Below are 57,671 nucleotides of genomic sequence, written 5' to 3'. Positions count from 1 at the left end.
TCTGCTTTTTCCAGAGCTTTTACCATTCTTTCAAATTGAATCTCTCCCTGCGGCAGATATTCTGTTTTACTGAACTGATAAAGTGGACTATAGGCATATCTGGCAATGTATCTGGCCTGATTTGCTGCGGAAGGATGCACAAGAGCCATGGCTTCAACAACTTGTTCTTTCTCTGAAAGAGTACGTATCATCTGCTGCTCGACGCTTTTCATTTTTTCGATGTCGCGTTTGCTTAATTTATTGTTTCCAAAAACAATATAAAATAAACCTCCAAAAACCGGAAATAAAAGTATTGGTACAATCCAGGCAAGTTTATAAGCCGGATTGCTTTTTCCATGCATAATGAAAAGACTTACTAGCAGACTGATAAATAAAGAAAACCAATAAAACCAAATAAAATAAGTATTAAAACGAATTATAACCGTAATAAGAATTATGATCTGTACAAGTATCAGCAAACTTACCAGAACAACCCTATGAAGTAAAAATTGTAATAATTTTTTCATGATTCACCTTTGAAGTCAAGCCTTCTACCTCAAAATAAATAAGCTGTACCCGCAGATTAATTATTATATCCAGATCATTGTACTTTTTTCTCTCAAATAGTTCAAGCTGGACAAGTTTCTCTTTTTATGACAATTGATTAGTAGAAACTTAGTACTTCTGATTTCTCTCTAATTATATTAAATGTTTCTTCAAGTCTGATAAGATCAGCTAAAAAAACATCCAGAATTTCAGGATCAAAGTGCTTTGCTCGTCCTTCTGACATGATTTTTACTGCTTTGTAAAGTGGATATTCTTCTTTATAAGGTCTTTTGCTCGTCAAGGCATCAAAAACATCTACAATAGATACAATTCTTGCAGATAAGGGAATTTCAAATTCCTTTAGTCCATAAGGATAACCACTGCCATCCCACTTTTCATGATGTCCGCTGACAATTTCTATACCAATTTTGAACATGCTGCGGCCTGTTTTCTTCATTTGTTGCTCAGCAGCATTTAAAACATCTGCACCATATTCTGTATGTTTTTTCATTTCTGCAAATTCTTCTTCTGTTAGTTTGCCTGGTTTTAATAAGATGCCATCACGAATTCCTACTTTGCCTATGTCGTGAAGAGGGCTGAATCTGGATAAATCATTAATATATGAAGTGGTTAAAATATCACTGTAATAACCAGCGTCACGTAACCAGATTGCAAGTGCACGGGTGTAGGATTTGATTCTTTCGAGATGATCTCCTGTATCTTCATCCCGCGCTTCTGTTAATCTTGCCATGGCTAGAATGGAACTGTAAAGCAATTGGTTTATAAATATACTTTTTTCAAAACTGATCGCAAGACTATTGGTAAGTGTTTTTAGGAATGCAAGATGCGAAGAATTATATGCGTTCTTTTCGGTGCTGGAAAAAAATATCACGCCCAGCGGTTTATCGTTGCTTTGTATGGGAAGAGTGATTGATGATCTGATACCAGCATTATATACATACTCGGAATAATTTGTGACTGGCCTGTCCTTTAGAAATTTGCCATAGTTATTTATTAATCTTGCTTTACCACTAATTAATACTTCTTTTAGACTGCTTTCTTCAACCTTGGTTCGAACTCCGTCCATTTTTTGCTGAAGATGTTTTAGACTATCATCTGAAATAGTATATGCAGCCTCAAGCACTGTATCTTTTTCTTTTAATAAAGCAATTCCTATGTACGAATATGGTACATAACTGGAAAAAGTTTTGTATATGTATTTCAAAACATCTTCAAAAGAAACATTTTGGTTGACATTCTCAATCAGATTTATCAAACTTCTTAACTTTTCAAAGGCTGTACTGACTTCTTTAACCATGGATTGGGAAGATTTCCCGATAGGAAGCCTATATTTTTTTCGGGTGTTTTGCTCAAGTCCTGTGATTGATAACTGGTGATAGAGTTCGTCAAGAGGATATATGATAAACTGATAAAGCCATGCCATACTTAATAACAGAATTAGTATGGCTGTAAACAGGATAACAAAAGATATTCTTTGATATCTTTCGATTTCCAAATTTTTCTGATCAATCAAAACATTGGTTATATCATCGCTAAGCTGCATTAGTGGCATATTATTTTCGTTTATGTGTCTTATAGCAAGAGTTGTTGGCTGGTCTATTTCTTTGCTTTCAACAACTGTATTAACAGCTTGACCAAAAGATTGCCAGTATAAATTCGTTTCAGATATTAGTTCTTGAAGTTGCGTGTTCTGTGGATCGAGCTTGAACTTGGCATCTTCTATACTGATTTCACCTCTGATTATTCCGTCAATAACAACATTAAATTCCTGATAGCCTGAAATAAGAGAGGCACGTGTATCTTTAAGAGCGTTTATTAGTGTGAGTTCATCACTGACGACATTTCCTGATTCTATAGCCTGTGTAATTGCGTAGATTCTATTTGCATCTTTTGCCATTTTTTGCGTGAGCATCCTTTGTCTACCCAAAAGATTAATAAGCAGATTGCTTTCATACTCTGATTGAGAAATTACACTTAAACTTTTTAAATATGCGAACATAAAAATAATCGCAAGTAGTATAAATGCGACTATTCTTTTGAATATGATTCTCTTAAACGCTTTGTTCTTTATCATGCAGATATGTGTCCCATCTTTTTCATCAAATGATACTGCTGATAATATCGATCATAAACGTCATAACTTAAGAAATTTTGCTGTATTTAAGTTAAATTTGCCACTTTGCATAAACGAGAAACAAATTTTAATAGGCGTAGACCTTTTTTTGCATTTCAACAGTAAGATTTTCAAAGACTTTTTGCATAAGAGCATGGCCTTTTGAGTTAGGGTGAATACCATCAGCGCATAAATAATCTGGTTGATGCCACTGTTTTAAGAATTCTTCTCTGACAGGTGCATAAATGCAATTTTCCTGATGTGCAAGCTTAGTAACATAAAGGGAGTATAATTCATGAAAACGATATATCATGTTATAATCACCGAGGAATTCTAGTAAGTTTTCCCTGCTAAGACCTCTAGAGACTAGATAATTTATATATTTTTCCCCCGACACGGGAGGCAAAGAAACCAGAATTGGTTCGATAGAGTTCTTTCGTAACATGGAGATCATTTCGCGATAAACCTTTGAAAATTGGGGCAATAAAGTTCTAGGGGAATGGGTGAAATTGGGATTATCAGAAACTTCTTTCCACTTAAAATCACAGTCATTACCTCCGAATTCAAGCACAACATAATCACAGTGAAAACCACTTTTGATTGCTTGTTTTAGCTGATTGTATCCTTTTTCGATTGTACAGCCAAAACGAGCTTTGTTCTGTATAGATAAGCCGAATTTATTTTTTATTGAGTCTGCACAATTTTTTTCAAGAACCTCATACTTGCCTTGCGGATTCAACACTATACCTTTAAGTACAGAATCCCCCCAAATAGCAATTTTTTTTTGTAATTCCATGATAACCTCCACTATAAAACTGTTTTAGTTATTTTATGATGTAGTTTTCAATATTATAACACATATTTTTGTGTTTTTAGTAATGTTTGTGTAAATTCATGAGATAGTTTTGGATATTGAATAAATTTACAATATTCTATTTTTCAAAAAAACATTATTATTGTATTATTAACAAAGACATTATTTTGTTAGTTCGTGTAAGTATAGTACTGAAGCAAAAGGGAGATTTTCAAACATATGATTAGGGAACCTAGACCTAAAGGGCATCAGATTAGTTTTAGAGTAAGATACTATGAAACTGATGCAATGGGAATTGTGCATCATTCTAATTATCTGCGCTGGTTTGAGCTCGGTAGAACCGAATATTTACGAAATGAAGACATTCCTTATCGTATGCTTGAAGAAAAAGGAATATCCAGTCCTGTGATCGGCATAAACTGCAAATACCATAGTCCTGCAAAATATGATGATGAAATAACGGTTATAACCAGAGTTAAAGAATATCATAATACAAAATTAACAATGTCATATGAAGTTAAATGTGGTGAAAGAATTTTGTGCAGCGGCGAGAGCAGCCACGCTTTTTTATTGAATAATCGTCCAATAGCTCCGATACGTAGTTTGCCTGATTTGCATGTTGTTTTTGAAAAATGCAAAACAAAAGATTGTGAAAAAGAATAGAAAAATATATTTGTTTTAAAGGAAAATATAATTTGCTAAAAATCGTTGATTAATATGGAGGAAAGAATATGATGATTCAAGATGACTATATTTCTTTTACAATAGGTAAGCAAAAAAAAATAGCGTTAATTGCTCATGACAGCAAAAAGCAGGAATTGGTTGAATGGGTTACAAAGAATAAAGATGTATTAAAAAGTCATTTTCTTTGTGGAACAGGAACTACTGCTAAATTGATATCTGAGCATACTACTTTACCTGTAAAGGGCTATAACAGTGGCCCGCTAGGAGGGGATCAACAAATAGGTTCCAGAATAGTTGAAGGTGTTGTTGACTTTGTAATCTTTTTTTGGGATCCGCTGGAATCACAGCCACATGATCCAGATGTGAAAGCCTTGCTCAGAATTGCTGTTGTTTATGACATACCTATCGCAAATAATAGAGCTACTGCAGACTTTTTATTGACTTCTACTTTCATGAACGAAGAGTATGAGAGAAAAGTAATTAATTATAACAAAACAATTCAAAACAGAATCGAGAAAATGAGATAAATAAGGTATAATCATTAAACAAGGTCACAGGCCTAATACATTTGATGAAGGATACTTATGAAAAAGAAAATTGCCAGCCTGTTTCTGATAATTTTTATGGTTTTTTCTGTTTTGCCTTTGGCTAGCCTGGCCGGCAGTGAACCGATGGATGATAATATTGATAATAGTAGTTCGGAAACTGAAGTTGACGATGATTGTCTGAATATAATATCAGAAACTGCTGTTCTAATGGATGCTGATTCCGGACAGGTGCTTTTTGAGAAAAAAATGAATAAGATAATGTATCCTGCAAGTATAACAAAAATACTTACAGGGTTGATTGCTTTGGAAAGAAGTCAATTAAATCAGGTGATTACAATGAGCGAAACCGCTGTTTTTTCAATAGAACGCGGTTCATCACATATTGCCTTGGACATGGATGAGAAAATCACGATGGAGCAGGCTTTGTATGGAATTGCTGTCGCTTCAGGAAATGATGCTGCGAATGGTATTGCTGAATCTGTGGGAGGTTCTTTGGAAAATTTTGCTTTGATGATGAATCAAAGAGCTCTCAAGGCAGGAGCCTTGAACAGTAATTTTACAAATGCTCATGGTTTGCCTGATGAAGATCATGTTTCTACTGCTTACGATATGGCTTGTATAATGAGGGAAGCGATTAAAACGCCAGAATTTTTAGAGATATTTAGTGAATTGAAATATGAAATTCCACCTACAAATAAACAAGAAGAAATTAGATATCTTCATAACGCCAATTGCCTTATAAATGGAGTTATTCCTTGTGAAGGTATAATAGCTGGCAAAACAGGTTATACCTCTGCCTCAGGGCATACCCTTGTGACTGCTGCAAGAAGGAATGGCAGAACTCTTATTGTTGTTGTTATGAATTCATCAGGCAAAAATGATAAATTTTATGACACTGCTGCTTTATTTGATTATGGATTCGATCATTTTAAAAAGGTCAGTATAAGTTCTAATCAGATAGTAAAAGAAGTAGAAGAAAGTTCAGACGATGGTCTTGAAATGCAGACCGTTTATTACAGTGAAAACGATGTGAATTTTTATCTGCACGATTCTTTGACGTCTGAGAATATAAAGATTGATTATATTCTATCTCTTGACGAGTATGAAAAAGCGGCAACAAAGTATCAGCAGTTTGGGCAAAATAAGGAAAATGATGATATTCAAAATGATAATGCCCTGTTGCCCCCTTTTGCTGTTATTGAACTGAACTCGTCTTCTGCAGAACAAGTGATGTATTCTGATGTTATTAAGATTCCACTTTACAAAACTTCGCACGAAACTCTTACAAACACAGGGAAAGACCAGAATCTAAATTCTAACAAAGGCAGTGCAGGCGTTGGCATAGCTGGAGGTGTTGAAGGAGGTAGCAAATTTTCTTTGCCTAAGATGTTACCAATAGCAACAGTAGCTTTTCTGATTGTTTTATGGTTTGTTTGGTATAACGAAAAAAAGAGAAGGCGTAGAAGAAAACTCCAAAGATTAAGACAAAGATATAATGTTAATCCTCATAGGACAGACGGCTTTTCTTCAAATAGGGGTTCTTCGAGGAGCAATCGAAATAAATTATCTTGAAGAGGTTGTGGCAGCCGATTTTTCTATAACCAATTCTTGCGTTAAATCTTTTATTGTGTCAAGATGATTATAACATCACAAGGATTGAGGTGAGCATATGAATGCAAAATCAATGCAGTTTTCTAACCATAAAATCGTATCAACAAGAGATCTTATGGATAATGCTGAATCCGAAGGTGTTAATACGGGTGTTTCTGTTTTTCAATTTAAAATTCAACTTAAGCATATAGGATCGCCTGTTTGGCGCAGGGTTCTCGTTCCAGATGATTGGACTTTTTCCGGGCTACATGAAGTAATTCAGGCAGCTTTTGAATGGAAAGACAAACGGTTACATAATTTTACTTTTGGCAGTCAACTCAGAATAGAAACAGAAAATGAGATACAGGCAATGTCTAACAATTCGCGTAAAATGATCATAAAAAGTGAAAATATGGCTGAAATTGCCGAAGTTTTTTCTGAATTCGAAAGAGGTCTGTATACATATGATTTTGAAGAAAATTGGGAACATGAGGTAGTTTTTGAACGTGTGCTGCCAAAGGAGCCAAATAAAATATATCCCTGTTGTGTTAAAGCGAGAGGGCAGGCTCTTGATGATGATACATATACAAATGTGCCACTTGATTTAGAAGAAATAAATGTTAGATTAGCTGTTTTAATGCCCAAATATCGTAAATATATCTATCGCAATCCTTATGAATGGCGTCTGTATAGCTGCTTGTCCAAACAAAGACTTTTGACTTTAAGACAACTTGGGAAGCACCACAGGACACCAAAATGGAGTAAACTTAGTAAGGAATCACTCATAACAGCTTTGTCTGCAGACATCATAGATTCTTTGCGGAAATTTATGTTGATTAATGATTCTCAGATGCCTAATTCGGAGCAATTATTACTATTTCTTTTAGCGATGCATAAAGGGGAGATCCCTTTTGAGATAGAACGGTATCAAGAGTGCTTTAATTCAGAAAAAGAATTGTTTAATATAATAGATAATTTAAAGCTTAAGGGATATATTTTTGACCTGGCGGTTCTAGATGAAAAGCAATTACCGCAGGTTATGCAAAAAAAACCAGAAGATTTTTTGCCTATTATTATTTTACCGGCAGAAATACGTCAGAAAATTATTAGATTGATTTCTGAACAGGATTTTAAAAGCATATATCGAAAAGCTGAAGCAGATTGTAAATTATGGTAAAGGACTGACTTTTTTATTTATAAGAGGTTAATATATTTTGCTTTAATAGTGAATGGGAGGATTTGTTATGAAAATTAATTCAGGATCTTTTAATGATAATTCGCTTGTTAAAAAAAGTAATGAAAATAAAAATTTCATTTCCGGCATTGGCAATAAGCAAAAAAAACAAAATATTTCAGAAGGTTTTTTGCCTCCTAAAAGCCATCCAATAGGCGATGAGATAAAGCAGTACTATATTGACAACAGTGGGGAAGTTCCTGAGAGAATACACTATGAGGTAAGAGATGCAAACGAGCCATTACCTTTTGAGAGAGTGCGACAGTTGCTCGTGGAAATAAACCAATCAGCAAATGATAATCCCGAAGATTTTAATAATGCACAGAAAGCTCCGCTGGCAGAATCTGTTTTGAAGCTTCTTAGCTGACATTTTTACTTCTCTAGGTTTAATTACAACTCAGGAGGTTATCATGGAAAATTTTTTGTCTGATTTTGTTTCTGTTCTTAAACAAAATAATAAAGAACAGTCTGTTATGTTGTGTCTTGATGCTCTGGGAAAAGGCAAGATTAACATATTTGAACTGTATCTGGAAATTTTAACTCCTGCCCTAAATAGACTGGTTTTTTCAGAAAAAGAGCAGGATGATATGATCTGGCAGGAGCATATCCAGTCTTCGATAGTAAGATCAATCATTGAGGCTTCTTATCCTTATGTTTTGCGTGAACGTAAAGAGAGGGCTTTGCAGATTGATAAGACGGTGGTTGTTTTTTGTCCGGAGGAAGAACAGCATGAATTAGGAGCCAGAATGGCTGCTGATTTTTTTTATATCGAAGGGTATAATACAATTTATTTGGGGGCAAGAACTCCTGCTGCGACTTTGATAAAAGCATGCACAGCTTTAAAACCTGAAATTATAGTTATGAGCATTACAAATTATTTTAATCTTGTGTCTGCTAAAAAAACGATTGAAGAAATTAGGAAAAAACTAGATTATACTGTGCGTATTATGGCAGGAGGGAACGCATTTTGTGCGCAGAAAGATGCCTGTCGGTCTATTGGTACAGATTTGATAATAAGTGATCTGATGCAGATCGCTGATTTCAGGAAGGAGGAATTACAATGAATTCCTTATCCTTCAGAATAGCATGGAGATTTCTTAAATCCAGCAAAGGTCAGACTGTTCTTATTTTACTTGGCATAACAATAGGAGTAGCTGTACAAATTTTTATCGGTTCTTTAATTGATGGTCTTCAGATATCATTGATTGATAATACTATTGGTAGGTCTTCACACATTACAGTTGTGGCAGAGGGCAGGGAGAAAGACTTTTTGCAAGATGACACTTTCATTGATAGCCTTAGAGAAAATGGTCTGATAGAAAGTGTTGCTTCTTCCTACAGTAACTCCGCTTTTTTAATAAATGATGATGAGAGCTGGCCATTGCTTGTAAGAGGCTTTGAACTAGAAGATGCGAATAAAATATATGATTTTGATGATTCACTGGTTGAAGGTAAAGTGCCGTTAACATCAGAAGATGTTCTTATAGGATCTGATCTTGCCTCTGAGGCTGATCTTAAAATAGGAGATAAGTTTTTTGTTGTTACTGCGGAAGGTGATCAAAAAGAGTTTAATATATCGGGGATTTTCGATTTGCAAATTTCCTCTATAAACAAAACATGGGCAATTACAACACTTGAGGCAAGCCAGAGCTTATTTCAACAAAGTGGACAGCTTAGTGCTATTGAAATGCAAATCAGTCAGGTTTTTGAAGCAGACGAGATTGCAATTGCTATAGAGCCTGATTTGCCAGAGGGTGTTGTTGTAACAAATTGGAAAGAGGAAAATGCGGCTCTTCTAAGTGGTCTTGCAGGTCAATCAGCTTCTAGCTACATGATTCAACTATTTGTATTGCTAGCTGTGCTTTTAGGAATAAGCTCAGTTCTTGCTATTTCTGTAGTTCAAAAATCAAGGCAACTTGGAATCTTAAAGGCCATGGGAATCAAAGATAAATCTGCCAGCCGAATTTTTTTGTCGCAGGGATTAATATTGGGGGCATTTGGTTCACTGCTAGGGGCAGGCCTTGGTCTTGCTCTCTCTTATATTTTTTCTGTCTTTGTAAAAAATCCAGATGGATCAGCTTTGGTGCCATTTTATTTTGATCCTGTTTTTGTAGGTCTATCAATAGTAATTGCTATTACAGCTGCTACAATCGCAGCATTCATTCCTGCACGAAAATCTTCAAAACTGAATCCGATAGAGGTGATAAAAAATGGCTGATTTACTTAAACTGAATAAAATCAATAAAATATATGGAGATAAAGTTAAAACACAGGTCCTTTTTGATGTTGATCTGGCATTTCAGAAACAGTCTTTTAATGCCATAATTGGTGAGTCCGGCAGTGGCAAATCGACTTTGATGAATATAATAGGCACCCTTGATCGACCATCCAGCGGTGAAGTGATTATAGCAGGTAAAAGCACATCTGCTATGAAAAAAGATGAATTGGCAGTTTTGCGTAATGAGACTATTGGGTTTATTTTTCAGTTTCATTATCTTTTGCCTGAATTTACTGTTTTGGAAAATGTTTTAATGCCGGCACAGATCAAAAATGGTAAAGTTAGTGCGGCACAAAGGCAAAGAGCACTTGAATTAATTGAATTGGTTGGATTAAAAAAGGTTAGAAATAATATGGCAACGGACTTGTCAGGGGGACAGCAGCAAAGGACAGCAATTGCCAGAGCCTTGATAAATGAACCTAAAATAATATTGGGGGATGAACCGACTGGTAATTTGGACTCTCAAACAACTGAGTCTATATATACTCTCTTAAGAGAAATTAATCACTCTATTAAATCTACTTTTATAATTATTACTCATGATCAGAGAATTGCAGAAAAAGCAGATCGGATAATAGAAATCAAAGATGGTCGAATTAATCTGGATATTATTAAATAGCTTTGCAAAATAAGTCTCGGTTAATTAAGCATGAGAAAGAAGAGACTTAAAATGATGTAGGAGATAAGAATGAGAAGTAATTTTAGATCAAGAATAACAGGGGTTTTTGGGTTCCCGGTTGATGAAAATCCAACAATAATTATGCAGGAAGCTGCTTTTGCGCAAAAAAAGCTTGATTGGAGGTATTTGACTCTAAAAGTTAAACCTGAAGATTTAGCTGAAGCGGTAGCTGGAATGAGAGCAATGAATTTTGATGGGATAAATCTGACAATACCACATAAAACTGCAATTATACCCTTACTTGATAAAATTACTGACAGTGCAAAATTGATAGGTGCAGTCAATACTGTCGTAAGGCAAGATGGTCAGCTTATTGGAACAAATACAGATGGTAAAGGTTTTGTAGAAGGATTATCGCAATGCAAAATAAGTCTTGAGAATAAACATATTGTACTTTTAGGTGCTGGCGGTGCTGCCAGAGCAATAGCTGTTGAAAGTGCTTTAGCAGGTTGTTCGTCAATAACTGTTATTAATAGAAACAGAGAGAGGGGATTAAATCTTTCTAATCTTATAAATAGTAAAACAGAATGCCAAGCTGATTTTGTCGAATGGACGCCAAGAGTTAGAATACCAGCTTGTGATATTCTTATAAACGCTACAAGTGTAGGTCTTTATCCTGATAAAAGCTTTCCTGACATTGAATACGATGATATAAAAAAAGATATGATTGTTCAGGATATAATTCCCAATCCTGCAATTACTCCTTTTTTGGAAAAAGCGAAGATACAAGGAGCAAAAACCTTTGATGGTCTCAATATGCTTGTTTATCAGGGTGCGATAGCATTTAAATTGTGGACAGGTGAAGACCCTTCAATCCCTATTATGAAAAAAGCTCTTGAAGATGCTTTTGGGAAATAAGATTAAGCATTTTTTCTTACGCTATATATCAAATGATTCTACTGAAAAGCTGCTTCTGATTTTTGTCTTTTAAGGCAAGGACAGAAGCATTTTTTGTCTAATAAAATTTTTATTTGATCATCTAAAAATTTTATATAAAAAATATATAAAAAGTTATTGACTGTTTAAGTTTGTTTTTGTATTATAAGCACATAAAAAGCGCGCTTGGATTGTTTTTGCTAGTTGTATATGACAAAAAAAGAAGTGATTATCAAAATTAAAACAAAAAAACAGTATTCTTCAATAAATGTTTTTTTGAAAAATGAAACTGTAACAATAAAATTTTTAGGAGGATTAAGAATGAATAAGAAAGTTTTGTCACTGATTATTGCAATTACTATGGTTTTTAGTTTGCTTGCAGCCTGTGGAGGTTCTGAAACCGAGCAGACAACTGCTGCACCTGAACAGACAACTAAAGCAGATGCAGAAACAACTGAACCTGCTGATAATACAGATGATGAAAAAGAAGGATCCAATTTGATTGCTATTATAACTCCTTCACATTCAAATCCGTATTTCAAGACTGTTGCAGATGCTGCAACTGAGCAAGCTGAAGAATTAGGATATGAAGTAATTAGCATGCAACATGATGATGATCCTGTAAAGCAGAATGAAATGTTTGAAACTGCTATTGCTAGAGGTGTTGTAGCTATAATATGTGATAATGCCGGCGCTGATGCCTCTGTAGCTCCTATTCAGAAAGCTCTTGATAATGGTATACCTACGTTCCTGGTTGATCGTGAAATTAATGTTACAGGAGTTGCGGCTGCCCAGATAGTATCTAATAACTATCAGGGATCTCAGTTAGTTGCAGAAGAATTTGTTCGTGTGTTAGGAGAAGAAGGCGGCTACGTTGAACTTCTTGGTCTTGAGTCAGATACTAATGCAGGTGTTCGTTCTCAGGGATTCCACGAAGTTCTTGACCAATATGATGGATTGGTAATGGTAGAACAACAAAGTGCAAGTTGGAGCCAAACAGAAGCTTACGAAATAATGGAGTCTATAATTCAATCTAAAAGAGGCGAGTTCCAAGGTGTTATTTGTGGTAACGATACAATGGCAATGGGTGCAATGGAAGCTCTTTTACAAGCTGGATTAAATGATGTTATCGTTGTCGGTTTTGACGGAAGTAACGATGTTAGAGATTCTATATTGCGTGGTGAAATTAAAGCGACAGCCCTTCAACCTATAGCAGAAATTTCAAAAATGGCCGTAATACAAGCTGACAAACTTATAAAAACAGGATCTACAGGTGCAGATGAAAAACAACTTATGGATTGTGTTCTTATAACTGAGGCTAATGCAGAGCAACTTGACAATTTCATGCTTAAATAAATCTAAAAAGTAATGAGAATTATTATTGCCTGATCGAGAGAATCACCGATTTGTGACATTAGTTTCTAAGTTGGCTTTGTGCTGATTGTTGGCATTTATTGCTTTAGGAAGTAGTCCGATTCAGGTGATTCTCTCTTGATTATTTACGAGGTGGGAGAATTGATGAAGATCAGACCTGTAGTTAGTAAATCTGTTTCTACCGTTTTGCTGTTGGCTTTCATTGTTATATTCGCAAGTGGTTGTGTGGTTGTAAGACATTCTGATTTGGATAATGCTGGTGCTCAAGGTGGTCAATATGATGATGTTAAATATAGTGCATCAGCGTATCGAGATGAGAATTGGGAAAAAGTAGTTGAAAATATTATTAATAGATCCTCTGATGCAAATGCTGTTTTACAAGCTTTGACTGAAGATGTAGATGTGGCAGGAGAAAAATATGGACGCCGTGCTCAACAGGCTGGTAGTGCTTGGAATTTTGGTATAAGTGGTACTGCAAAAATAGTATCGGTAAATACGGAGCTTAGAGCAGGAACTGTTGGCATGGATTTGGAACCGTTTGATGGTGTTCCTGATTTTATAATGCAGGTAGGACCAGTTTTTAGAACAAATTGTCTGCGTGATTTTACTGATTTTATCAGATTTGACGATTTTTCCAATCAGGTTGAGTATGCAAATTTGACAGGAGCTTTTAATGAAACGGTTTATGAAAGCGTATTGAATATTGCAGAAAGTTGGCAAGAAGGAGATATATATGAATTTGTTGGCGCATTTACCTGGCAGAATAGTAATGAACCTGACATGATTCAAATGATACCTGTAAAGTTGGAAAAGGCAGGTGACTAAGGATGAATGAAGAACTAGCAATTGTTATGAAAGCAAGGGGAATTACAAAAATATACCCAGGAACAATAGCGTTAAAAGAAGTTGATTTTGATGTTGTTGCAGGAAAAGTCAATGTTTTAATTGGCGAAAATGGTGCAGGTAAGTCAACTCTTATGAAAATATTGGCTGGTATAGAACAACAGACAGAAGGTGTTATTCATATGGATGACAAACCAGTTCATTTTCATAATTCTCGAGATGCTGCCAATAAAGGTGTTGGAATAATCCACCAAGAGTTAAATCTTTTTAACAATATGAGTGTTGTTGAGAATATGTTTGTTGGTAAAGAAATATCTAATGCTATTGGTATAGATAGAAAGAAACAAGTTCAGATTGCTAAAGAAGCTCTTGAAAGAATGCAGCTGTTTATAGATCCGAATACTAATATGCAAAACTTACGTGTGGGACAACAGCAAATAGTTGAAATCACCAAGACTATGTTGCAGCAGCAGCTTAGAGTTCTGATTATGGATGAACCAACTTCTTCCTTGAGTAATACGGAAGTAGAAGTATTGTTTCAACTTATTGATGAGCTAAAAAAACAAGGAATCGCAATAATATATATTTCCCACAGACTTGAAGAGATTATACGTATTGGAGACTACGTAACAATATTACGAGACGGTAAGCGTGTAGCAAATGATTCTGTATCAAATATTGATGTAGGCTGGATTGTTAGGCAAATGGTGGGAGATACTTCAATTGAAATTGAAAAAACTCCTTTTTCTGGTGAAAAAAAAGAAATTTTGCGAGTCGAAAACTTATCTTTGCCTAAAATGGGTGGTGGTTTTGTTGTTGATCACATAAATTTTTCTGTTCACACTGGGGAAGTTTTAGGGATATACGGATTAATGGGTGCAGGAAGAACAGAAGCTATGGAATGCATTATGGGATTGCATCCAGAAAGTAGTGGAAATGTATATCTTCATGAAAATAAATTACCAGGTAAAGGTGTTGGTTTAAGGATATCACAAGGTTTGACGCTAGTGCCGGAAGATCGCCAGTCCGGAGGTTTAGTACAATCGATGACTGTTGAGGAAAATCTTTTGCTAACAGGAATTAAAAAATTCACAAAATACGGTCGTATTAGACGAAAAAAAGCAGCAATTGAAACAGACAATATCGTAAAAAGTTTATTTATAAAAGTAGCGAATGTAAAAAACCTTATAACCAGCTTGTCTGGCGGTAATCAGCAAAAAGTAGTTATTGGAAAATCTATTCTTGCCAGTCCGGAAGTTATTTTGCTTGATGAGCCATCGAGAGGAATAGATGTTGGTGCCAAGGCTGATGTTTTCAGAATCATGCGTCGATTTGCAGCTGATGGCATGGGGATAGTTTTTGTAGGATCAGAGTTAAAAGAAATCATTGCTGTCTGTGACCGTGTAATTGTTATGTCGGAAGGTAAAATAACTGCGGAATTTTCTGGTGATGAGATAAAAGAAGAATCATTAATTATTGCTTCAACGGCAGGCAAGAAAAAAGCGCAAAGTGCTTAATAATTAGATTGGATTGGAGAAGATATATATGGGAAACAGCCTTGTAAAAAAGCAGTCTTTAGGAATGCTGTTACTTAGATCAAGAACGGCTATAGCTCTTGTTATTCTATTAATATTTTTTAGTTTTGCTGCACCGAACTTTACTTCTTGGCCTAGCATAGTTCTAATGGTAAAACATGCGTCTATATATGGACTTCTTGCTGTAGGTATGACGATGGTTTTGCTTACAGGAGGAATAGATCTTTCGGTTGGTTCAATGGTAGGACTGGCAGGAATGATTGCTGGGGGACTTCTAAATCAGGGGCTTGTTTTAAATCCTCTTGGTATTACTGTTTACTTTAGTGTTCCTATGATTATTCTGATAGTGACAGTTATGTGTATTCTTATAGGTCTTGTAAATGCTGTTTTAATTAGCTATCTCAAAGTGCCTCCTTTTATAGCAACTTTGGGAACACAACAGGTATGTAGAGGCTTTGCCATGCTAAGAAATGGTGGTGCTACATTTCCTAATTTGATCGGCAGTGAAGAATATGGGAATCTTGGTTTTGATTGGCTCGGAGCTCAGACTGTTCCTGTTATTGATATGCCCGTTTCAATTTTCATATTTTTTGGAGTTGCTTTAATAGCTTGGTACATAATCAAAAAAACTTCCTTGGGCATGCGCATATATGCTGTAGGAGGAAATGAACGTGCTGCTAAATTATCAGGAGTAAGGACAGATAGAATTAAGCTGTTTGTTTATATGTTTGGCGGTTTTTGCTGTGCATTATGTGGACTTATAGTTACATCTCAACTTCGTGCTGCTCATCCAGCAACCGGAGATGGTTATGAAATGAACGCAATATCTTCAGCAGTTTTAGGTGGTACTTCTCTTTCCGGAGGAATTGGAGGTATTGGCGGTACTGTGATAGGAATGCTTGTTATCACAGTTCTTAACGACGGTATGGTAATGATGGGGGTTTCTCAATTTTGGCAAATGGTTATCAAAGGAACAGTTGTAGTTCTTGCAGTAATAATTGATCAAATGCAAGGTGAAATGCAAAAGAAAATTGCTTTGCAGCAGAGAAATGCTGCTTGATAAATATTTTAGTTAGCTCCTATGTAGAAAGGAAAGAAAAAAGCAATGTCAATTGTAGATTACAAAAAAATAGCTAATCAGCGAAGAGCTGAGCTTTTAACGATGATTTTTGAAGCAAAAACAGGACATACTGGAGGGTCTTTATCTAGTGTTGATATATTGACTGCTCTCTATTACGGAGTGATGAATATAGATCCCAAGTTGCCAGCTTGGCCTGATAGAGACCGTTTTGTTTTAAGCAAAGGTCATTCGGTTGAAGGATATTTGTGTGTGCTGGCTGATAAGGGTTTTTTCCCCAAATCAGAACTAAAGACATTTAGTAAATATAAATCCAGATTAATAGGCCATCCTAGCAATAAAGTTCCAGGTATGGAAATATGCTCTGGTGCTTTGGGTCATGGGCTTTCTGTTGCTGCCGGTATGGCTCTGGGTGCTAAAAAAATGGGTAAGGATTATAAAACCTATGTTCTGATGGGTGACGGAGAACTTGCTGAAGGTAGTGTTTGGGAAGCCGCAATGGCAGCAGCTAATTATAAGCTTGATAATCTTACCGCAATTATAGATCGTAATGGTCTTCAGATAAGTGGTTCTACGGAAGATGTAATGCGCCTCGAGCAGTTAGCAGATAAATGGAAGGCTTTTGGCTGGCAGGTTTCTGAAGTAGATGGACATGATATTGAAGCTATGATCGCTCTTTTCAAAAAGAATCCTTCAGAAACTGGTAAGCCTCACCTTGTTATAGCAAAAACGACAAAAGGAAAAGGAGTGCCATTTATGGAAAATGTAGCAAAATGGCATCATGGAGTTCCGACAGATGAGCAGTTAAAACAAGCACTTCAGGCACTTAATGTTGAGGAGGTCAAATTATGAGTATACCGTGCAGACAGGCCTTTTCTGAAGAAATTCTGAAGTTGGCAAAAAAAGATTCTTCTATAGTTGCTCTTTGTTCGGATTCAAGAGGGTCAGTTACTTTAGGTGCTTTTGCAAATGAACTATCGGAACAGTTTATTGAAGTAGGAATTGCCGAACAAAACTGTGTAGGTATGGCAGCCGGACTAGCCAATTCAGGTCTTAAGCCTTTTGTTGCCGGTCCCGCCTGTTTTTATTCCATGCGAAGTGCAGAACAGGTAAAGGTTGATATAGCATACTCCAATAGTAATGTAAAAGTTATTGGCATATCCGGTGGAGTTAGTTACGGTGCTTTGGGTACTAGTCATCATAGCCTCCAGGATATAGCAACTATGACCGCTGTGCCGGGATTAACGGTCATTTTGCCTGCCGATGCATGGCAGACAATAAAAATGACAGAAGTTTTAGCTGAATATGTCGGCCCAGTCTATGTGAGGATGGGTCGTGGAGCTGTTCCCGACTTGTATGGGCCAGAAGGAGAATCAGGTCTGAGCCCTAATTTTGAAATAGGCAAAGCAATTTCTCTTATGAAGGGTTCGGATATAACAATAATAGGCTGTGGAGAGACTGTTTACCATGCGTGGAAAGCCGGCAAATTATTGGAACAGCAAGGTATCTCGGCCACTGTTCTTGACATACACACTTTGATGCCTTTTGACACAGATGTTGTTCTTGCAGCCGCCGCAGATAGTAAAGCAGTAATTACAGTGGAAGAACATAGTATAAATGGAGGTCTTGGCAGTATAGTAGCCGGATTATTATCTGAAAACAATCCTAAAAGAATAAAAAGAATAGCATTGCCTAATGAGAATATAGTTACGGGATCCAGCAGCGAAGTATTTGCACATTATGGCATAACGGCAGAAAATATCGCAGACCAGGCACAAAGATTGCTTAAGTGAGGTTACAAAAAATGTCTTTCATTTTGGCTATAGATCAAAGTACCGCAGGCACCAAAGCTTTGCTGGTTGATCATAAAGGTTATATAGAAGCAAAAGATTCTATTAATCACAAACAATATTATCCAGCTCCAGGCTGGGTAGAACATGATGCAGAAGAGATTTGGCAAAATGTTTCCAAATTAATACAAACATTGCCGGAGTCAGCAGGATATAGTTTATCTGATGTTGTAGGCCTGTCAATTTGCAATCAACGAGAAACAACAGTTGCCTGGGATAGAGAAAGTGGAAAGCCTTTGGCTCCTGCGGTAGTATGGCAGTGTCAAAGAGGATCAGGAATATGTGATCAACTCTCAGAATCTGCTGAAATGATAAGGCAGAAAACCGGATTACCACTTTCCGCTTATTTTCCGGCTGCCAAAGCAGCTTGGCTGATACAACATATTCCTGGTCTTAAACAAAAGGCTAATCAAGGACAGGCTTGCATAGGAACAATTGATAGTTATCTTCTTTATCGATTGACCAAAGGCAAAACTTTTGCAACCGACTATTCTAATGCAAGTAGAACCCAGCTATTTAATCTTCAGACCTTGGCCTGGGACAAAGAAATTGCTGACTTGTTTGGCATTCCTTTAACTTGCCTGCCTGAAATAAGATTTTCAGATGATAATTTTGGCTTTACTGCAGAAAATTTGTTTTCGTCACAATTGCCGATTTCTGGAGTTATGGGTGATTCACATGCAGCTCTTTTTGGTCAAGGATGCTTAAAACCAGGCATGGCAAAAGCTACATATGGAACTGGCTCCAGCATCATGTTAAATGTTGGTTTGGATCAGCCTGTACCACCGCAAGGTATTGCGGCTTCTCTAGCCTGGGGCTGGCGCGGAGAAATAAATTATGTTCTTGAAGGTAATGTTACAAGTTCGGGAGATACCTTGAACTGGTTGGTAAATGATTTAAGACTGGTACAAAGTCCACGAGAAATAGATGAACTTGCTGAGCAGGTTGAATCTGCAGGTGGCGTGTATCTGGTGCCAGCTTTTTCTGGACTGGGCGCTCCGTATTTTGAAAGCCAGGCAAGAGCTGCGATTACTGGCTTAAATAGAGGCAGCGATCGCAGGCATATTGCCAGAGCAGCTTTGGAATCTATCGCTTATCAAAATACTGCAGTTGTAAAAGCAATGGATAAAGTTATTGCCGAGCTTAGAGTGGACGGCGGACCAACTAGAAGTGAAGTTTTAATGCAGTTTCAGTCAGATTTGCTGGATTGCCCTGTGAGATGCAGTATTGCACAGGAAATATCTGCTCTAGGATCTGCCTATATGGGAGGTTTAGCCTTAGGTTTTTATGAAAATTCCTCTCAGATACAAGCCTGGCAGCAATCAGGTAAAAGCTATAGACCTAATATGAGCAGGAAAGATGCTCAGTTAAGAATATCAGGATGGGATTTGGCTGTTAAGAGAGTTATTTTAACTTGAAAATAATATTTATAGTTACTAAAAAAATAAAATAGATTGTTGAGGTGTATTATGGCTACTTTTGGATTAATTGTGTGCAATCGTTCTTTTTTTCCTGATCATGTTGTTGCTGCAGGCAGACAGGAGCTGATTGATTGTTTGAGTGAATGGGGACATGATAGCATAGTGCTATCCGAAACTGACACCAAGGGCGGTGGAGTAGAGACTATACAAGATGCTAGAAAATGTGCTGAACTTTTCAGGAAAAAAGCGGAAAGCATTGATGGCATAATAATTTGTATGCCTAATTTTGGTGATGAGCTTAGTGTAACTGAAGTTATAACTCAGTCAAAATTAAATGTTCCGATTCTTATTCAGGCTAGTAAAGATCAGCTTGATAAGCTTGATCTTGCTAATCGTAGAGATGCCTTTTGCGGTAAAATTTCTGTTTGTAATAATTTCCGCCAGTGTGGAATAAAATTTTCTTTAACCAGTAATCACACATGTGCTGTTAATAGTCTCGAGTTTAAGGCAGATGTCAATAGATTTGCTGCCATATGTAAAGTTGTAGGAGGATTATCAAAAGCCAGAATTGCCGCTATAGGTGCAAGACCTGATGCTTTTCATACTGTAAGGTTTAGTGAAAAAATTCTACAGCGTGCAGGTATAAATATCTCGGTTGTTGATATGTCTATGATTTTGCATCATGCACGCAGTATCTCTGATCAAAAAATAATCGATGAAAAAATTGAAGAAATAAAGGCTTACGGTAATATTGATAAATCTGCTACGCCAGAACAGATTGACCATGAAGCTCGCCTTTCAATAGCGATAGAATCATTTGTTGACGAAAATGAGTGTACAGCTTCAGCTGTGCAGTGCTGGGATGCAGTTGAAACCGACTATGGAGTTGCAACATGTTTGCCCATGAGTATGATGGGTATGCGTGGTAAACCAAGTGCCTGTGAAATGGATATAATGGGTGCTTTAAGTATGCAGGCTCTTTTGCTGGCAGGAGATACACCACCTATGCTTCAAGATTGGAATAACAATTATGGAGAGGAAAAAGACAAATGCATAAATGTTCATTGCTCCAATTTCCCCGGTTGTGTTTTTGATAAAAAACCGGAAATAGGCTATTTGGATGTTTTATCAACCACTTTAGGTGTAGAAAATTGTTTCGGAGCTTGTAAAGGACGAGTTACACCTGGTCCTATGACTTATCTTAGAATTTCTACAGATGATTGTGCCGGTAAGATTCGCTGCTATCTTGGCGAAGGTGAATTTACAGATGATCCGCTGGATACTTTTGGAGGCATTACTGTTTGTAAAGTAAAAGAGATGAATGGACTTATGAAATACATCTGCGAACAAGGATTTGAACATCATATTGCTCTGAGCCAGTCCTCCTGTGCAGATGTTCTTGAAGAAGCGCTGGATAAATATCTGGAATGGGACGTGTATAGACATAGTTGATAATACTACTTAAAATAACCGGGAAAATATTTTTTGTGTTTTCCCGGTTATTGTATTTTAGGATAATACTACAAAACATAGCTATCAAAAATTTGCCAAAAAGACGAATTAGTAATTTTATAATTTATTGTAATCATAATAGAATTTAAACTATGAAATGTAACTTAAATGGATGTTATTTGCACATAAATTGAGTATAATATACTTGTAAAATTTTAGATAATTATTTTAGTACAACTATCGGTAATTTTTAAGCAGGATTTTGGAAGGACATTGATTCAAATGGAAATAAGAAAATCAAAACCAACCATAAAGCTGATTGCAAGCAAGGCAGGGGTTTCGCTCGCAACAGTATCAAATGCGCTAAATGGCAGAAGAGGCGTTAACGAGGAAACTAGCAAACAGGTTTTGGATATAGCAAGAGAGCTTGGTTACTTTGACTATAGTCAGAAAAGTCCAATCAACAAGGCTTTACGTGATATTAGAGCGATCAGGGTAATTAAATTTCGAAAACATGGACTAGTTGTTCAGGATACGCCGTTCTTTTCCGAATTGCTTAATGGTATTGAAAATGAATGCTCTATGCAGGGCTTCGAACTTTTATTTTCTCAGGTTCAGGCCTGGGAAAAGGAAGATAGGAAAAAATTTACGCAGCTCCTACAAGATGAGCAAGTCGCTAACATCATATTGGCAACAGAAATGGGTTTTGAGGATCTGGAATTAATAGAGCAGGCAAAAGCTCCCCTTGTATTACTTGATAGTTATTTTTGCGGGACTACTTATAACAGTGTAGCAATAAATAACTATGAAGCAGGTTTTTGTGCTGCCAGATATCTGATTGAAAGAGGTCATCAGCAGATAGGTATCATTAACAGCAGCACAACTTTTAATAATATGTATTACCGCTGGTCCGGTTATAGAGATGCACTTGTTCAATCAGGACTACCTGTAAGGCCAGAACTGGAAGTTAGAGTTGAACCAACCATAAAAGGCAGTTACAGAGATATGAAAATTTGGCTGTCTTCAGAACCTTCTTTGCCAACAGCTTTTTTTGCCGCTAATGATATGATGGCTGCAGGATCTGTCAGAGCTATGCAAGAAAAAGGTTTATGTATTCCTGATGATATTTCAATAGTAGGTATGGATAATACACCAATCTGTCAGGCGGTAAGTCCAGCTCTGACTACCGTACATGTTTATAAACAAGAACTTGCAGCTGCGGCAGTCAAAGAATTATTGGCAATTATTAAATCAAATCAGAAAATTCACAGATTAGTTGAAGTAGGTGTAAAAATGGTGGAACGCTCTAGTACGAGCATCCGTTTGAAATTTTGATTAATAAAATTTTGAAAAAATAAGATCTACTTCCTGCAACATCTGGAGAAAGTAGTTTTTATATTGAATTTGCCAAGCGAATATGATAGGATTTAGGCTGGAACTTCACAGGACGCGTAAAGTGTTGTGTAGTGAACATACAGGCAATCGGAAAATCTTTTTTTGCAAAGGTGCAAAAAAAAGAAAGCCAAAAACCGAAAGGAGTCTTTATATGATTAAACACAAGAAATTGCAAGCATGGGTTGATGAAGTTGCAGAAATGTGTCAACCAGACAACATTTACTGGGTAACTGGTTCTCAGGAAGAGAATGATCGTTTGCTGCAGGAAATGGTTGATGCAGGAGCAGCAACAAAATTAAATGAGACAAAAAGACCGGAGAGTTATCTTTTCCGTAGCGATGCCTCAGACGTGGCACGTGTAGAAAACCGCACTTATATTGCTTCACGTGATCCTGAAGCTGCCGGTCCTACAAATAACTGGATTGATCCAGATGAGCTTAAGGCTACAATGAAGGATCTTTACAAAGGTTGCATGAAAGGTCGTACAATGTACGTGATTCCTTTCTCAATGGGTCCTATAGGTTCGCCTATTTCAAAAATAGGTGTTGAGTTAACTGACAGTGCATATGTTGTTATAAACATGCGCATTATGACACGTATGGGTTCTGCGGTGCTTGATGTACTGGGTGAAGATGGCGAATTTGTTCCATGTCTGCACTCTGTAGGTGCTCCTTTGGCTGAAGGTCAGCAAGATGTACCTTGGCCATGTGCTCCGATTGAACAGAAATATATCAGCCATTTCCCTGAAGAAAGACTTATCTGGTCTTACGGTTCAGGTTATGGCGGCAATGCTTTGCTTGGTAAGAAGTGCTTCGCTCTGCGTATTGCTTCTGTTCAGGCTCGTGATGAAGGCTGGTTGGCTGAACATATGCTTATCCTCAAGCTGACAAGCCCAGAAGGAACTGTTAAATATATTGCCGGTGCTTTCCCAAGTGCTTGTGGTAAAACAAATCTGGCTATGCTTGTTCCTACCGTACCTGGCTGGAAAGTCGAAACAGTTGGTGACGATATTGCATGGATGAAATTTGGTGATGATGGACGTCTCTATGCCATCAATCCTGAAGCTGGATTCTTTGGAGTTGCTCCTGGGACATCAGATCATTCAAATGTCAATGCTATGCGTAGTATCGATCGTAACGCTATTTTCACTAATGTTGGTCTTACCGACGATGGCGATATATGGTGGGAAGAAATGGGCGTAGATGCTCCTGAGCATCTGATTGACTGGAAGGGTAATGACTGGAATCCTGCAACAGCAGAAACTCCTGCAGCTCATCCTAATGCACGTTTCACAGCTCAAGCGTCTCAATGTCCAGTTATTGCTGATAACTGGGAAGATCCCGCAGGTGTACCTATTGATGCTATCTTGATTGGTGGACGTCGTAAATCTACGATACCTCTCATTCACGAGAGCTTTGACTGGAATCACGGTGTTTTCCTTGGTTCTATTATGGGTTCTGAAATCACAGCTGCCGCTATTACTAAAAAAGTTGGACAGGTTCGTCGTGATCCATTTGCTATGTTGCCTTTCTGCGGTTATCATATTTGTGATTATCTCCAGCACTGGCTTAATGTGGGCACAAAATCTACCGCAGATAAACTGCCAAAGATTTTCTATGTTAACTGGTTCCGTAAAGACGAAAGCGGCAAATGGCTCTGGCCTGGATTTGGTGAGAACAGCCGTGTTCTTAAGTGGATTGTCGAGCGTCTGGAAGGTAAAGTTGATGCTGTTAAAACACAGATTGGTTATATGCCAACTGTTGATGGTATTGATACCAATGGTCTTGACGTAAGCAGTGAAGATATGGCTGAACTGCTTAAGATAAATGTTGACGAGTGGCTGGAAGAAGTTGCTTCAGTAAAAGAACATTATCAGTCATATGGCGAAAAATTGCCGAAAGAACTGGCTAATCAGCTGGAAGCTCTGGAAGCACGTCTTAAAGCTTAATCTGCCTGATTTGATTGAATTAGTGCCAGAATTGAGTTGATGAAATAATAATAAAAAACGGCGTAAGAGTATAACTTTTGCGCCGTTTTGACTGTAAAGCAAAATATTTTAGATGAAAAATTTTTTAGGTAATTTATTAAATTACTGGCTAAACATATATTTCGTCAAATTGAACATATTAGGGCTAAACATATAAACAAGATTAATGCAAATGTGATTTTTACTGTGATCATAACAGGTTACTGTTGAAAAATAAGCGTTTTTCGTCTAAAATTGAAATGATGTAAATGTAATAATACCCTAAGTAAAAGGGTAATTTAATCAGGAGGATTTAAACACATGGCTATTAAAGTAGGTATCAATGGTTTCGGCCGTATCGGACGTATGGTATTCCAGGCAATTTGCGATCAGGGATTGCTGGGAACAGCAATTGACGTTGTTGCAGTTGCAGATATTTCAACCGATGCCGATTACTTTGCTTATCAGATTAAGTATGATTCTGTACAAGGTCAGTTCAAACATGAAATTTCTACAGAAAAAAGCAGTGCTGATGCAAAAGAAGATGACGTTCTCGTCGTAAACGGAAAGAACAAAGTTCGTTGCGTTATGGCTCAGAGAAATCCTGCTGATTTGCCATGGGGCGAGCTCGGTGTAGATTATGTTATCGAGTCAACTGGGTTATTTACTGATTCAGAGCAGGCAAAAGGACATATTGAGGCTGGAGCTAAAAAAGTTATTATTTCAGCACCAGGTAAGGGTGCAGTTAAGACCATTGTTATGGGTGTTAATGAGAATGAATACGATTCAGCAGCTCACTCAATCGTTTCTAATGCTTCATGTACAACAAACTGCTTGGCTCCTGTAGTACATGTTCTTCTTAAAGAAGGAATCGGTGTTGAACAGGGTCTTATGACAACTATCCATTCATATACAGCTACTCAGAAAACTGTTGACGGTCCTTCAAAGAAAGACTGGAGAGGCGGTCGTGCTGCAGCTATCAATATTATCCCATCAACTACTGGTGCTGCTAAAGCTGTTGGACAGGTTCTGCCAAGCGTTGACGGCAAAATGACAGGTATGTCATTCCGCGTACCTACTCCAACTGTTTCTGTTGTAGATCTTACTTTCACTGCTGCCCGTGATACTTCAATTGAAGAAATCGACGCAAAGTTGAAAGAGGCTTCAGCAACATATCTTAAAGATATTCTTGGTTATACAGATGAAGAACTGGTATCAACAGACTTTATACATGATACACGTTCTTCTATCTATGACTCACTGGCAACACTCCAGAACAACCTTAAGGGCGAAAAGCGCTTCTTCAAAGTCGTATCATGGTATGACAATGAGTGGGGTTATTCAAACCGTGTTGTAGATCTCGTAACCTTCATGGCTAAAAAAGACGGTACTCTTTAATCTACTATAAAATATAACTCTAAAAACATATAAGACAGTTCCCGTTGATGTAAGATCGCAGGGGACTGTCTTTTTTAGAAAAGAGGTAATTTTATGAATAAAATAAATGAGTCTACTCAGAGTAAATCTTTGCCGATATCCGAAAAAGAATTAATTAAGAAAGCAATTTCGGCAAAAGATAAGGCATATGCTCCTTATTCAAAATTCAGAGTAGGTGCAGCTGTTATTGATGATATGAATAATATTCATACCGGCTGTAACGTTGAAAACTCTTCCTATGGAGCTACCTGTTGTGCCGAAAGAACAGCGATTTTCAAAGCAATATCAGAAGGTGCAAGTAAAATAAAAAAGCTTGCTGTAGTATGTGACGATAATGATTTTTGCAGTCCTTGTGGCATATGTCGACAAGTAATGTCTGAATTTGCTTCCGAAAATTTCCAGCTCATCTCTGCAAAACCAGATGGAAATTATAAAAATTATAAAATGGATGAACTATTACCATCAGCATTTATTCTTTCAGTAAACAGGGACAGTAAATAATATCAAAACAATCAGAAAAGTAAACTGTTTTGCAAATTAACTTTCTTTGTTATAGGATCTATCGCGTCCCTCGCGCTCGAAACAACCTGCTTTATCACAAATAATATATAAAGGCCTACCTTTTACTTCTTCGAAAATTCTGGCAATATATTCACCTATGATGCCTAAGATAATTAAAACAATTCCAAAAAAGAATAGTATCACACACATAAGCGAAGCATAGCCTGGCTCCATCCAGACAAGATCAAAAAGTCTCGAAATAAAAACAGTAAAAGTTAGAATCAGACTAAACACCGATAGAATTATGCCAAGTGTAATACCTAATTTCAGCGGTTTGTATGAAAATGAAGTTATACCATCGGCGGCAAGACGCAGCATTTTGCCAAAAGGATACTTTGATTTGCCTGCATAGCGAGGCTCCCTAACATAATCAACAAAAGTTTGTTTGAAGCCAAGCCAGCTTATTAATCCTCTCACATAGCGGTTGTGCTCAGGAACTTTTAGCAAAGCATCTCTTACACAAGCATCAATAAGACGAAAGTCGCCCACATCTACAGGAATATCAACATCAGTTAAACGATGCAGTAATCTGTAAAAAAATCTGGCAGTGAATTTTTTGAATCTGGTTTCCCCATCACGTTTGATTCGCCTGCCATAAACCACCTGATAGCCTTGCTTCCATAATTTAATCATCTCAGGTATAATCTCAGGTGGATCCTGAAGGTCGGCATCAATTATAACGACGGCATCTCCTGCGGCATGATCCATACCGGCAGTGATAGCTGTCTGATGTCCAAAGTTACGGGAAAAAGAAATCATTTTAACTCTATTATCAGTATTGCAATAATCTCTAACAATGGATGCCGTAAGGTCAGTACTGCCGTCGTTTATATATATAAGCTCAAAACTCTCGGTTTGACTGTTCATCAGATCAATCAATCGGGAGTGTGTACTTTCTATAACCTCTTCTTCGTTAAAAAGAGGTACAACCAAAGAAATCTCAATTTTTTTCATGTCATACCTCCAGCACAACACTATTATTATATCAGATTGAGCAATAATAAAAAGTCTTGTCTGTTACATGTGATTCTTTATAATCGTTTATAATAGTAGTAAGATTCATGAAATGAAAGGAGCATGACATCTAAGGACAAAATACGAATCAGAAGGGAGCAGTCATCATGAAGATCAACATTCACGGAAAAGGTATTAAAGTAGGCGATCAGCTGCAAAAGAAAATTGAGGATAAGCTTGGCAAATTCCACCGCTTTTTTGGTGATGAGGCAGTTGCAAATGTAAAAGTAAGACCTGAGGCCGAACTTAAATGTATAGAGGTAACCCTCAAAATTCAAAACCATTATTATCGCGCTGAAGCGGTAGCAGCTGATGTGTTTTCAGCTCTGGATCAGGCTGTAGAAGTTATGGAAGGACAGATCCGTAAGCATAAAACCAAAATTGAAAAGAGAATACATGATTATGCTTATATGAAAGAGTATTTGAAAACTGAAGCTCTTACTCCGGAGGAACAGGAACCGGAAGAACCTACAATTATAAAAAGAAAATCGTTTGATCTGGCACCTATGGATGCCGATGAAGCTGTACTGCAAATGGAGATGCTAGGACACAGCTTCCTGCTCTATTTGGATATGGAAACAGATAAAGTTTGCGTAGTTTATAAAAGGAAGGATGGAAACTACGGTTTAATAGAACCTAATTATTAATATAATAAATAATATAGTTTTAGGAGCTGTCTTTGAGTATTTAATTCTCAGAAGACAGCTCTTTTTATGTAGTTTTTTGGGTACACATTTATCACATCTTCTTGTATAATGGCAGAACGATTGTTTTGTCTTGTAATTTATCAAGGCTTTATTAAGACTATATTATATGAGGTGTTTTTAATGGACTTATTTGATCAGCTGCTTATTCCACAATCTGATAATTCAACCGGATCGGACAAATCTGATAAAATCCGAGATATATCAGATAAACTGCTTAAGGGGTTAAATCCGCAGCAGGCCGAGGCTGTTAAGCATCAGGACGGTCCTTTACTGATTCTGGCTGGTGCCGGTTCAGGTAAAACAAGAGTTATAACACATAGAATTGCCTGGTTGGTACAGGTGAAAAATGTCCGGCCATCTTCAATATTAGCTATTACTTTTACTAATAAAGCTGCAGCTGAGATGAAAAGCCGAATAGAATCGCTTATAGGTTCAGTTAGCTCATCAATGTGGATCGGAACTTTTCATTCTATGCTGCTTAGAATGCTAAGGCGATATGCTGATAGAATAGGTTATACTTCACATTTCACTATTCTGGATAGCGAGGATCAAAAAAGAATTGTAAAACAGTGCTTTAAGGAATTATCTTTAGATGATAAAAAATTCCCGGTAAGAATGGTACACGGGAAAATAAGCTCTGCTAAAAACGCACTTATAGGTGTTGAACAATTTGCACGGGAAGCAGGTTCTGATTTTATTCAGGAAAAAGTGGCTCAAGTATACAAAATGTATCAACATGAGCTTAAACGTAATAATAGCATGGATTTTGACGATATTCTGTTTGAGGCTGTAAGTTTGCTGGAAAATAATAAAGATGTTTTGAGAGAATATCAGAGTAAATTTCAATATATTTTGGTTGATGAATATCAGGATACAAATCATGCTCAATATAAGCTTGTTCACCTTTTATCAGCAATGCATAAGAACCTTTGCGTTGTAGGCGATGATGACCAATCTATATATAGTTTTAGAGGAGCTAATATACAAAACATTCTCGATTTTGAAAAAGATTTTAAGAATTGTACCGTCATTAAGCTGGAACAAAATTATAGATCTACAAATCACGTATTACAAGCTGCCAATGCTGTTATAAAAAATAATCGTGGACGTAAAAGTAAACAATTGAGGACAGAATTGCCTGATGGTGATTTAATTACTTTTTATCGAGGAGATAATCAGAGTGAGGAAGCCAGATATGTTGCCAGAGAAATAGTAAGACAAGCTGGCAAAAAAAATCATGAGCTTCCATTTGGACAGATGGCAATATTGTATAGAGTTAATGCCTTGTCGAGAAATCTTGAATTTGCTTTGCGAGAGCAGGGCATCCCATACAAAATTTTTGGGGGAACACGATTTTATGATCGTAAAGAAATCAAAGATGTTCTTGCCTATCTGCGTTTAGTATTGTTGCCTGAGGATAGAATTTCTTTTTCCAGAATAATAAATACGCCCAGGAGAGGTATTGGTGATGCTACTATAGCGGCAATAGAGTCAATATCTGCGCGCACCAACCAGACTCCGCTGGAGGTATGTGGGCAGGCTATGCAATATCCTGAATTGGCAAGAGCTAGTGGCAGATTACTAATGTTTTATGAGCTTATTGCCAGATTTCGTAAAGCAATGGCACAAGATGAAGTCTCTTTAGCTGAATTGACTGAATTAGTAGAAAATGAAAGCGGTTTGATTCAGGAAATAATAGACCAGCAGGAAAAGGCAGGTATATCAGATTCTGTTGACCGTATAGAAAATCTTAAAGAACTCTTATCTGATGCTGTTGAGTTTTCAAATAATTACTATGAGCAGATTAAGTTAAAACAAGAAAATCCCGAACTTCTTTCTGATGAGGATCAAGATGAAGATACAAGTCTTACTTCAGTTCTCTCTTCATATCTTGAAAGGGCAACTTTATATGCTGATATGGATGATGACAAGGATCAAGACTATGTAAGGTTGATGACTATACACAGTGCAAAAGGTTTGGAATTTGAAACGGTATTTGTCATCGGTGTTGAAGAAGGTCTTTTCCCAGGGTATAGATCACTGGAGAGTGAAGCTGCAATTGAAGAAGAACGGCGATTGGCTTATGTCGCAATAACCAGAGCTTGCAGAAAATTATATATAACAACAGCAAAAACAAGACTTATTTTTGGTCAAACCCAGGCTTTTAGAGTTTCACCTTTTGTTCAAGAAATTCCTTTACAGTATCTGGAAGAGATAGGGGGTACACGAGAAAGCACATCATCTTTCAGTAATGCAAAAAACAAACTGGAAACAGGAAATCAGTCAAACTCTATTTTTACAGGTGGGTCAGGCAGAAGTCCTTTCCCTGGAGCCCCTGCTCCACAAAGAAAACCATTATTTGCCTCCTCATCAACTAATAGCTCTAATTCTGCCGTTGAAAAGAAAAATACAGGCATAGATGTATCAACCTTGCATCGCGGAGATAAAGTAAAGCATCGTAAATTTGGTATAGGCAGAATAGAACAAATTACACCTGTTGCAGGAGATGCTATTTTGGTTGTTGATTTCGACAATGTAGGTGTGAAAAGATTAATGGCAAAAATGGCTCCTTTGGAAAAAGCCTGAACTATCTAAAAAAAGTTAAAATAGATCTTATTAATAGCATAGAAAAACTGATAAAAAAGCTGCCTTCCGGTAATCATACCAGAAGGCAGCTTTTCAAAGGTGTGCGGTGGTGTGGGAGGTCTCCCGGTCAAATAATGACCGGGATCCTACCCGATTCAAGAAATTATCTTTTGTTAAATTTTTGTTCATTCTTCGATGCAGATAATCATTGAATCGGTTTCAGTTATCTACTTCCTGAACAGATTTTTCTCTTTCTGGGTTAAAGCTATGAACTTTATAATCCCGACCACTGATAACAACCTCTGCTATATTCTGACAGTGATCACCGATACGCTCCATTGTATGAAGTATTTCAAGGAAAAGAACAGTCGTTTTGGGATTGCATTCACCGTTATTTAAGCGTTCCATATGGCTTTCACGCAGTCTGTCTTCCATGCTATCGATTTCGTCTTCATGACTCATTATTTTGCCTGCTATTACAAGATCTGTATTTCTCAGCGCAAGAATGGTTTCATTTACTATTTCTTCCACCAGACCAAAAGCTTCATTTAATTCCTTCGTCGCCTGAGCAGAGAAGTGAAGATCTTTCTCTTTCATTTGCAATGCACTGTCACAAATATTACTACAATAATCACCTATACGTTCAATATCATTTGTCGCATGCATTAGTCCTGCTATTCGTACAGAATCTGATTCTGTAAGCATAGAAGACTGAAAAATATGCGAAAGATATCTTACTATCTCATTTTCCAGATAATCAAGCGTATCTTCATTGGCAAAAATCTTTACTTCCAGCTCTTTTTCATACTTATTTATTATACTGTGAGCATCCCTAGCCATTGTCGTAGCTATTTCAGTCATTCTTGCCAGTTCTTTTGTCGCTAGATCGATAGAAATAGCCGGATTGTTAACTACCTTATAATCAAGATATGCCAAACGTTTATGCACAACAGGGTCTTCACCTCTTACGATATTGGTTACTATTTTAACCATTAGCCAGACAAAGGGCAGCCAGAGCAAAGTATTTACGACATTAAATACTGTATGGGAGATAGCGATACTTTCTCTCATTGAATCGGCAATTGGCGTTACCATTCCCGCAATGCCTGTATTAGCATCTGGTATTCGTGTAACACCTAAGACACCTAGAATAAAATTAACTAAATGTGTATAAGGCCTTAGAAGGAAAAGGAATACAACAGAACCAAAAACATTAAAAACAGCATGTGCAGCTGCAGCTCTTTTGGCATCGCGTGAACCTCCGATAGTAGCTAACAAGGCTGTAATAGTTGTACCGATATTGCTTCCGAGTAATATTGGTACTGCTTGGTAAAGTGTGATAAGAGGTGTACCAAGATCATCAGTAGATGTGCTTCCCAGTGTCTGTAAAACACCGATTGCTGCGGAGGAACTTTGTACAACCACAGTTGAAACAGCACCTACAATTACACCAAGTACAGGGATATCTTTTATGTTGAGCAGCAATTGAGCAAACTCAGGGCTTTTTGATAAAGGTTTCATAGCAGCGCCCATGCTGTTAAGTCCTACAAATAGGAGACCAAAAGCAAATATAATCTGGCCTAAATACCTTACCTTAGGCTTTTTTATAAAAAACATCATGATAAAACCGATTGCAACGAAAAGCCAGGCGTATTCATCAATTTTGGTTGCTACAATCCAGGCGGTAATGGTTGTACCTATATTGGCACCCATAATAACACCAATAGACTGTTTAAGTGTCATCAAACCTGCACTTACAAATCCAACTACCATAACCGTAGTAGCAGATGAACTTTGTACTATTACAGTAACAAGTGCACCTACAAGAACCGCTTTTAATGGTGTGCCGGTAAGCATTGCGAGAATATTTCGCATTTTATCACCAGCTGACTTTTGCAGTCCTTCGCCCATTTGATTCATACCGAATATAAACAGAGCAAGACCACCAAATAAAGCAAAAATAGCTTCTATGTTCATTTATAAACTCCTTTGAAGTCATGTTTGAAATTTGCCATCAGGCAGTTAACTTGGAAATAACCAAACGCTTACAATTTTATCTAAGTTCAGGCTCAGATACAATGGATTTTTCGAAATTTCTAGATTATTCCAGATTGGAAAAATCAAGTAAAATCATGACTTATATCCAATTTGGAAGAAAGATTAAATGACAAATATCTCTTGATAACCGTCTAATGCGAAAAAATATATTTGTTATTCTATAAAAACATGCGTTTTAAGGATTATGATATAATTAAATTTGTCAGAAACATAAAATTTAGAGATATAAAGTGTTAAATATTAATACAAAGAAGCCGTTGAATGAGAATTGACTGGAAAATTCCTGATAAATTGAAAGAGGTATCAATATGTTGCCGAGGATTCTCAAGGAAGAACAAGAATGTACCATGAGTCGCTTTGCTACAAAAAGTGTTAATACTCGTGGGCGAATTAAACAGCAGGAAAAATGTACAGTCAGAACAGATTTTGAAAGAGATGCGGGAAGAATTATATTTTCTATGGACTTTAGAAGGCTTAGACATAAAACACAAGTCTTTTTTAATCCACAGAATGATCATATATGTACGAGAATGGAACATGTCATTTATGTTAATTATATCGCAAATACTATAGGTAGAGCTTTGGGTCTTAATTCAGATCTTATACAGGCGATAGCATTGGGACATGATCTTGGACATGCCCCTTTTGGACATACAGGCGAAAAGGTTCTCAACCGTTGCTTGCAAAAAGTAGATAATGGACTTATTTTCCAGCATGAACTGCACAGCTTGCGTGTAGTCGATTATCTGGCAGAGAAAAATGATAAAAGAGGTCTAAATCTTACGTTTGAAGTAAGAGATGGAATAGCAAGCCATTGTGGTGAAAGATATAATGAGTTTTCTCTTAGGCCAAATAGGAGTAAAAAAGACGATGAGCTTATTGAACAGGCATTGTGTCATGGAACACCAGCAACTCTTGAAGGTTGTGTAGTAAGGATGGCAGATAAAATTGCTTATGTTGGACGTGATATAGAGGATGCCGCCAGGGCAGGTATAATGGAGTTTGATGATCTGCCTGCAGCTATACGTACTACTCTTGGCAGAACAAATGGAGAAATAATTAATACCTTGGTTACTGATATCATAGCCAATAGCTATGATAAAGATGCAATTATTCTTAGTTCTGAAAAAGGGGAAAGTATGGAAGAGCTGCTTAAAGAAAATTTCAACCGGATTTACAGATCAGAAAAAATAGCCAGATATGAAAAAATGGCCGAGAATGTCATAGAAGGATTATTTGAGGCTCTTTTACAAGCTGCATCTGATCCTGAAAAATTGTCACGAAGTAAAAATGGAACTCTTGCAGGTCTTGCTCAATATTTGAAACAGCATCCAGCCCCTGATGCAGAACCGGTAGCCCGCAGAATATCTGATTATATAGCAGGGATGTCTGATAATTATGCTACTAAAAAATTCGAAACGATTTACTGGATATAATTATAGATAGTGTCGTAAAACCCCTTGCTTTAGCTATGGGTAGTGTCAATTAGGTTCATGACGTTGAACTTTTCAGAAAAGAGGTTTGTTCAATATGGAAAATACATTTAATAGCAATCAGGACAATGAACAATTAAACATAGAATCAGAAAAGTTGTCTGATATGGTGACCGAGGATGAGGCACATCATTTTTTTGCAATGATGCATCGTATGCGGTACATAAATCGTTGGGGACTTATGCGAAATACTGAAAAAGAAAATATACAAGAGCACTCAATGCAGGTTGCTTTGATAGCTCATGCTTTGGCTGTTTTTAGAAAAAAATTTTTTGCAGATAATAGTATATCGCCAGAACCTGAAAAGGTAGCGCTTTTAGGGATGTTTCATGATGCCAGTGAAATTTTGACTGGTGATTTACCAACTCCCGTGAAATATTTTAATCCGCAAATTAAAAAAGCTTATAAAACTGTTGAAGAGGTTGCTTCTGAAAAATTACTGACAATGCTACCTGTGGATTTGCAGGATGTTTATAGAGAACTGCTTATGCCCAAAGCAAATTCCGCTGAGATGGAAGCTGCACTGAAATTTGTTAAGGCAGCTGACAAATTAAGTGCATATATAAAATGTCTGGATGAAGAAAAAGCAGGAAACCCTGAATTTTTGCAGGCAAAAATAAGTCTTGAACAAGCGTTAAATAGATTTAAACTTCCGGAAGTCGAATATTTTCTGCAAGTCTTTTTGCCTTCTTATAGCCTGACGCTTGACCAATTGAGCGAAATAGATGCAAACAATTGACTGATTAATTTTTCAGGCAGGTTTTCTAATGAAAAATAATATCAAAATTTAATTGCTAAGAGGTAGATTGTATTGAAACTGAATATGAATGGGTCGGAAAAAGATTCAGTAAAAAAAGTTTTGAATGATGATAAATTACAGTCATTGGTTGAAGGAGTCGATAATAAAGCAGACTCTTCGATTGCGGCTGAACTTAGATATAAAAGATTAAGAAAAAGGCAAATACGAATATTGCCTGGTCTTATTATAAGTACTATATTGTTCATTATCACAATAATCAGCGGTGTTATAAAATATGATTTGTTTTCAACAAACGATTATAATAGCAATGATAAGATAATTGACATTTATGAAAATAGAACAAAAGAAATTAGAGAAATCATTTTGCGTGGTCAAGATCTTCTTGATCAGCCTGGAGAAGACATTTGGATAACTCAAATCCTTTCAGGCCAACATGAACTGCCTGACTACATGACAAGACTTTTTATCTCACCAATTTATCTTGCCAATCAAGTTGATGATGAGCAGTTTGTAAAGGACAGCTATAGTGTTGTTTTCGGACAAGAGATAACTGCAGAGGAAAAAGAAGAGTCAAAATTAATTTTACAGCAAAATTCCAGCCGTTTAGCCTGGATAGACTATCTTATGAAAGCGGCTGAAATACCTGGTACTTTGCCTGATTTTGCATCGGCCACACAAATTAGAACTTTGACAATGGTTTCAGATTTGCCTGAAGAGAATGAAAGAATCATCGGGCTATTACCTATATCAGCTGAAATTAGATTATCAGGAGAAGAGGCAAGACTAAAACTATTTTCCAATGGTGCTTTGCAACAAAGCTTTTCTTATGATTTAATCAAGCAACAGCAGCAGATTGACCAAATAAAGCAGGACACAGCAAATGCGGATGTTTATACTGTTTATTGGGATACAAGATACGAAACTCCAGGACTTCATAAAATAGATTATCTCATTCAGACAAGTGACGGCAGAGGTCAATGGGTAAGCTTGGATAGTTTTATTGTTCCGGATGTACAACCACTTGAAGAAGGACAGATAAGTGCTCAAAGTATACCTGGGCAATCTCTGGAAGACCAAGCTAATAGACAGGAAAATCAAATAAATTATATAAATGAAGCTTGGTTTAGATTAGATGTTGAAGATAATATACCTATGCTTACATTATTCCAAGCTGATGCTGACTTGGAATTGACTATGTTCAATATTATGGGTGAGCAGGTTGCAGAGTCTATAAGTCGTGAAAACCTCTCTGCTGCTTTACGTTATCAAGGCGGAGAAAAAGATTTGCTGCCGCTTTCTCTTATGAATGCAAATCAGAATGAACAACCCTTGTTAACTGAAAATCAAACAAGCTATTATGTAAAAATTTCACGTTCTGACAAAGACCAGCAAACAGCGCTGCATTATTCTTTGGCTGCAGCAGAAACGGTTGCTCTGACAAAAGAAGAGCCCGCACGCTATATCGCTGTTATTGATAATGCTGAAGATCAGATTTTAATAAAAGACGAGAATGATCAAAATATCTGGCAGCCTGCAGAAAATTATTCTCTAATACAAATAGACAGCCGGCTTGCTGCTTTGAATCTGGAAACTTCAGGAGGTCAGCCGCTGGCCTATGCACCTTCTTTTAATAATGACGATAATATATACGGCTTGTATGTTGATAGTTCAACCACAAATTTAGCTTTCGATGCATGGACAATTGAAGGCAGTGCAGCTGACTTGGAAATAACTATAAATTATGAAGATGGAACCTCGGTTATATTAGAATCAAATGATACTATAGAGCTTGCACCATCTGTCAATTTACTGCAACTTAAGATTTCAGGATTTAAAGGTATAACTAATATTTATGAACTTTCAATTCTCAGACCACCTGCAGAAAATGGTTATCATGAAGTGTTGGAAGCTTTTCCTTTTACCTACAGGACTCCCTTGTGGGCTATTCACTTAATTCAGCCTCAATGGCAGTTCATAGCAGATAATACAGGCATTAACTGGCTTGATTTTATGGAAGCACAAGATAATCGTGACAAAAACCTTGTTGATGCCAATTATAGTCCTGCTCACTGGGTAAAAGAAGACAGTCCGGTTTACGATGGTGTTTCCTGGAAAGCTGCAGCTACAGAAGTAATAGCGTATTTTGGTGACCCCAGACATGCATTAACTCCACTTGATATTTTTCAATTTGAATCACTTCAATTTGAAGATAGTTTACACACTGTAGAGGGGGTTGAAGCGATGCTTCAGGGAACCTTTATGTCTTCGGATAGTCAGGAAATAGATTATGCTGACTTAATTTATAGAGCTGGACAGAATGCAAATATAAGTCCGTTTTTTGTAGCAGCTAAAATTCTCCAGGAAATGGGGCCTCAAGGGCAGTCGGTGCTTGCACATGGTGAATTATCTGGTTATGAAGGCATATATAATTTTTACAATATAGGCTCAACTCCAAATCCTTCTGTTGAAAATGGTGCATTAATAAATGGAGCCCGCTTCGCTCAATTTGGTAAAGATCCTTTAACGGTTGAACTGGATGAAGATGAGCAAAGATGGCTGATTCCATGGAACACTCCTGAGAGAGCGATTAAAGGCGGCGCTGTATGGATTGCAGACCGTTATGTTGCAATAGGACAAGATACCTTGTATGGGCAAAAATTTGATCTGATAGCTGATCCTGACTTGTTTGTTCGCCAGTATGCTCAAAACATTCAGATGGCATGGGCTGAGGGACGCAGAACTTATCGCGCTTATGATGAGCTAGAATTACTGGATCAACCTTTTGTCTTCAAAATACCAGTTTTTGATAATCTACCAGAACAATTTCCTGTCTGGCCATAGCTTGCAAATATGTGTTTGCTAAATTTTGGCAAGATAATTAGTTAAGTATAGAAAAGGAGATTTTTGAAATATTTTGAAAATATAAAATACGTGTAATATAGCTGGCACACTACTATGCTAGAATGAATTCGGTATACATGCATTGGCTGGTCAATGCCCGAAGGAGGTCCATGCACGTGAAGAAGAATAAAAACAGCATAAATACTGATAAAAGCTGTTTAAGACATAGGAATAATGATAATAAAGTTAGAAAAACGGATGATGATCAGATTTTGACAGAATCAGGCAGGCAAAAAAATTTCCGGATTAATAAATCCGAGAAAAAGTCTGCTGCTGATTTTGATTCTGCAAATATTTCAAACTTATTACAAAATAAACCTTTTATTAGCAAAATGCTTGCCGATAGCAATATTTCAAAGTCTTTAGTTAAAAAAATATTATTTTCATTTAATAGCTTGCGTATTTTTATTTTTGCTCTTATTTTGACAATAACACTCATTCAGATAGGGCCTGTTTTTGATAGTAATTCATCTGTTAGTGCTGAAACAAAAATAGACAGATGGGGAAAAGTATCAGGTAGCAGTGTTAATATGCGGCAGCAGGCTACGACGACATCAAGTGTTGTTGCGACGCTTCCTTTGGGCACATCTGTTTATGTGAAAACACAGATCACAGGACAGAATGTAAGCAATTACGGCAATCAATGGTACAGCGTAACTTATACGCAAGCTAACGGTAAAGAGCTTAATGGTTTTATTAATGCAGGACTTGTAATGCTAAACGAAGATGCTCCTGTTAATAATGAATATGATGAGTATCTTAAATCACTAGGTTTTCCGTCAAGTTACTGGCCTGCTCTAAGAACTTTGCATGCCAAATATCCTAATTGGACTTTTACTCCCATGTTTATCGACGCTAAATATGACTGGAATACGATTCTTAAAGAACAAAGCAAAACCGGGCGTAGTCTTATTCCTGCAAGTTCAAGTAATGCCCTGAAATCATATGCTTCCGATTCCTTTAATTTTGCTAACGATACATGGATTATGCATGACAGCAATTCATGGGTAATGGCTAACCAGGCAACCATAGCACATTATCTTGATCCTAGAAACTGGCTTGATGAGATGTATATTTTCATGTTTGAGAATCTAAAATATAATCCTGATTTGCATAAGCGTTCAGGTGTCGCAAGTATTCTGGCCGGTACTTTTATGGAAGAAGGACGTGAGACTTTTACTTATCAGGTCATTGGCATGGATAATAAGCCTGTTCTTGATGCTAGTGGAAAGGTCATTACGAAAACAGGAACTTATGTAGATGCTTTCATGGAGGCTGCAGAAAAAACTGGTGTATGCCCCTACCATCTGGCATCAAGATCACGTCTGGAAATAGGGGTAACTAAAAGCGGATCTGTAACAGGAAATTTTGGAGATCCTTTTAACGGGCTATATAATTTTTATAATATAGGCGCCAGTCAAGGAACAAATCCTGTCAGAAACGGACTGGAATATGCAAAATACGGACCTGACCGAAAGGCGCAGCAGACTGCGACAGATGATAGATACCTTATACCTTGGGACAGTCCCTGGCGCTCCATAGTGGGAGGTGCGGTGTTTATCGGTTCTTCCTATATTAACCGTAATCAGCATACTTTGTATCTTCAGAAATTTGATCTCGATGACCAATATGATGGTGTATTCTGGCACCAGTATATGGGTAATCTGGCCGCTCCTAGAAATGAGGCTTTTGATGTTTATAGAGCCTATAGAGATAATAATCAGCTAAACAATAGTTTTGAATTTATCATACCGGTTATATCAGGTATGCCTGACCAGCCTGCTGCTTTGCCGACTGATGCCCGCAGTCAGAATAACTGGCTTAAAAGTGTTAATACAGGGGGTATAGTTCTTAGCCCTGCTTTTGATCCTGCAAAAACAGAATATAGCTCTACAGTAAACCATGATATTACATCCATAACACTGACCGGTACTCCGGTTAACAGTAAAGCAAAGATTGCTGGTTCTGGGACATATGAACTAAAGCCGGGAACAAATGTGATTATTATAACAGTCACTTCTGAAGCAGGTACAAAAAGAGAGTATAAATTTAGTATCATACGCAAGGCTAAAGACGGGACAGTACCTGTTGATGTAAATGTGCCGCAAAATCCTATACCTGCATTGCAATTTAATCAGAACATATTTAGAGTTGACGGATCAATAATTACCGGGCTTGATCCGGCAAAATCATTGACAACAGTAGAAAATTTTGTGTCAAATCTAGGAGTGCCTACTGGTTATCAGGTACAGGTTTTAGATGCTGCCGGCAAAGCACAGACAAACACAATCGGTACAGGCAATACTGTAAGAATTTCATATGAAAATCTTGTTACGCAAAATTTCACAATTGTTGTTTATGGAGATACAAATGGAGATGGTAGAATTACTTCGGCAGATCTAAATCAAGTATTTAACCATGTTCTGCAACGTTCTACTTTAAGCGGGCCATATGAAAAAGCTGCTGATGTAGATAAAAATGGTAAAGTGACCTCGGCAGATCTCAATCAGATCTTTAATCATGTTTTACAGAAAGCAAACATACAGCAATGATATAATAGCTTCAAATGAGACGATCTATTAATTTATATAATCATGGAGGAAGCATGAGAATCAGAAAAAATATTTTAACCCTGTCTTTGACAATAGTTTTTTTATTGTCCATATTTGCACCTCTGGCTGTGGCAACGGATAATGTAGCTGCAGAAGGTATAGGTGTGGGCATCTCTGCCAGTTCGGGATCTGTTGACCTTGGCAGTACAATAACTATTTCTGTCAATGCTTCTCGGGCTTTGCCTCTGGAAAATTATATGATAGAAGTTACTTATGATCCTTCAATTGTTTCATATAGTGGTTTTAGTGACAGGTCTGCAGCTGCAACTGCAGGAGCTAATACGGTATCTAGTAATAAAGTAATTGCTACTGCCTTTGGTGGAAGTACAACGACTGCTAATCTTTTTCAGATGACTTTTACGGCAAATGCTGTAGGTAATGCCGCTTTTTCTATCAGTAGTGCAGAAGTTTTAACAGAATGGCCGCCTACTGGTGCAAGTACAAGTGTTGAAATACGTGCTCCCTTGCCTGGCAATGCCAATCTAAAGTCTTTATCCGTTGACCAGGGAGTTCTAAGCCCGGCTTTTTCTCCAGGACAGCTTAGTTATTCTTTACCGGTTGCTATGGGAATTGATCGGATAGTTGTTTCGGCAGCAGCTGAAGACCCTGCTGCATCTGTTTCAGTAAGTGGTAATACAGGATTAAAGGACGGTGCAAATACAATAAGGGTGGTTGTGACAGCGCAAAACGGATCTACTAATACCTATACTATAACTGCCAATAGACAGGGTCCGACACCTACTCCAGAAGCAACGCCTACCCCAGAACCGACACCTACCCCTCCTGTTTCTGTTACAGTAAACGGCAGTCAGTTTGCTGTTGTCGAACCACCAGAAGAAGTTGAAATACCTGCCGGGTTCTATAAAACTACGATTGAAATAAACGGACAAATGGTTACTGCATTCAAATCCATACAAGGAGATTTGTTTTTATTATATTTAAGCAATGACGGCCCAGAGTCAGGGTTTTATTTTTATGATCCTGAAACCGGCGAATTTTATCCATTTGCGATTCTTTCTGTTCCTGGTGCTAGTTTTATAAGAATTACACCTGATGAGAGTGTGGAAATTCCAGCGGGTTTTACAGAAGCCAGCATAACTATTGATGGGGAAGTTTTTGAGTGTTGGAGACCTTTGCCTGATTTTGACAATTCTAGAATTAATGATCAAAACGGCGATATTTATTTATTGTACTTATTAAATGCCAAGGGTGAAAAAGGTTTCTATCTATATCAATTATCCACCAGATTGATTTTCCCTTATGATATTTTGCCTGGTAAACCAGAACCGACGCCGGAACCGACATCAGTTCCAACACCGGAGCCAACACCGGAACCGGAAGATTCTTCGGTATTTAGCAACCCTTATGTGATATCAACAATCATTCTCGGCATAATTGCAGTTGTTTTTCTAGGTCTGTTTGTATGGTCTTTGATCAAAAACGGTAATGGTGGTGGACCAGGTGGTTCTGGAAAATCTCTTAAAAATGGCGGAAAAAAAGATTATATTGAAAAACCACCCAAAATAAGGCGTGTAGACTAATTATATGAATAAATTTTTGAAATTTCTCTTTAGTAGAGAGTTAATTACATATTTGATAGCAGGAGTTTTGACAACTCTTGTAAATCTTTTGGTATTTGCTTTTCTGAGCAGATTCCTTGGCACATCATTATGGTGGGTTTCTAATTTCCCTGCCATTGTAGCCGCTATCCTTTTTGCTTTCTGGGCAAATAGAGTTTTTGTTTTTAAGTCGCATGGCTCTGTTTGGCAGGAATTAAGTCGGTTCCTTGCTTCGAGAATTTTTACTGCATTAGCTTTTGAATACGGAGCAATGTTTTTATTAACAAATGTGATGGGAATAGATGCTGTGATTTCTTTTGCCGGCTGGGAAATGATGGTCAGTAAACTGCTGACTCAGATTCTGGTTATGGTAGGGAACTATATTTTTAGTAAATTATTTGTTTTTAATAGACAAGAAAAAAAACATGGTAAAAATAATGAGTATAAAACAGACTGAATCAAGTAATAGATATTCAGGCTCTGCAGATTATTCTTCAACTGTAATAAAGCCGGGACTTGAAAGAATCAACCATCTGCTGCAGTTAAATGATAATCCGCAAAAAAAACTGCAATTTATTCACATAGCCGGTACCAATGGTAAAGGTTCTCTTGGTAGTTATTGCAATGCAATACTTGCCTCTGCGGGTTATAAGGTTGGTTGGTTTTCTACACCGCATTTGCAAAGAAAAACAGAATCAATAAGAATAACTGATGGTTTATACGGCCTTGATTCATTATCAGTTGATGAAAAATCTGGTGAAATAAGCGAAAAAGAATACCAGAAAATATCGCAGATCCTTAATCAGAATAGTGAGCAAATGCGTCTTGAAGGTCTTGATACTCCAAGTGAGTTTGAATTAATGACGGCATTGTCATTAATTTATTTTGCTAAAAAAAACTGTGATTGGGTTATATGGGAAACAGGCATGGGAGGTAGGCTTGATGCAACAAATGTTATTGAGAATCCTTATGCATGTTTGATAACCGCTATAGGCATGGATCATTCTGCCTGGCTTGGAAATAATTATGTTGATATTGCAAAAGAAAAAGCCGGTATTATAAAGCAAGGATCAAATGTTTTTTTGTATTCACCTCAAGCTGCAATTTATGACCATAAAGAAGCCTTGGAAGTTGAAAAGGTTTTTAGAAATACCTGTATTCAGAATAAGGCAACCTTGGAAATAATTACAGATGACGATATTGAAATTTTGCAAAGAAATCTTACAGGTCAATCTTTTAAATTTATGAAATCTTTTAATTCTGATCTTCAGTCGGATCATAACCAGGTTGATTGTAACAGAGATTTTAATTTGGTAAATATTTCAGAAACATATAAAATATCTCAGATAGCAACCTATCAGCCTCTGTTAGCAAAGATGTCTGTGGTGGTTTGTGAAAAAATATTATTGCAATATGGTTTAGCCAAAAACAATAACCACCATAAAGAACCAATAAAATATGGTCTTTCAACTGCTTGTTGGCCTGCTCGTTTAGAACTTTGCAATAAAAAAGAAATTTATAGTTCAAAGTTGGTTCGACCGATTTTGCTTGACGGAGCCCATAATCCCCAAGGCTGCCAGGCTTTGGCTGAATCATTAAAGATACTTTTACCAAAGCAGGAAATAATTTTTTTGACCGGTGTTCTTGCGGATAAAGATAAAGCAAAAATGTTTGAACCGGTTTTTATGGCTGATTCATATGCAACAGATACTATTATTTGTACAAAACCTGCTAGTGATAGAGCTATGATGGCATATGACCTAGCAAAACATGTAGCAGAATTGTCAGGACGAGCCGTGTTAAGATTGCCAAGTTCCCCTAACAACGGTTATAATAATGCAGATCTTGTATACTATGAAGAAGATCCTGTACGAGCTGCTTTATTTGCAGTTGAGTTGTCTGCAGCCAGGCAAAAGCCACTTTGTGTTTTTGGATCTTTGTATCTGGCTGGAGCTATTCGTGAATTTTTGATCAGGTAGACTAATGTACAGGAATCATATTATAAATAATTACCGGAGGCGCTTTTGTGGACTGGCAAAGTGAAATCCATAAGTTTAAACATCTAAATTCGGAAGACATAGGATTGTTTGCGCCGCCAAGAGAGATGGAGCAGGCTGTTGCAACATATAATAAAGCTGTGGATCTTTTGGCCTTAAATAGTGATGATATCGCAGTAATTGCTTTAAAAAGATTAGCTGCTTCATACCCTATGTTTGCTCATGCAGCTTTTTTGCTGGGATGCTGTCAGATGCAGGCAGGACTGGTTTCAGATGCCCTGGAGCATTTTGAGCATGTGAGTCTGCTGGATCTTCCGGAGGAAGAACATGCACGGGCAATAAACTGTCTGCAGGTGGCAAAGAAAACCTTAGATTCTCAAGCACAGATTCGTTTACAGGAACAAGGAATAACAGCTAAGTCGACTTTAAGGAAAAACAGTAAAACTAAAGATAATAGAAAAAGCAAACAGGCAGACAAAACAAAAAAGACAAGCAATAACGAGGATCTGGCTGAAATTATTCCTGATAAAAGTATGGAAACACCTGTTATTCAAGGGATCAAGCAAACTGGTGCAAATATTTTGCAGCCTACGGGCAAAAGACATAGAGTTCGCATGGCAAGCGAAAAGGAACGCCAAGAGGTAATTCGTAAATCAGAGTTTCCCGAAGAAGAGGAGACGCATGTAGTATATAAAAAAGAACCAATTGAATATATCCGTGTGATAGTTCCGATTGTAATTATTGTTATAGTGGCAGGGCTTCTTGTCTGGGGAGGTATATCTCTGGGATCTCATTTTCTTAATAGACGAGGGGAGGACACTCCAGATGAAAGCGCAAGATTACAGTGGCTGGAAAAGCGGTTAGATGAGTTGGCTGGTGAAAATTCTTTAGTGTCAGATTTGCTTGATGAATATGATAGATTCAAAGCCCCTGTGCAAGAAGCAGATCCGATTTCTGAGACTTCTGAAACTGATATCAAAGAAACAACAACGATTGTTACAACTACAACAGAAATGCCTACAACAGAGACAACCGAAGATTCGGCAGAGAAACTTGCACAGGAAGCATTATTGTCTTTATATAGTGAATATGAATATGCTTTTGAGAATCAGAATTCAGATCAAGTTGCTGTTTCAGAACTATTGCTGGAAATGCAGGAGCGACTTGAGGAAATTCCAGATAATATACTAATTGAAACTTTTGCAGTATCAGATGATAATACTAATGAAACAGAAAAAGTTACTATATCAGCTCAACAATTAAAAGCTGATGTAAAGTCATTGCTTGAAAGTATAGCTGATGCAGCAGCAGAGCAGCTTAGACTTTCCGGGAGAAGTTATTTTGATCAAGGTAATTATGAACTTGCTATAGTGGATTATGAAAAAGCATTTAGTATTTCACCTTTTTACTATAATGGCGGAATTGCTTACTCCTGTGGAAGAACGCATCAGGAACTGAATCAATTTGAGCAAGCCAAACCATACTATGAATTTGTAGTAGCTAATTTCCCAGGTAGTGAATTAGCAGGTTATTCCCAGAACAGGCTTGTAATGATGGGCTTTGGCAATTAATTATTTTTGGAGGGAACCAATGAATTATATAAGTACAAGAGGGGATCAGACAAAATATTCAGCTGCTATGGCGATAAAGCAGGGAATAGCACCTGACGGAGGCTTATTTGTGCCTGAGGAAATTCCTCAAGTAAGTATAGATGAGATTCAGCAGATGGCACAGGAATCATATAAAGAAAGAGCAGTTAAAATCCTTTCTTTATACCTTACCGACTATACTTCTGAAGAGATAAAGCTGGCAGTAGATGCCGCATATGATGAAGAGAAATTTGGCGAAAATCCTGCCCCGCTTGTTCAACTTAATGAATATAATGATAAAGATTATATGCTGGAACTATGGCATGGCCCGACTGCTGCTTTCAAGGATATGGCATTGCAGTTATTACCGCATTTGATGACTGCTGCGATCAGAAAAACTGGAGAAACGGCTAAAGTTTGTATCTTGACAGCAACATCTGGTGATACGGGTAAAGCTGCTTTGGAAGGGTTCAAAGATGTGGAGGGAACATCGGTAATTGTTTTTTATCCATCGCAGGGGGTTAGTCCTGCACAAAGATTGCAAATGATAACTCAGGAAGGTACCAATTGTAATGTTGTAGCTGTTGAAGGCTGCTTTGATGACGCACAGACAGGAGTAAAGCAGATATTCAGTGATTTTGATCTGGCAGATAAATTAAGGCAAAAAGGACATCTTTTATCTTCTGCAAATTCAATTAACTGGGGCAGACTTGTGCCGCAGATAGTTTATTATTTTTCTGCATATGCAGATCTGATAAAAACTGAAAAAATTGAAGCTGGAGAATCAATTAATATAGTTGTGCCTACCGGTAATTTTGGTAATATTCTAGCGGCATGGTATGCTCGTAAAATGGGTTTGCCTGTGCATAAATTAATTTGCGCCTCGAACAAAAATAAAGTTCTTTCTGATTTTATGAGAAATGGTTTGTATGATAGAAGAAGAGACTTTTACAAAACAAATTCGCCCTCTATGGATATTTTGATATCCTCTAACCTTGAAAGACTTTTATTTGAAATTTGCGGACGCAATTCCTCAAAGTTGAATAATTGGATGAACGATCTGCAAAATGAAGGTTTTTATAAAATTGATTCACAGGCTCTTAGGGCTCTGCAAGAAGTTTTTGTTGGTGGTTTTGCCGATGATTTTGGTACGATGAAAACAATCAGAGAAGTTTATGACTGCTGTGATCATTTGGTTGATACACATACAGCTGTTGGATTCAATGTTTATGGCAGGTATATCAACAGATCAGGAGATGATAGCAAGGTTGTGTTTGTTTCAACTGCAAGCCCGTTTAAATTTGCCGGTTCTGTTGGAGATGCTATTAATGGACAAGGTTATAGCAAAGGCCGCAGCGAGGCTGTTATGCTTGAAGAGTTATCAAAAGAAAGTGGTCTTGAAATCCCTCTGACAATAAAGGATCTTGATAAAAAACCAGTGCTTCATGATAAAAAAATAGAAAAAGATGAAATGAAAGAGACTGTTGAAAATATGTTGCTTTCAGATATTTAAATTCTTGATTCATCAAAAAATATTTTTATTAATAAAACCCCTTTCGATAGTTTTAACCTAACGAAAGGGGTTCTTAGTTGTTGGCTTGAGCCAGTTGAGCGCCAACGAGCGCGAAACAATAAACCACCCGCTATGCGGGTGGAAGACAATAAGCTTTAGCTTCAAGAAACAAAACCCCCTTGCTAGAATAGAGTGGCTACCACGCACACTCAGAAGCAAGGGAGGTTTTGACCCAAATGGATGAACAAAGCTTAGCACATACAAGATGGGAGTGTAAATATCACGTCGTATTTGCACCGAAATACAGACGACAAGTGATATACGGCAAGTTAAAACGAGATATTAGCCAAATACTAATAGAACTATGCCGACGCAAAGGAGTGGAAATACTAGAAGCGGAAGCATATGCGGATCACATACATATGCTAATAACAGTTCCACCCAAATACAGTATATCGCAGATTATGGGGTATATAAAAGGTAAGAGTAGCCTAATTATTTTTGATAGGCATGCCAATCTCAAATACAAATATGGAAATAGACACTTTTGGTGCAGAGGCTATTTTGTTAGTACAGTAGGAAAAAATGAGAAAAAAATAAGGAAGTACATAGCGGAACAGCTAAAGGAAGATTATTTACAAGATCAGATCAGTTTGAAAGAATACATAGATCCGTTTACGGGTGATCGGGAAACAGAACGCAAGAAATAAGCTGCTTTAGCAGCAGCAGTGACAATGGGTGCGCGTGTTAGCAAATTCAAACGGACGAATGTCCGGCCGGTAATGGGCCCTTATAGGGCCTGAACAAACTGCCGGCTGAGCCGGCAGTTATGATTCAAGGTTTTTCAAATTTATTTAGATTATCATATTTTAAGCTAAGATTTTACTGTAATTTGAAGGTTCTATTCTTCAAAACCTCCTGCATGTCCGATATTATTCAGCTTAAGACCAGGATTTCTGTCAATCGCCCAATCAATAGCCCAGTCAGACTCAAATAATAAAACCGGCATTTCGCTATCATCAAGAACAATCATTGTAGTACTGGTAATAGAAAGCTTTTTGGGGTCTGGTAATTTGCCGTTTTCTCCTGGTGCTATCCAGCGAGCATATCTGTAATTTAAATTGCTTTGTCTTATTTCTACACCATATTCATTTTTCAATCTGTACTCAAGAACTTCCAGTTGTAAAACACCTACTACACCAACTATATAGGTTTCTGTACCAATGTCAGGCTGTTTGTAAATCTGGATAGCTCCTTCTTCAGATATTTGTTCTATTCCTTTCAAGAACTGTTTTCTTTTCATGGAATCTTTTGGAGAAACTCTGGCAAAGTGTTCAGCTGGGAAAATAGGAATTCCCTCAAAGCGTATGTTTCTATTGCCCTGAACAAGAGAATCACCAATTTTAAATAATCCTGGATCAAAAACTCCTATAATATCACCTGCATAAGCTTCTTCAACAATATTTCTGTCCTGTGCCATAAATTGTTGTGGCTGCGAAAGCCTGATATGCTTATTCTGGCGAATGTGTTTTACCTCGAGTCCTTTTTTATACTGACCTGAACAAATACGGATAAATGCCATTCTATCACGATGATCGGGATTCATATTAGCTTGAATTTTAAAAACAAAACCACTGAAAAAAGGTTCGACTGGTTTTAAGCTACCTTCATTTGTAAGACGAGCAATCGGTGATGGTGCCATAGCAAGAAACTCGTTTAAGAATGATTCAACTCCAAAATTAGTGATTGCACTACCAAAAAATACAGGTGTTAATTCGCCAGACTGAACACGTTTTAAATCCAGCTCATCTCCGGCTATGTCGAGTAGCTCTATATCTCCCATGAGTTTTTCGTGATAATCGCTTCCTATAACCTCAGATAGCTTAGGATCCTCAAGGCTTGTAAGATTTACTTTTACCATACTGGCACCATGATCTCCGCGACTACTGTCGAAAATTTCTACTCTATTATATTTGCGATTGTAAACACCCTTAAAATCGCCATCAGTGCCGATTGGCCAATTTACAGGTACGGAAAAAATTCCCAGAACTTTTTCCAGTTCATCCATCAGATCAAAAGGATCTCTGGCCGCTCTGTCCATTTTATTTACAAAAGTAAATATAGGTATTCCACGCATACGGCAAACTTCGAAAAGTTTGATTGTCTGAGCTTCTACACCCTTTGCTCCATCAATCATCATAACAGCAGCATCAGCTGCACAAAGCGTTCTGTAGGTATCTTCGGAAAAGTCTTGATGTCCTGGTGTATCCAGTATATTTATACAAAATCCATGATAATCAAACTGCATTACTGATGATGTTACAGAAATACCACGCTGTTTTTCTATTTCCATCCAGTCAGAAGTCGCATGTCTACTTGCTTTGCGCCCCTTTACAGTACCTGCCATATGAATAGCGCCTCCATAGAGGAGCAATTTTTCAGTCATGGTAGTTTTTCCTGCATCAGGATGTGAGATTATTGCAAAAGTGCGACGCCTTGTAATCTCGCTATTTAAATTATTGGTCATATAGTAAACCTCCCGGGTTTTGGCTAAATAGATTGTTGCGCAGTGATGATTTCAAGCAAAAGATATAATTTGCTTATCTGCTTATCCATTATAAAAACGCCTGAACAGTATATCAGGATTAAATATAGTTAGCAATCTGGCTTAGTTTTTTAAAACAGATTCTACATTAAAAGGCGAAAATGCTAATAAATTAACCTACAAGTTAATTGATCGGTTTTAATAAGTTTGTTCAGTGAAGGTTTATGCTTTTTGAGTTGTAGTATAAGCACAAAATATACATTTTATATTGTTAAAAAGATAATATTTTCGTATCATATTGACATAAAAATGGCCAAAAGCTATACTTAGAGCATGAAAAAAACAAATAACAAGTGATTAATCACGCGGTTAATTAAGTTGGGTTTTTACAAAGGTTAATTCAATGTTGAGATAATCACAGTTCTAAAAAAAAAGTATTAACAAAAATGATCAACCGAGGTGCCTTTAATGCAGGTGAAAGTTTCAAAAGAAAATCTTGCTTTCTTCGAAGCTTTAGCAAGTGATGTTCGTATGGAGATAATGGAACTGCTTGCCGGAAGTGAGATGAATATCAAAGAATTGGCAGAAACTATAGGTATAAGTCCTCCGATAATGACAAAGCATATTAAAAAGCTTGAAGCTGCAGGAATTATTCTTTGTCGTCAGATTAGCAGAAATGGTAGCAGCCATAAACTTTGTTCATTACTTGATGTTGAATACAGATTGCTTTTGCCAATGAAACAACAGGAAGCTATGGATGTTTATGAAATAGAAATGCCTGTAGGACAGTATACAGATATACAAATGAAACCTACATGTGGTCTGGCATCTAAAACAGGAATCATAGGTGCCCTTGATGATCCTAGAGTTGCATATGATCCACAAAGATCTTCTGCTTGTTTGCTTTGGCTTAGCACAGGTTATGTTGAGTACAAATTTCCTAATTATGCTTCTCAGGATCAGATTGTTGAGGAAATTGAGATATCTGCCGAAATTAGTAGCGAGGCTCCAGGCTATAGCGATGTATGGCCTTCGGATATAAGTTTTGAGCTTGCAGGTGTACCTCTTTTTGACTGGACCAGTCCAGGTGATTATGGAGAAAGAAGAGGTTTACTTACTCCTTCATGGTGGACGCCTAATCAATATGGACTGCTTAAGACTATTCGTATAAATCATGAGGGTACTTATTTGGATAATGTACTTTGCTCGAAAAAAACGTTGAATGATATTGACTTTGACGGAAGTATTTCATTGAAATTATCTGTTAAAGAAAATGCCAGAAACGTTGGGGGTTTAACTCTTTTTGGCAAAGGATTCGGTGATCATGATCAGGACATAATGGTAAAAGTCTTTTGTAAAAGTAAGAGTAACAAATTATAAAAATTCAAAAGGTATAAGAGATATAAGGTGAGGAGATTTATTTTATGGCTGTAAGCAAGGCCGTTCTTAGCGCGCAAAAAACATTTGTAATCGGAGAAGTTTCTGATAATTTGTATGGTTCGTTCATTGAACATGTCGGACGAGCTGTTTATGGTGGTATTTATCAACCTGGACATAAAGAGGCTGATGAATTAGGGTTTCGTCAAGACGTTTTGAATTTGGTAAAAGAATTAAAGGTGCCTATTATAAGGTATCCTGGAGGTAATTTTGTATCAGGATATTTTTGGGAAGATGGCATAGGTCCTAAAAATTTGCGTCCTGTAAAAAAAGATCTGGCTTGGAGAAGTCTTGAAAGCAACCAGATGGGGACTGACGATTTCTGTACATGGGCTAAGCAGGCCGGTAGTGAAGTCATGATGGCTGTGAATCTTGGTACAGGCACTATGCAGGATGCCTGTAATTTGTTGGAATATTGTAATTATAAGGCCGGAACACAATATAGTGATTTGCGCCAAAAGCATGGCTATGAGCAGCCGCATAACATAAAATACTGGTGCCTTGGTAATGAAATGGACGGGCAATGGCAAATTGGGCAAAAGACAGATCATGATTATGGTAAGCTTGCTCTTCAGACTGCCCGTGCTATGAAAAGAACAGATGAAACAATAAAACTTATAGCTTGTGGTAGCAGTTATTCGACTATGCCCACTTTCCCGGAATGGGAAAATACCGTTCTTGATTATACATACGATGAGGTAGATTATTTATCATTACATCAGTACTATGGCAATCCGTCTGATGATACCGATGATTATCTTGCTAGTACTATGGAAATGAAAAGATTTATCAGGACTGTAATTGCAACCTGTGATTATATCAAAGCGAAAAAAAGATCAAATAAAACTATGATGCTCAGCTTCGATGAATGGAATGTGTGGTTTCATTCAAAGCAAGAAGAGTTTCATATTGTGGATCATGAACCGTGGCAATTTGCTCCCTCTTTGCTTGAAGATATTTATACAATGGAAGACGCTTTGATGGTGGGGGGCATGTTAATTACTTTGATTAATCATGCTGACAGAATCGGTATTGCCTGTATTGCCCAGCTTGTTAATGCTATTGCACCTATAATGACCGATGACAACAATGTCTGGAAACAAACTATTTATTATCCTTTTTTGCATGCAAGTTGTTATGGTCGAGGACAGGCTTTACATAGCGCGGTGGCTTGTAAAAAATATGACACAAAAAGTTTTACAGATGTCCCCTGTATTGAATCTGCAATTGTCTACAATCAGGAATATGACAAGTTAAATATTTTTATACTGAACAGAGACTTGGAAAATGATATAGATCTTGAAGCTGTTCTGTCAGGATTTAATAATCTCAAATTAATAGAACATATTGTTTTGAGTCACCAGGATTTAAAAATAACTAATAGTGCTCGAAAAGAACATGTAAAACCATTCATTAGTAATAAAAGTTTCATAGAAAATGAGAAATTGATTACAAGACTTCCCAAGGCTTCCTGGAATGTTATAAGACTAGAAGCCAAGTAGAAGTTTTGCAATAAAGAAAAGCAGAAAAAAACGAAAAACGAGAAAAACCACAAGAACACAAAACCACAAAACCACAAGAATAACAAAGAGGAAAAGTCACAAAAGAAAAGGAGTGTACAGTATGAAAAAAATGAGAATTTTGTCGATTGTGCTAAGTTTGATGATGTTGATATCAATTTTGGCGGCATGTGGCGGATCAAACACAGAAACAACCGGTCAAACGGAAACAAAACAGGATCAGAAAGACACGGAAGGGACAACAGAAGGCGATGAAAAGCCACCTGAAACTAGTGGGGAAACAACAGAATTTACTATCTGGAGTTTTGTAGATTCACATCTTAACTTCTTTGAAGAAATGGTTCAACTTTGGAATCAGGAAAATCCTGATGAACAGATTGCATTGAATCCAGAACAGATTTCATGGGATGATCTGCATAATAAACTTTATGCAAATATCCAGGCAGGAAGCGGTATACCCGACATAGTTGATGTTGAAATCAGTCGTTATTCACAGTTTATGAATGATATACATTTTGTGCCTATGAACGATTATGTAGAACCTTATCTTGGTGATATTATTCTTTCACGTCTGGAAGTCTATGGCAAAGATGGCAATTACTACGGTATACCTACCCATGTTGGTGCAACTGTAGCATTTTATAATACTGATTTGCTGGCTTCAGCAGGTATAGATTATGCTGAGATAGCAACATGGGATGACTACGCAGAAGCCGGTAAAAAACTTTATCAAGAGACTGGTGCATATATGGGTGTAGCTGAGGTAAAAGGTTTGTTTGCTCATTATCAGCTTATGTCCAGCCAAAGTGCAGATTTCACATTAGCCGATGGTACACCGGATGTTAATAATGCTGCTATGCTAAAAGCAGCAACAATGGTTCAACAGATGATTAATGATAATGTTATGACAGTGATTCCCGGTGGATATCCTGATGACGGTGAAGCGTTTGGCTATATTGCAGACGGTAATGTTGCCAGTTTTGTAATGCCTTTCTGGTATATGGACAGATTCTTTGCTAATATGCCCGATATGGAAGGGGTTTTCGCTCTGGCACCGGCTCCTGTATTTGAAGTTGGTCAACCACGATCAGTTGGTGGTGGCGGTACAGGTACAGTTGTAACTACTGCCTGTGAAAATTCTGATTTGGCAAGCAGATTTGTAACTTTTGCAAAACTCTCTTATGAGGGTGGAGTAAAAATTTGGGAAATGGGCATGGATCCTGTAAATATGAAAGTATGGGCAGATGATTCGGTTATCAAGGACGAAACTTTACAGGTTAATACCTTCTTTGTTAATAAGCCTGTTGATGTATTTAATGAAATAGCAGACGAAGTTGGTGTTATAAAAGGAACAACATGGTCATGGCCAACCATAAATAATTATTTTTCCAATACTGCTTTATCACAGCTTTATGAAAGTATGGAAGATCCTCAGACCGTACTTGATCAAGCTCAAGAAGAGATAATGAGAGAACTGGGTGCTTAATACAAAATTTAATTAATCTTGGATTTTCCCGGCAGATTTCGATCTGTCGGGAAGCTCTATAAAAAGAACAGGTGGTATCCGATCAATATGCAAAAAATGAAAAAAATTCTATATTCACAGAAAGTAGATCCATATCTGTTTGTACTGCCTTTTATATTATCTTTTTTGATATTCTATCTGGTGCCTATAGTACAGACTGTTTTTTCCAGTCTGCATGCAGACCGATTTATACAGGGCGTTGCAACTACTGAATTTCCAAGTTTTGGTAATTATCGTCGTCTGTTCGGAGACCGTTCTTTCTGGAAGGCTGTTAGCAACTCTATAACTTATTTGCTTTTCACTTTGATTCTACTGATACCTTTTCCTATGGTTTTTGCATCTTTTTTGAGTAGCAGGAGTATGAAAAGAGGTCAGGAAATAATCAAGTCAGTGCTATTTATACCTGCACTTACATCTGCTGTTGTAGGTGGTATTATTTTCAGATTGATTTTTTCAGAGAGCGACAGTTCACTTATGAATCAATTTATAGGATTATTTGGTATCGAACCAATAAGATGGCTGCGTTTGCAGGTTCCTGCTATGTTTGCGTTGGTTCTGCTTGCTTGCTGGCGATGGACTGGTGTCAATATACTCTATTTTATGGCAGGTTTAAAAAATATCCCCGAAGAATTATATGAGGCGGCAGAAATTGACGGAGCAGGTGCATTTAAGAAATTTACTAAGATAACTATTCCGCAATTAAAGCCGACTCTTGTATATGTTCTTACCATAAGTATCTATGGTGGTTTGTCAATGTTTACCGAAAGCTATATGTATTGGTCTGATAATCTTTCTCCTCAAAATATAGGATTAACAATTGTTGGGTATCTTTATAAACAGGGTATTGAAAATCAGCAGGTTGGATTCTCAGCTGCAATTGGTCTAGTATTGTTGACAATTACAATGCTGATTAACATTATTCAGCTTGTTGCAACTGGAACTTTCAAGAGGGGAGAACAATAAACTGTGAAAACGAATACATCAAAAAATTTATTGGTAAAACCCTTATTATATATGTTTTTTATTGTTCTTTGTGTACTGGTTTTAATACCGCTTATTGCTATTATTTTAGCCTCCTTTAAACCAGGAAGCGAATTGTTTCGCTATGGTCTCAATTTAAAAATTCAGCCGGAAATAATGTCTTTTTCTAACTATATTGAATTGATAAGAGATGGACAATATATTAGATGGTTCTATAATAGTATTGTTTTGACAAGTGTTCAAACAATATGTACTTTATTCATAAGTTCTATGGTTGGTTATGGACTTGCTGTATACCGATTTAAAGGGCAAAATCTGATTTTCTTTTGTGTGCTTTTAATCCTGATGGTGCCACTAGAAGTAATAATGTTGCCCATGTATAGACTGATAATATCTGTAGGATTGCAAAATAACCTTTGGGGTGTAGTCTTGCCATTCATGGCTGGAGCACCAGCGATTTTCTTTTTCAGGCAATATGCGTCGGGGATTCCCAGAGCGATTATCGATAGCGGGCGTGTTGATGGAGCAAATGAGTTTTCTATCTATTTTCAACTTATAATGCCCGTTATGAAGCCTGCAATAGCTTCAATGGCGATTCTTACCGGTATGAACAGCTGGAATTCTTTTCTCTGGCCGCTGCTTGTATATAATACTACCGATAAATTTATTCTTACTCTAGGTCTCAAAACATTATTAACGCCTTACGGAAATAAATATGATCTTCTTGTGGCAGGAGCAGTAGTGTCAATTATACCAATACTTATTCTTTTCCTTTGTTTCCAGAAATATTTTATAAGTGGTATGACTGCCGGCAGTGTAAAGGCTTAGTTTAAATCAAATTTTCTATTGTCTCAAAAGCATTCTTATTACTTTTGAATAATCGTAAAATATAAATGCGTTGCCTGACGTTTTTGTCGGGCAACGCATTTGTTGGGGGTGTGCCACGCATGGCACTTTACTTAGAAAAATTATTCCTGTATTCCAGGTATTTTGGGAAGTGTTGCAAAACTTGCTTCCAGCTCTTCGTCTGTAGGTACATAATCAACCATTTCATTGTTTTGATACTGCATGTAAGCTGTCATATCAAAATAACCTGTGCCTGATAGTCCAAATAAGATTGTTTTTGATTCGCCTGTTTCTTTACACTTCAATGCTTCATCAATTGCTGCTTTGATAGCATGGCTTGACTCTGGTGCAGGAAGTATTGTTTCGTGTTTGGCAAAAAGCGTTGCTGCTTCAAATACACTTTTTTGTCCTGCTGACCTTGCCTCATCAAGATAACCATCATGGTAAAGCTTGCTTAAAGTAGGAGACATGCCGTGATAGCGCAATCCGCCGGCATGTATTGCAGATGGCTTAAAATCACAACCTAATGTATACATGCGAGCCAGAGGGGTTATTCTGCCTGTGTCGCAAAAATCATAAGCATAGCGGCCACGTGTCATTGACGGGCAGGAGGCTGGTTCTACTGCTATAAAATACGGATTTGCTTTGCCGTTCAATTTGTCTCCCATGAAAGGTGCCATTAAACCTCCCATGTTAGAGCCACCGCCTGCGCAACCTATAACGATATCTGGATATTCACCTATTTTTTCCATGGCAATTTTTGACTCCAGACCTATAACAGATTGATGCAAAAGTACCTGATTTAATACTGATCCTAAAACATAACGGCTGTTTTGGGTTTTCATAGATCTTTCGATCGCTTCAGAGATAGCCGTTCCCAGACTGCCAGTGGATCCAGGATCTGCTTCCAGCATCATTTTTCCTACATCGGTTGTGTCACTGGGGCTGGCTATAATATCGGCACCAAATGTCTGCATAACTGCTTTTCGATAAGGCTTTTGATCAAATGATACTTTGACCATAAAAACGGTCAAGTCTAAACCAAAATAAGAACATGCCATCGATAGAGCTGTTCCCCATTGCCCAGCTCCTGTTTCTGTGGTCAAGCTGGTCATTCCTTGTTCTTTTGCATAATAAACCTGAGCAACGGCTGAATTGAGTTTGTGACTGCCGGAGGTATTATTACCTTCAAATTTGAAATATATCTTGGCTGGAGTACCAAGTGCTTTTTCAAGGTTATAAGCTCTGCACAATGGTGATGGACGGAAAACTTTATAAAATTCAACAATCTCTTCCGGTATATCAATAAACCTGTCAGTAGAATTTACTTCCTGCAAACACAACTTTTCACAAAAAACAGGTAAAAGATCCTCCAGTTCAACCGGTTTCATTTTGCCAGGATGAATATAGGGATCATGTTGCTCTTTCATGTCTGCTCTAACGTTGTACCATTGACGTGGAATCTCATCTTCACTTAGATAAATACGATAAGGGATCTTGCTCATTTTTTTTCTCCTTTCATTCTGCATAATGCAGTTGCTGATATCTTGATTTGTTGGTCGGCTTTGTTTTTGCAAACAAAAAAACTCCTGTCCACAAAGGGACAGAAGCTTATACTCCTGCGGTACCACCCAATTTGACTTTTTTTAAAAGCCCACTTTGTCAAGCACATCCATGCCTGGTCACTGGATAACGGGTTGACCTCCCGTTGACGCCTACCTCCTGCCACAAAACAGGTTATCGGGTCACCCTCA

The 57,671-nt window shown here is 37.3% G+C and carries 45 protein-coding genes and 1 other annotated feature (2 of these 46 cut by a window edge); of the genes, 38 read left to right on the top strand and 7 right to left on the bottom strand.

Going from position 1 to position 57,671, the window contains the following annotated elements; all coding sequences use genetic code 11:
• The 3 genes from cls to AC0KSB_RS00505 all read right to left on the bottom strand — a co-directional run.
• Window positions 1-506: the 5' portion of a cardiolipin synthase gene (gene cls, locus AC0KSB_RS00515; RefSeq protein ID WP_472305705.1), read on the bottom strand. 1,030 nt of this gene lie to the left of the window's left edge; only the first 506 of its 1,536 coding nucleotides appear in the window; its start codon is at window positions 504-506; its stop codon lies off the left edge, out of view.
• A gap of 137 nt (window positions 507-643) precedes the next feature.
• Window positions 644-2,620 carry an HD domain-containing phosphohydrolase gene (locus AC0KSB_RS00510; protein ID WP_472305704.1) on the bottom strand — a complete coding sequence of 659 codons (1,977 nt, stop codon included), beginning with the start codon at window positions 2,618-2,620 and terminating at the stop codon, window positions 644-646.
• A gap of 127 nt (window positions 2,621-2,747) precedes the next feature.
• Window positions 2,748-3,455 carry an SGNH/GDSL hydrolase family protein gene (locus AC0KSB_RS00505; RefSeq protein ID WP_472305703.1) on the bottom strand — a complete coding sequence of 236 codons (708 nt, stop codon included), beginning with the start codon at window positions 3,453-3,455 and terminating at the stop codon, window positions 2,748-2,750.
• Between the two features lie 237 nt (window positions 3,456-3,692).
• Between AC0KSB_RS00505 and AC0KSB_RS00500 the strand changes: the two genes are divergently transcribed.
• The 21 genes from AC0KSB_RS00500 (at window position 3,693) to cdd (ending at window position 26,214) form a co-directional block, all read left to right on the top strand.
• Window positions 3,693-4,136 (top strand): acyl-CoA thioesterase, encoded by a 444-nt coding sequence (locus AC0KSB_RS00500; RefSeq protein ID WP_472305702.1) that lies wholly within the window; start codon window positions 3,693-3,695, stop codon window positions 4,134-4,136.
• Between the two features lie 71 nt (window positions 4,137-4,207).
• Entirely contained in the window at window positions 4,208-4,684 is a 477-nt protein-coding gene (locus AC0KSB_RS00495; protein ID WP_472305714.1) for a methylglyoxal synthase, read from the top strand.
• A gap of 57 nt (window positions 4,685-4,741) precedes the next feature.
• The gene (locus AC0KSB_RS00490; RefSeq protein WP_472305701.1) at window positions 4,742-6,277 is read left to right on the top strand and encodes a D-alanyl-D-alanine carboxypeptidase family protein; all 1,536 of its coding nucleotides are present in this window, start codon (window positions 4,742-4,744) and stop codon (window positions 6,275-6,277) included.
• A gap of 97 nt (window positions 6,278-6,374) precedes the next feature.
• Entirely contained in the window at window positions 6,375-7,472 is a 1,098-nt protein-coding gene (locus AC0KSB_RS00485; protein ID WP_472305700.1) for a plasmid pRiA4b ORF-3 family protein, read from the top strand.
• 67 nt (window positions 7,473-7,539) lie between these two features.
• Window positions 7,540-7,896 (top strand): hypothetical protein, encoded by a 357-nt coding sequence (locus tag AC0KSB_RS00480; protein ID WP_472305699.1) that lies wholly within the window; start codon window positions 7,540-7,542, stop codon window positions 7,894-7,896.
• Window positions 7,897-7,939: 43 nt separating this feature from the next.
• Window positions 7,940-8,593 (top strand): cobalamin B12-binding domain-containing protein, encoded by a 654-nt coding sequence (locus AC0KSB_RS00475; RefSeq protein ID WP_472305698.1) that lies wholly within the window; start codon window positions 7,940-7,942, stop codon window positions 8,591-8,593.
• Window positions 8,590-9,747, top strand: coding sequence for an ABC transporter permease (locus AC0KSB_RS00470; protein WP_472305697.1), 1,158 nt, complete (start codon window positions 8,590-8,592; stop codon window positions 9,745-9,747). The genes AC0KSB_RS00475 and AC0KSB_RS00470 overlap by 4 nt, the downstream gene beginning before the upstream one ends.
• A complete protein-coding gene (locus AC0KSB_RS00465) occupies window positions 9,740-10,426 on the top strand; it encodes an ABC transporter ATP-binding protein (RefSeq protein ID WP_472305696.1) in 687 nt (228 codons plus the stop codon). The genes AC0KSB_RS00470 and AC0KSB_RS00465 overlap by 8 nt, the downstream gene beginning before the upstream one ends.
• 69 nt (window positions 10,427-10,495) lie before the next feature.
• On the top strand, window positions 10,496-11,344 hold the full coding sequence (gene aroE, locus AC0KSB_RS00460; protein ID WP_472305695.1) for a shikimate dehydrogenase: 849 nt from the start codon (window positions 10,496-10,498) through the stop codon (window positions 11,342-11,344).
• Window positions 11,345-11,683: 339 nt separating this feature from the next.
• Window positions 11,684-12,718 carry a substrate-binding domain-containing protein gene (locus tag AC0KSB_RS00455; protein ID WP_472305694.1) on the top strand — a complete coding sequence of 345 codons (1,035 nt, stop codon included), beginning with the start codon at window positions 11,684-11,686 and terminating at the stop codon, window positions 12,716-12,718.
• Between the two features lie 162 nt (window positions 12,719-12,880).
• A complete protein-coding gene (locus tag AC0KSB_RS00450; protein WP_472305693.1) occupies window positions 12,881-13,561 on the top strand; it encodes a DUF2291 family protein in 681 nt (226 codons plus the stop codon).
• A gap of 2 nt (window positions 13,562-13,563) precedes the next feature.
• Window positions 13,564-15,096, top strand: a complete 1,533-nt coding sequence (locus AC0KSB_RS00445) for a sugar ABC transporter ATP-binding protein (protein ID WP_472305692.1) — start codon at window positions 13,564-13,566, stop codon at window positions 15,094-15,096.
• Window positions 15,097-15,124: 28 nt separating this feature from the next.
• Window positions 15,125-16,174 carry an ABC transporter permease gene (locus AC0KSB_RS00440; RefSeq protein WP_472305691.1) on the top strand — a complete coding sequence of 350 codons (1,050 nt, stop codon included), beginning with the start codon at window positions 15,125-15,127 and terminating at the stop codon, window positions 16,172-16,174.
• 45 nt (window positions 16,175-16,219) lie between these two features.
• Complete coding sequence (locus tag AC0KSB_RS00435) at window positions 16,220-17,044, top strand: transketolase (RefSeq protein ID WP_472305690.1); 825 nt, start codon at window positions 16,220-16,222, stop codon at window positions 17,042-17,044.
• Window positions 17,041-17,985: a transketolase family protein gene (locus tag AC0KSB_RS00430; protein ID WP_472305689.1), complete on the top strand. Its 945-nt coding sequence runs from the start codon at window positions 17,041-17,043 to the stop codon at window positions 17,983-17,985. The genes AC0KSB_RS00435 and AC0KSB_RS00430 overlap by 4 nt, the downstream gene beginning before the upstream one ends.
• 11 nt (window positions 17,986-17,996) lie before the next feature.
• Entirely contained in the window at window positions 17,997-19,460 is a 1,464-nt protein-coding gene (locus tag AC0KSB_RS00425) for an FGGY family carbohydrate kinase (RefSeq protein ID WP_472305688.1), read from the top strand.
• 51 nt (window positions 19,461-19,511) lie between these two features.
• Window positions 19,512-20,915 (top strand): L-fucose/L-arabinose isomerase family protein, encoded by a 1,404-nt coding sequence (locus AC0KSB_RS00420; RefSeq protein ID WP_472305687.1) that lies wholly within the window; start codon window positions 19,512-19,514, stop codon window positions 20,913-20,915.
• Window positions 20,916-21,197: 282 nt separating this feature from the next.
• Window positions 21,198-22,250, top strand: a complete 1,053-nt coding sequence (locus AC0KSB_RS00415) for a LacI family DNA-binding transcriptional regulator (RefSeq protein ID WP_472305686.1) — start codon at window positions 21,198-21,200, stop codon at window positions 22,248-22,250.
• Window positions 22,251-22,404: 154 nt separating this feature from the next.
• On the top strand, window positions 22,405-24,258 hold the full coding sequence (locus AC0KSB_RS00410) for a phosphoenolpyruvate carboxykinase (GTP) (protein ID WP_472305713.1): 1,854 nt from the start codon (window positions 22,405-22,407) through the stop codon (window positions 24,256-24,258).
• A 339-nt stretch (window positions 24,259-24,597) separates the two neighbouring features.
• Window positions 24,598-25,674, top strand: a complete 1,077-nt coding sequence (gene gap / locus AC0KSB_RS00405) for a type I glyceraldehyde-3-phosphate dehydrogenase (protein ID WP_472305685.1) — start codon at window positions 24,598-24,600, stop codon at window positions 25,672-25,674.
• A gap of 93 nt (window positions 25,675-25,767) precedes the next feature.
• Window positions 25,768-26,214: a cytidine deaminase gene (cdd, locus tag AC0KSB_RS00400; RefSeq protein ID WP_472305684.1), complete on the top strand. Its 447-nt coding sequence runs from the start codon at window positions 25,768-25,770 to the stop codon at window positions 26,212-26,214.
• A 36-nt stretch (window positions 26,215-26,250) separates the two neighbouring features.
• On the opposite strand, the gene AC0KSB_RS00395 is transcribed toward cdd, so the two are convergent.
• Window positions 26,251-27,228 (bottom strand): glycosyltransferase family 2 protein, encoded by a 978-nt coding sequence (locus tag AC0KSB_RS00395; RefSeq protein ID WP_472305683.1) that lies wholly within the window; start codon window positions 27,226-27,228, stop codon window positions 26,251-26,253.
• A gap of 167 nt (window positions 27,229-27,395) precedes the next feature.
• Between AC0KSB_RS00395 and hpf the strand changes: the two genes are divergently transcribed.
• Both hpf and AC0KSB_RS00385 read left to right on the top strand, forming a co-directional pair.
• On the top strand, window positions 27,396-27,935 hold the full coding sequence (gene hpf, locus AC0KSB_RS00390; RefSeq protein ID WP_472305682.1) for a ribosome hibernation-promoting factor, HPF/YfiA family: 540 nt from the start codon (window positions 27,396-27,398) through the stop codon (window positions 27,933-27,935).
• A 180-nt stretch (window positions 27,936-28,115) separates the two neighbouring features.
• The gene (locus AC0KSB_RS00385) at window positions 28,116-30,581 is read left to right on the top strand and encodes an ATP-dependent helicase (protein WP_472305681.1); all 2,466 of its coding nucleotides are present in this window, start codon (window positions 28,116-28,118) and stop codon (window positions 30,579-30,581) included.
• A gap of 219 nt (window positions 30,582-30,800) precedes the next feature.
• On the opposite strand, the gene AC0KSB_RS00380 is transcribed toward AC0KSB_RS00385, so the two are convergent.
• On the bottom strand, window positions 30,801-32,558 hold the full coding sequence (locus AC0KSB_RS00380) for a Na/Pi cotransporter family protein (protein ID WP_472305680.1): 1,758 nt from the start codon (window positions 32,556-32,558) through the stop codon (window positions 30,801-30,803).
• Window positions 32,559-32,947: 389 nt separating this feature from the next.
• Between AC0KSB_RS00380 and AC0KSB_RS00375 the strand changes: the two genes are divergently transcribed.
• From AC0KSB_RS00375 to tnpA, 10 genes are all read left to right on the top strand, one after another.
• Entirely contained in the window at window positions 32,948-34,075 is a 1,128-nt protein-coding gene (locus AC0KSB_RS00375) for an HD domain-containing protein (RefSeq protein ID WP_472305679.1), read from the top strand.
• A 94-nt stretch (window positions 34,076-34,169) separates the two neighbouring features.
• Complete coding sequence (yfbR, locus tag AC0KSB_RS00370; RefSeq protein ID WP_472305678.1) at window positions 34,170-34,871, top strand: 5'-deoxynucleotidase; 702 nt, start codon at window positions 34,170-34,172, stop codon at window positions 34,869-34,871.
• A 72-nt stretch (window positions 34,872-34,943) separates the two neighbouring features.
• Entirely contained in the window at window positions 34,944-37,733 is a 2,790-nt protein-coding gene (locus AC0KSB_RS00365) for an N-acetylglucosaminidase (RefSeq protein ID WP_472305677.1), read from the top strand.
• Between the two features lie 176 nt (window positions 37,734-37,909).
• Window positions 37,910-40,345, top strand: a complete 2,436-nt coding sequence (locus tag AC0KSB_RS00360; protein WP_472305676.1) for a dockerin type I domain-containing protein — start codon at window positions 37,910-37,912, stop codon at window positions 40,343-40,345.
• Window positions 40,346-40,398: 53 nt separating this feature from the next.
• Window positions 40,399-41,946, top strand: a complete 1,548-nt coding sequence (locus AC0KSB_RS00355; protein WP_472305675.1) for a cadherin-like beta sandwich domain-containing protein — start codon at window positions 40,399-40,401, stop codon at window positions 41,944-41,946.
• 4 nt (window positions 41,947-41,950) lie between these two features.
• On the top strand, window positions 41,951-42,421 hold the full coding sequence (locus AC0KSB_RS00350; RefSeq protein ID WP_472305674.1) for a GtrA family protein: 471 nt from the start codon (window positions 41,951-41,953) through the stop codon (window positions 42,419-42,421).
• Window positions 42,390-43,943 (top strand): bifunctional folylpolyglutamate synthase/dihydrofolate synthase, encoded by a 1,554-nt coding sequence (locus tag AC0KSB_RS00345; protein WP_472305673.1) that lies wholly within the window; start codon window positions 42,390-42,392, stop codon window positions 43,941-43,943. Before AC0KSB_RS00350 ends, AC0KSB_RS00345 begins: the two co-directional genes overlap by 32 nt.
• 47 nt (window positions 43,944-43,990) lie before the next feature.
• Window positions 43,991-45,532 (top strand): tetratricopeptide repeat protein, encoded by a 1,542-nt coding sequence (locus AC0KSB_RS00340; protein WP_472305672.1) that lies wholly within the window; start codon window positions 43,991-43,993, stop codon window positions 45,530-45,532.
• A 19-nt stretch (window positions 45,533-45,551) separates the two neighbouring features.
• Window positions 45,552-47,063 (top strand): threonine synthase, encoded by a 1,512-nt coding sequence (thrC, locus tag AC0KSB_RS00335; protein WP_472305671.1) that lies wholly within the window; start codon window positions 45,552-45,554, stop codon window positions 47,061-47,063.
• A gap of 236 nt (window positions 47,064-47,299) precedes the next feature.
• On the top strand, window positions 47,300-47,773 hold the full coding sequence (tnpA, locus tag AC0KSB_RS00330; protein ID WP_472305670.1) for an IS200/IS605 family transposase: 474 nt from the start codon (window positions 47,300-47,302) through the stop codon (window positions 47,771-47,773).
• Between the two features lie 191 nt (window positions 47,774-47,964).
• On the opposite strand, the gene AC0KSB_RS00325 is transcribed toward tnpA, so the two are convergent.
• Window positions 47,965-49,590, bottom strand: a complete 1,626-nt coding sequence (locus AC0KSB_RS00325) for a peptide chain release factor 3 (RefSeq protein ID WP_472305669.1) — start codon at window positions 49,588-49,590, stop codon at window positions 47,965-47,967.
• A 486-nt stretch (window positions 49,591-50,076) separates the two neighbouring features.
• Between AC0KSB_RS00325 and AC0KSB_RS00320 the strand changes: the two genes are divergently transcribed.
• From AC0KSB_RS00320 to AC0KSB_RS00300, 5 genes are all read left to right on the top strand, one after another.
• Window positions 50,077-50,988 (top strand): ArsR/SmtB family transcription factor, encoded by a 912-nt coding sequence (locus tag AC0KSB_RS00320; RefSeq protein WP_472305668.1) that lies wholly within the window; start codon window positions 50,077-50,079, stop codon window positions 50,986-50,988.
• A 44-nt stretch (window positions 50,989-51,032) separates the two neighbouring features.
• A complete protein-coding gene (arfA, locus tag AC0KSB_RS00315) occupies window positions 51,033-52,547 on the top strand; it encodes an arabinosylfuranosidase ArfA (RefSeq protein ID WP_472305667.1) in 1,515 nt (504 codons plus the stop codon).
• Window positions 52,548-52,668: 121 nt separating this feature from the next.
• Complete coding sequence (locus tag AC0KSB_RS00310; RefSeq protein WP_472305666.1) at window positions 52,669-54,051, top strand: ABC transporter substrate-binding protein; 1,383 nt, start codon at window positions 52,669-52,671, stop codon at window positions 54,049-54,051.
• Between the two features lie 87 nt (window positions 54,052-54,138).
• Entirely contained in the window at window positions 54,139-55,053 is a 915-nt protein-coding gene (locus AC0KSB_RS00305) for a carbohydrate ABC transporter permease (RefSeq protein ID WP_472305665.1), read from the top strand.
• Between the two features lie 3 nt (window positions 55,054-55,056).
• Window positions 55,057-55,899 (top strand): carbohydrate ABC transporter permease, encoded by an 843-nt coding sequence (locus AC0KSB_RS00300; protein WP_472305664.1) that lies wholly within the window; start codon window positions 55,057-55,059, stop codon window positions 55,897-55,899.
• A 140-nt stretch (window positions 55,900-56,039) separates the two neighbouring features.
• Here AC0KSB_RS00300 and AC0KSB_RS00295 read toward each other — a convergent pair whose 3' ends face one another.
• Window positions 56,040-57,422 (bottom strand): TrpB-like pyridoxal phosphate-dependent enzyme, encoded by a 1,383-nt coding sequence (locus AC0KSB_RS00295; protein WP_472305663.1) that lies wholly within the window; start codon window positions 57,420-57,422, stop codon window positions 56,040-56,042.
• 91 nt (window positions 57,423-57,513) lie between these two features.
• Window positions 57,514-57,671 (bottom strand) — a binding site (T-box leader); it runs 98 nt beyond the window's last position.

The sequence above is a fragment of the Ercella succinigenes genome, from assembly GCF_900002895.1.
This window is presented reverse-complemented; position numbering and strand designations above follow the sequence as displayed.

Excerpts from the sequence above, each read along its gene's own strand:
- AC0KSB_RS00510 (WP_472305704.1), bottom strand. The coding sequence starts at position 2,620 with ATGATAAAGAACAAAGCGTTTAAGAGAATCATATTCAAAAGAATAGTC.
- AC0KSB_RS00505 (WP_472305703.1), bottom strand. The coding sequence starts at position 3,455 with ATGGAATTACAAAAAAAAATTGCTATTTGGGGGGATTCTGTACTTAAA.
- AC0KSB_RS00500 (WP_472305702.1), top strand. The coding sequence starts at position 3,693 with ATGATTAGGGAACCTAGACCTAAAGGGCATCAGATTAGTTTTAGAGTA.
- AC0KSB_RS00495 (WP_472305714.1), top strand. The coding sequence starts at position 4,208 with ATGATTCAAGATGACTATATTTCTTTTACAATAGGTAAGCAAAAAAAA.
- AC0KSB_RS00490 (WP_472305701.1), top strand. The coding sequence starts at position 4,742 with ATGAAAAAGAAAATTGCCAGCCTGTTTCTGATAATTTTTATGGTTTTT.
- AC0KSB_RS00485 (WP_472305700.1), top strand. The coding sequence starts at position 6,375 with ATGAATGCAAAATCAATGCAGTTTTCTAACCATAAAATCGTATCAACA.
- AC0KSB_RS00480 (WP_472305699.1), top strand. The coding sequence starts at position 7,540 with ATGAAAATTAATTCAGGATCTTTTAATGATAATTCGCTTGTTAAAAAA.
- AC0KSB_RS00475 (WP_472305698.1), top strand. The coding sequence starts at position 7,940 with ATGGAAAATTTTTTGTCTGATTTTGTTTCTGTTCTTAAACAAAATAAT.
- AC0KSB_RS00470 (WP_472305697.1), top strand. The coding sequence starts at position 8,590 with ATGAATTCCTTATCCTTCAGAATAGCATGGAGATTTCTTAAATCCAGC.
- AC0KSB_RS00465 (WP_472305696.1), top strand. The coding sequence starts at position 9,740 with ATGGCTGATTTACTTAAACTGAATAAAATCAATAAAATATATGGAGAT.
- aroE (WP_472305695.1), top strand. The coding sequence starts at position 10,496 with ATGAGAAGTAATTTTAGATCAAGAATAACAGGGGTTTTTGGGTTCCCG.
- AC0KSB_RS00455 (WP_472305694.1), top strand. The coding sequence starts at position 11,684 with ATGAATAAGAAAGTTTTGTCACTGATTATTGCAATTACTATGGTTTTT.
- AC0KSB_RS00450 (WP_472305693.1), top strand. The coding sequence starts at position 12,881 with ATGAAGATCAGACCTGTAGTTAGTAAATCTGTTTCTACCGTTTTGCTG.
- AC0KSB_RS00445 (WP_472305692.1), top strand. The coding sequence starts at position 13,564 with ATGAATGAAGAACTAGCAATTGTTATGAAAGCAAGGGGAATTACAAAA.
- AC0KSB_RS00440 (WP_472305691.1), top strand. The coding sequence starts at position 15,125 with ATGGGAAACAGCCTTGTAAAAAAGCAGTCTTTAGGAATGCTGTTACTT.
- AC0KSB_RS00435 (WP_472305690.1), top strand. The coding sequence starts at position 16,220 with ATGTCAATTGTAGATTACAAAAAAATAGCTAATCAGCGAAGAGCTGAG.
- AC0KSB_RS00430 (WP_472305689.1), top strand. The coding sequence starts at position 17,041 with ATGAGTATACCGTGCAGACAGGCCTTTTCTGAAGAAATTCTGAAGTTG.
- AC0KSB_RS00425 (WP_472305688.1), top strand. The coding sequence starts at position 17,997 with ATGTCTTTCATTTTGGCTATAGATCAAAGTACCGCAGGCACCAAAGCT.
- AC0KSB_RS00420 (WP_472305687.1), top strand. The coding sequence starts at position 19,512 with ATGGCTACTTTTGGATTAATTGTGTGCAATCGTTCTTTTTTTCCTGAT.
- AC0KSB_RS00415 (WP_472305686.1), top strand. The coding sequence starts at position 21,198 with ATGGAAATAAGAAAATCAAAACCAACCATAAAGCTGATTGCAAGCAAG.
- gap (WP_472305685.1), top strand. The coding sequence starts at position 24,598 with ATGGCTATTAAAGTAGGTATCAATGGTTTCGGCCGTATCGGACGTATG.
- cdd (WP_472305684.1), top strand. The coding sequence starts at position 25,768 with ATGAATAAAATAAATGAGTCTACTCAGAGTAAATCTTTGCCGATATCC.
- AC0KSB_RS00395 (WP_472305683.1), bottom strand. The coding sequence starts at position 27,228 with ATGAAAAAAATTGAGATTTCTTTGGTTGTACCTCTTTTTAACGAAGAA.
- hpf (WP_472305682.1), top strand. The coding sequence starts at position 27,396 with ATGAAGATCAACATTCACGGAAAAGGTATTAAAGTAGGCGATCAGCTG.
- AC0KSB_RS00385 (WP_472305681.1), top strand. The coding sequence starts at position 28,116 with ATGGACTTATTTGATCAGCTGCTTATTCCACAATCTGATAATTCAACC.
- AC0KSB_RS00380 (WP_472305680.1), bottom strand. The coding sequence starts at position 32,558 with ATGAACATAGAAGCTATTTTTGCTTTATTTGGTGGTCTTGCTCTGTTT.
- AC0KSB_RS00375 (WP_472305679.1), top strand. The coding sequence starts at position 32,948 with ATGTTGCCGAGGATTCTCAAGGAAGAACAAGAATGTACCATGAGTCGC.
- yfbR (WP_472305678.1), top strand. The coding sequence starts at position 34,170 with ATGGAAAATACATTTAATAGCAATCAGGACAATGAACAATTAAACATA.
- AC0KSB_RS00355 (WP_472305675.1), top strand. The coding sequence starts at position 40,399 with ATGAGAATCAGAAAAAATATTTTAACCCTGTCTTTGACAATAGTTTTT.
- AC0KSB_RS00350 (WP_472305674.1), top strand. The coding sequence starts at position 41,951 with ATGAATAAATTTTTGAAATTTCTCTTTAGTAGAGAGTTAATTACATAT.
- AC0KSB_RS00345 (WP_472305673.1), top strand. The coding sequence starts at position 42,390 with ATGGTAAAAATAATGAGTATAAAACAGACTGAATCAAGTAATAGATAT.
- thrC (WP_472305671.1), top strand. The coding sequence starts at position 45,552 with ATGAATTATATAAGTACAAGAGGGGATCAGACAAAATATTCAGCTGCT.
- tnpA (WP_472305670.1), top strand. The coding sequence starts at position 47,300 with ATGGATGAACAAAGCTTAGCACATACAAGATGGGAGTGTAAATATCAC.
- AC0KSB_RS00325 (WP_472305669.1), bottom strand. The coding sequence starts at position 49,590 with ATGACCAATAATTTAAATAGCGAGATTACAAGGCGTCGCACTTTTGCA.
- AC0KSB_RS00320 (WP_472305668.1), top strand. The coding sequence starts at position 50,077 with ATGCAGGTGAAAGTTTCAAAAGAAAATCTTGCTTTCTTCGAAGCTTTA.
- arfA (WP_472305667.1), top strand. The coding sequence starts at position 51,033 with ATGGCTGTAAGCAAGGCCGTTCTTAGCGCGCAAAAAACATTTGTAATC.
- AC0KSB_RS00310 (WP_472305666.1), top strand. The coding sequence starts at position 52,669 with ATGAAAAAAATGAGAATTTTGTCGATTGTGCTAAGTTTGATGATGTTG.
- AC0KSB_RS00305 (WP_472305665.1), top strand. The coding sequence starts at position 54,139 with ATGCAAAAAATGAAAAAAATTCTATATTCACAGAAAGTAGATCCATAT.
- AC0KSB_RS00295 (WP_472305663.1), bottom strand. The coding sequence starts at position 57,422 with ATGAGCAAGATCCCTTATCGTATTTATCTAAGTGAAGATGAGATTCCA.